Below are 57,671 nucleotides of genomic sequence, written 5' to 3'. Positions count from 1 at the left end.
GCGGATTTGAGCCGCCATTCAGGGTGATGATCTTCCCGATCGTCGGCTCGGAGATATTGGTTGTTTTCGGATCGCTTTCAGGCAATTGCTCCACCCCAAAATTGGCATTGGTCACACTTCCCGTCCCCAGATTGATGGTAAGCACTCCATCGGGTGTCCCGTCATTACCGGTGTTGTCGCAGCAATCTTCACCGGTGGCAACCCATCCACCGGTTCCGGTTCCCTGGAATGGGGACGATGTATTTGCAGCAGGATCGGTACCCAAAACGACTGTATAGGCGGCATTGGGTTCGACTTCCGTAAATCCATAGCTTCCGTCCGGATTGATCGGTAAGGTGGCTATCAGCGTAGTGCCGTTGTATAAACTTACATACAGTTGAGAGGCCCCGGTTGCTGCTATCGGGGTACCATTTACATTACTGTCGGTAAGGCCGTTGGCATCATGGAACACATTTCCGCATATCGAAGGCTTTACCGTGGCCGAAGTCGTGCTGTTTGTGCAATTAGTGGTGCCTGTAAAACGCACATAAACCGTGTAGATGCCAGATGCAAGGTCGCTGAACAGCGGGGCAGTTTGCCAGTTGGTACCATCGACGCTGTATTCGAAATCAGGGCCCAGGGGAGCCGTTACATTAATTGAACCAAGGCCATTTGTACAGCTGCTGTTTTGGATAACGATAGTCGGTGTTGGCGGAGACAGCGAAAAACTGATATCATCGATGGCCAGGTCATTACCGCTGCCGCCTACATTGTTGTTTACCAAAAGCAGATCGATCTCCGACGAGGTTGCGGTGAAAACCAGCTTGTATTGCAACCATTCGGTGATGGTTCCGTTTAGATCACCCGTTGTTGTTTCAGCAATGACAGCCTTGGTGACCGGATCGATGATTTGGAAAGATACATTCGGAGAAATAGGCGCTCCGGGTGTCAGATCGGCGATCCATGCTGAAAAGTTATAGGTTGCACCGGGAATAATACCCGTAAACCTTCTGCGGAAGAATTCGTTCTTGTCATATGAAGCATTAACGGCGTACATCATCCCGGTCCCGTCACCGGATGTATGGTCAAAGAAATTGCCCCAATTATTGAAATCGGACACTTTGGCGACAATTTTGTAATGCCCATCGCCTCCTAGTGTTGCATTCTGCAAAAGATGGTAAGAAGTTTGCCCGTTTACAGGAGAACCGTAGGTGCCGCCGGAATTGGTACCGAAAGTTTCCAGATATGCCTGGCTGCAATCCGTTGTCATCGGGAATGGATGTACTTCTCCTGTCTGGAAAATCACATGCACAACCTGGTCCGCTTCCACGGTCAAAGATGCGGTGGCACCGTCGAGGTCGGAACTGGAATTGGTATTTGGATCGTAAATCGTAATTTTTTGCAGATCCCAGCCGGAAGGTACGGCTTCCGTAACATTGTAGGTGCCAGGCGTAACCGGGATCATGATAGAGTTCCCGGTAGGGGTAATACGCACACGTTCATCGTCGACCCACCAGGTGGTGCTTCCGTCCAGGGCTCTTGAAAAGATATTGAAGTAAGGTGATGGTGTAATGCTGTTGGAACCGTCGAGCATCATAGTGGCCCACATCTCGTGACCAGCTCCGCCTGTCAGGCAAAAAGCGTCGAACGAGGTTGCTTCCGGCTGCTCCCATGTAGTGCCTGAATTCCACCTGGCGACATACCAGCCACCGGTTGAACGGATCGCTATGATAGCAAACACTTCTCCCGCGTCGTTCACCGCAATATCTCTGGCGGAAAGTCCGCTTGGACCAGCCCTTCCTATTGAAGTTACCGAGGCAGCAGTATTCCCGTTGGTGGCGTCGGGGACGAGCATGTACGAAAAGTTGTTAGAGCCGCTGTTTCTGGTTGCGTAAACCTTGCCGCTGGAAGGATCTACATCTATACGTCCGAAAACAAACGAGTTTGAAAATGCAGTCCAGTCGGTATTGGTATTTCCGGCACCGTCATACCGCAGGATAGCACCCGCGCTGGTTACGATATAAGGCCTGTTATCCCAGCCGCTTCCTACATCGCTGGCTGCAATTGAACCTGAAATGGCAGAGGAAGTTACGCCGTCAGCCGTAACGCGTACGGTGCCTGTTGAAGTCACGTAGAAAGCGCTGTTTCCCGGCCCCCCGTCAACGTGATTGACATCTGTAATAGATGTCTGGATCCATAATGATGAAGCGGCGTTCCGGTAATAAAGTGTACCGTTTGCTCTTCCGACACCCCATAGACGCCCATTTTGGGATGCACCCATATCATCGATCTCAATCTGTGTGGGCATGTCATTCAGGGTAAACCCCGCAACTGCCGCAGGGCCGCTGACAGAGAAGGAGACATCCGGACTCTGCGCTTCATTGAGCGTTTTGAGATGGACATACATATAGCCGGTGCCCTGGGCTATTGAGTCGCTATGCTGCGATAACAGTAATGTTGCAAACGCCAATGACCACTGCAGCAACCAGGTCGCGTGTTTAGCATGTAAATTCAGTTTCATCATTAATCTTATTTTTGTTTTGCATCATGGCCTTTTCCAGAAAACTTTCTTATCGTCTGTCTTTCAGCCTGGTTGCAAAACTATCTCGTTGCTAGGGTGGGAATTGTAGCAAACGAATCAAATTAAGAGAGTACCTGCACGATACTTATAGTTTAATTACTACACCTGAGTATTTATTAAACTTTGAGATTTGTTCCGCACTAACAACAAGATGACCCAATTATGATCAGGATTCTTATTGCTGACGATCACCCATTGATGAGAGCAGGAACACGTCAGGCATTAAATAATTTTATCGCTGAGGTGGACATTACAGAGGTGGATAGCTTCAAAAAAGCAGTTCATGCAGCGGATTCCGTTGACTTCGACCTGGCCATTCTGGACATTTCGATGCCTGGCGGCAACAGCGTGAAAATGGTTGAGACATTCAATAAGAAAAAGCCCGGACTACCGGTGCTGATATTGTCATATTATGACGAAAAGTTGTACGCATTAGCATTTATTAAAGCAGGCGCCCGCGGTTATATCACGAAGGATGCGCCCGAATCCGAGTTCAAAAAAGCGGTAGAAGGGATTCTGTACCATCAGCGGGTGTATCTCAGCGAGGAATTGCGGGAGGAAAGTTTCCGGATGTTTATGAGGACCGGAAAGGGAAGGACCGAATTTTCCGGTGAGCTCTCTGTGCGGGAACGAGAAATTGCTCAAATGTTCGTTTCCGGTATGTTCGTTGCGGAGATAGCCGCTGTACTAAATCTTCATACATCTACCGTAAGTACGCACCGCATGAGAATTTTGCGTAAAATGGGCGTGACCAACGTCATTGATCTTGCAAAAAAGTTCAATATGCTGAATGAAAATGAATAGGATTTCGCTTCCCGTTTTCTCACTATTATAGTTAAATAACTACATTGCAGCTATACTAATTCAACGCGTCATGAAACATATCCTGATCGCCGATGATCACCCTCTGATGCGTGGTGGCACGCGGCAGATTGTAGTAGGCTTTATTCCCGATGCGAAAATCACCGAAGCCGACAGCTTTAAAAAGGCGATCCTTGCAGCTGAAAAGGAGTCTTTTCATTTGGTGATCATGGACATAGGCATGCCCGGGGGCAACAGTGTAAAAATGGTCGAGACTTTCAAGAGGAGATGGCCGGATACGAAAATCCTGATGCTGTCCGGCTTTGAGGAAACGCTATATGCGCTTCCGTTTGTCAAGGCAGGTGCGGATGGTTATATCTCGAAAGACGCGCCCGAGTCTGAATTCAGGACAGCGCTGGAAACGGTACTTTTTCGCAGCAAGTTATATCTTAGCGAAAGCCTGAAAGAGGAAAGTTTCCGCATGTTTATGCAATCCGGAAAAAGCCACGAAGATACGTCCGAAAAGCTCTCTCTCAGAGAACGTGAAATTGTTCAGTTGCTGCTTGCCGGCAAAGGTATTTCCGAGATCGCTTCGCTGCTCGATATCCATACCTCGACTGCCAGCACCCACCGCATCAGGATTTTCCGCAAGCTCGGCGTCGATAATGTAATGGATCTAGCCCGGATTTATAATATACTGAAATAAAGCCTGCATAACCGCAGCAAACTACATTTGCTAAATCACTGTATTTCCAGCAAGGGGCCATCGGCCGGCTTCCAATCCTGGCGCACGCCATTCATTACGGATTTCAGGCAGCATATCAGCTCGTTTTCATGCGCTTTTTTGGAAACAAATGCCGCTATCGATTTGGGGAACTTGAATAGTGCCCTCCAATGCTGAATCTGATCGGCATAGATGATCAGCCGGGATTTCGGAAATCTTTTCTTAATGGAAATGAGGTCTTCCGGATCAAGGGTGTCGGACTCGCAATCAAGCCCGAGGAGGATGACGGATATAGCCGGTTTGTCAAGACTTTCCGACACTTTGCTGATGCTTGCCGCCTCGTGGATGGACAATGTCTGGAAATGAGCGCCGATAATGACGCGCATGCCCAGCCTCAACATAGGCTGGCGATCGATGATTAAGATATTTTCCATTGGGTTCAGCGTTTGTGAGAAACTCATCGAACATACTGGAAGTACGCCTTCCTGACAATGGCTATCGGTGCAAGTCCGGCGGCGGATTACGGAAACAATGTTTTCATTTAGGCTGACCAGGTCCATTGACTTGCTAGATTTTGAACCAATCCAGAATTTCCTGCTTTTTCTCGCGTGAGACGGGTAGTAATTCTGACGAACGCAATTGAACGTAGCCGCCGTCACGCGTGATGAGCTTGTCGACGAATATCATATTGACGAGGTGCGATTTATGTGCCCGGATGAATCCAAATGGCGCGAGTAGTTGTTCGTAAAATTTCAAGGTCCTGGAAGAGAGCAGGTTACTTCCATCCATGAAATGAAACCTGGAATAGTTATCTACGCCCAGCACATGGACGATCTGATTGATCGCAATCAGGTTAATGCTTTCGGAGGTGTGGATGGGAATCTTGTTGTTTTGCTTCAAAAGCAGCTCGCTGATGGAAGGCTTCGTCCAAAGTGAGGGAGCATCCTGCGAGCGCTTCCATACGATGTACTTGTTGATGGTTTCGAGCAACTCCTGCTCTTTTACCGGTTTGAGAATGTAATCGAATATCTGTTGTTTAATGGCTGTGATCGAGTATTCCGAAAAAGCCGTTACGTAAACAGTCGGAATGTTCATGTGCCGGATATTCTGGAGCAGGTCGATGCCATTGATCTGCGGCATCTCAATGTCGAGGAAAATGAGGTCCGGCGACAATTCAAGGATGGATTTATAAGCGACCAGCGGGTTGGTAAACGATTCAATTTTGTCGAAGTAATCCGTGAGGTCCTGAATTTTGGATTTCAGCAATTCTCCTGATCGAAGCTCGTCGTCGATGATATATACAGTTGGCATGGCGTCAGACTTTAAGGATTGGCAGGAATAAGTTTACAGTTGTACCTCCTTGCCGGCCGGTTTTTTCAAAGATTTCGAGCCTGGACTCCGCATCAAAAACTTCTGACATGATTTCCAGTCTTTTCCTGGTAAGGGATATTCCAACGTGGCTTCCCGAAAGATAGCTGGCGCGGTCAAGGGCCATCGTGGCATTCATGCCGACCCCATTGTCGTCTATGGCAATCCTGAGCAGGGAAGAGGTCGCTTTACTGATGGAAACGGTAACGCGGCCGCCGGTCGTTTTTAGGTTCAGGATACCATGTTTGATGGCATTTTCGACCATTGGCTGAATGATCAGGGGCGGCACCTGCATCTGTTGTACATCCAGTTGCTTGTCGATGGCTATTTCAAAAGTGAAGCTCTGGTGTGACCTGGACTGTTCCAGGTTTATGTACAATTCGAGCATTCTGAGTTCTTCGGCCAGCAGGATGAGCCGCTGCGGCGATTTATCGATCACCAGTCTGAGCAGATCGCTGAAATTAAAAAGTACCTCCCGCGCCGAGCGGCTGTTATTCACGTACAGGAACGAATCAATAAGATTCAGGCAGTTGAAGATGAAATGGGGGTTGAGGCTTTTTTGGACCACCGACATTTCCGTTTCAATTGCCTTCGCCTTTAATTCCAGACTTTCCTGCTGGATCTGGTGCTCCCGTTTCGCAAAAGCGATGATAATGAAGATGTTGTTTACCCCTACGCCGATCAGCATCGGAAAGGCCTGCAGGACTTCCAGGCCAATGTGCAGCCGGCTATTGGAAAAAAGTACCATCCCGAAACCCAGGTAGACAAAGGAAACAAGGAAGATAAGCCCGACGACGATGATCCTGAATGCGCCTTTAATTTCCGCCCGGATCCTGACGAGATGAATACCCAGCAGCATGGTAATGGCGGTTGCGGCAATCATGCATCCATTGTTGATCATATAATACCTGTCGGTCACGTATGGGAAGACTAAAACCAGGAATGCAATGAAAGTCGAGGTGGAGGCAAGAATTTTGGTGAACCGGTTATTGAGCGTAACCCATTTTCCGCTTTGATAGAAAAAACGCAGCGAAATAAGCAGGGAGGAAATACTTAAAAAAAGGAAGAACTTGTCGAGATATACACAGTAGAGCGGATTATCAAAGGGGCCGCCGTCTATATTGACCGGAAAATGATAGTAAAGCAATATGAAAAACAGCAGGAACAGGATATGGCCAACAGCATGGAAAGAGTAGGCGCGGTCGTGGGAGAGGAAGAATTTGACCAGCAGCAAAATAATCGTCGTAAATGCGATCCCGAAGAAGGGAAGTGTCAGTTTGGGATACGCATCCGCCGACGCCATGAACGCTGAGTGCCAGGCAGCTAATTGTGCTTCTGATTTCAGGTCGGCTTGTAAATCCGAGAAAAAATAATTGTTGTTCTTCCTGCAAACAACCAGAAATGCAGATGATGTATCGGCAGGGAATGCGTCGAAAAGTTTGACAAAATACCGTTCTTTTAAAGCACCGGCCGGAAAACTGGCATATTTTCCGGCCTTTTTGATTTTCTTCCATTGCTTCCCTTTTCGCTGAAAGACGTCAATTCCATCCTGGTAGCCGGTGACGAGGTATTTCCTGGTTTTGTCATTCCTGAGTATGGAATAGGGAATAAAAAGCCAAACTGATGTCCCTGGGAGGAATAAACTGGTTTGGATACTGGAACTGTAATCACGGCCGGCGATTCCGGACATCACTGCGCCCACATCGTTATCATGAAGCGGGCGCCCGTACAGGCACACGATGCGGTCAGGTTCCGGGTTACCCGACAAGGGAGCGCAATAGCCTGATGGAATAAAAGATAAGAGATAAATTATTGTGAACAGTATTTCGATAATCGAAACTTTAATTTTTGTCATCCTAACCGGTCAAAGATGGGGTAGGTAAAGTTATTGCCCGGCAGGCAACGGAATTGTAGCGGGAGTGCAGGTTTCCGGTTAGTTTTTTTACGATGAAAATAGCTTTAATACTAATCAAAAAAGACTGAGGTGTGCTAAATCAACCAGGGAATTATAGTTCGATTTCTACATTACCTGTCGGCAATTGATCCCTGTTTTATATTGAAATAAAATTTGTAATTGAAATGGTCAGATTTCCATTAACAAGTATGATCCCTATCGTTTAATTACTACGGCTATATATTTGCACCGATGGGATTTTTCGTCGTGTTTTGATAGTGAAAATCATAATTAACATGACTCGAATTCAAGTCTGCCCTGGAAACAATCTTGTTGCGGGGGAAAGGTGTATTTGAGCGGGCGCATGAAAGAAGATAGCCTTTCCAGGGTCATTAACTCGGGAAAGAGCCGGGATGGTGCGGAACCCCGGTTATGCTTTTAAATGTTTCTAAATTATAAGCTCATGATTTAATTATTTCACTAATAAAAAATTGTCATGAAATTCTCTTCAAATGCAGAAAACATTTTGGGACAGATCAACACCCAAACCAAGCTGGGAGACTTGCGGAAAATCGCCAAGGATATCAAAAAGGACCATGAGTTGGCTTTGGAACTTTGGTCTACCGGCAGGTTTTTTCCCAGGCTGCTGGCCATCTTGATTTTGGATAACAAGCGCATTTCAGAAGATTTTATTAATGAGCTTGATCGCGATATGCAGTCGCATCCATTGGATGAACGAAATCAGCTGATCGACTGGCTTATGGCCAATCAACTTACCAAAGACAAGAAGACAATTGCACTGATCGGATCATGGGAAAATAATTCTTCGGCTCTGCTGAGACGGATATTCTGGTATTATCAGGCGCGTTTAAGGTGGATGGGACAAACACCGCCTGCGAATACTTCGGAATTACTAAATAAAATAGAAACCAACATTGTCAAAGAAAAACCGGAAGTTCAGTGGGCAATGAATTTTACTGCCGGCTGGATTGGAGTTTTTGAAAAACAGTACCGGAACCGGTGTGTCACAATTGGAGAAAAAACAGGCCTTTATAAAGGTGACATGGTATCAAAAGGATGTACGCCCGATTATTTGCCGGAGTTCATTGCCATTGAAAGCAATAAAAGAAATTTGTAGTTCAGCTAGCCTAAAATTGATACAGTAGCAGGTTTTACAAACATTTACACATCCTTTACAACTTTTAACCGTTAAAAATCTCACCGGTATTTGGCGCACAATATCTTTGATTTATGATGGCACCAATCCATGATCGCCATACGCTTCTTAAATTCAAAACCTAAGCCAGGCCGAAACCTGTACTTCAATAATTTTTCATGTTCAGGTCCTCTTTACTATTTTCTGTGCGCTATCTGTGGAGACGGAAATTCTCATCTTCCATCAAAATTGTTGGGCTGGTCCTGGGAATGAGCTGCGTGCTGCTTGCTGTATTGTTTATAAAAGATGAAAGCAGCTTTGACTCATTCCATGAAAATGGGCAACGTATCTACAGGATAACCACCAGGGACCAGCGGAACAGTGGCAATACGATCCTCGGAACGACTGGCCAGATCCAGGGCCCGGCTTTTAAGGCCGCTATTCCGGAGATAACGGAATTCGTAAGGCTGTGGCTCGACGAAACCCACAATATCGTTGTCGACAGGAAAAAAGGCTATAAGGTGAGTGTTACCTATGCAGACCCCAATTTTTTTGAAGTTTTTTCTTTTCCGCTATTGCAGGGAAATGCCTCGCAGGCACTCAGGGATATGAATTCCATAGTCATCACGGAAGAAATGGCTATGAAGTTTTTTGGGAAAGCCGGCGTCGTCGGCAGAACCCTCGGCCTGGAAGACGGTCCGGCGATCGAAACTTTTTTAATAACCGGCGTCGCTAAAAATTTGCCTGCCAACTCTTCTCTCAAATTCCAGGCGGTAGTGCCTTTCAAATTCTTGCAACGGTGGTTTAATGACAATGACTGGCTGAATCCCTATCTCAGCACATTTGTATTATTGCATCCAAACACAAATCTCGAACAACTGAAAGCAAAATTTGCCCGCGTTTTTACCAGGGAGGCAAAAGAACAGATAAAAAAAGCCGGGATACGCGCTGCGGACATCGAATTTGGCTTGCAGCCAATTGCAGACATGCATTTGAATATATTTGACAATGATGCCGGATCGAAGCGAAGCCGTTACCCGGCATTGGCCAATGAAAGCCTTCTTGCGTATTCGTTTATTCTGGGTGGGATAGCCGTTATGATCATGATGATGGCCAGTGTCAACTTTCTTAACCTGAGCATTTCCGGGTTTTCCCAAAGGTCCAGAGAAATTGGTGTGCGCAAAATTGCAGGTAGTACGTCGCGCCAGCTAATCTGGCACCTCTTAGCAGAAACCATCGTAGTTTGTATTGTCTCCTTTCTTCTTTCATCGCTGATGGTGGCATTAAGTCTGCCGGTTTTAAATCAAATAGCTGAAAAAGATATTCACCTCTCATTTCCCGAAGACCTGGAATTTTTTACCGTCGCGGCGGTGGTACTCAGCGCGTATGTAATGGTCATCGGTTGCTACCCGGCAATTAAATTGTCGATCTTTAATTCAGTGGATATTTTAAAAAACAAGCAGAACTGGGGCGGGAAAAAATATTTAAGCAGGGTCCTGATCGTCCTGCAGTTTTCTTTTGCGATGGGTTTGATATTCGCGGTGATTGTTTATTACCGGCAAATGAATTTTATCTCGCAAAAAAATCTGGGCTATAACCCTTCGGGAATTGTATTTGTGCCGATACCATTTGGAAGGGCAAACCGGGCAGAAAGATCTTTTTTTACAAATCAGCTGAAATCTTCTCCTTTTATTGAAAAGATTTCAAATGGATCGCTCAATTCCTGGGGAGATAGCAAGCAGGTTATAAATGGCCGTGAATTTAAAGCGGAGCGTGTGTTTGTTGACCAGCATTATATTCCGACACTTGGAATTGAAATAAAATCCGGGCGGAATTTTCAGGAGCATTCGCAATCGGATTCTAATTCGGTTATTGTAAATGAAAAATTCCTGAAACGCGCAGGCTGGGAAAGCGCTGTTTCAGAAATAATTCAACTTGAAGGTGAGGCACCAAAAACGGTAATAGGCATCATCCGGGATTTTCATACCGGATCCCTGAAGTATGAAATCCCACCAAGGATCATTGAATTAAAGGATAATGGAAATTTGCTGATCAAGGTCCATAAAGGAAAGACCACAGCCGCGCTGGCCGCGATAGGAAAAGCGTTCAGAAATTCCTTCCCTGATCACTTTTATCAGTTTGCTTTTCTTGAAGATGAAATTGAAAATCATTATGCAAGCGAACAGAGGTGGAAGAGAATTATCGGGTACGCCGTGGGGCTTGCTATTTTTGTTTGTGGTATCGGATTGTTTGGTCTTACTCATTTTGAGACTTTAAAACGCAGGCGGGAAATAGGTATCCGCAAGGTGTTGGGTGCCTCTGTACCCGGACTCATGCGGCTTGTATCGAGCGAATTTTTGAAGCTTGTTCTGATTTCCGTAATCGTAGTATCACCAGTAGTCTGGTACATGATGAATAACTGGCTGCAGGATTTCAGTTATAGAATACAAATTTCATGGACGGATATGACGGTGACCATTTTCGCTGCCATTTTAATTACCTCACTTACGGTCGGGATCAGGGTAGGCAAGGCGGCGATGCAGAATCCGGTTGACGCTTTGAAAGGCTGAGGACTTGCATGCCAGGCAAACTGCGGGCTGGGGATGTAAGTAAAAAGCGTCCCCGGACTACATACCCGGAGACGCTAGGAACAAACGACAGAGAAGTTGCCTTTTTGCCAGTCTAAGGAACCAGCAGTTTTTTGGCCACAACGCCGGCACCGCTCCTTTGTAACGATAACACGTATAAGCCTGACGTTAAACTACCTTTTGGCGTCAGCATGAAGTCGTTGCCGGATTTAATAAGTGAAAAATGAATTGATTTTCCGGAGAGATCATGAAGGCGTATTTGGGACGCATCTTCATTTTTCAGCAAAAATTTGATTTCGTGGCTCGTCGCTGGGTTGCCCAGCAATTCAAAAGCAAGGCTGCCGGCGCTGTTATCGATCGCTATGATGCGCGAATGCTCGTACCGCCCGTCGAGGTCGACCATTCGCAGGCGGTAGTAGTTTGCTCCGCTCAGCGGATTTTCGTCTAGAAAGTTGTACCGTTGTGTGCCGGATGAATTGTTTTTCGCATTTACCTTTCCAAGCTGCATGAATTCTTTCGAATCGGAACTCCGCTCTACAGTAAAATAACTGCTTCCCGACTCTTCGGTTGTTGACCACGAAAGACTAATGGAATTGTCTAGTAGTGAACCGGTAAACCTTGAGAGCACAACCGGTAGCGTAATCAGGCAACCATTATACAGTTCCGCGACAATGGCATTGGGCAAACTTGGGGCTGTCAAAACCACCCAGATAGAACGTTTGTCTTCAAGGAATTCGTAGGGATAGTTTTCATCCTTGCTATGTATAGGCAGTGAAGATGACAGATCGGTTACCGGACTGGTATAAAAAAGTTCATCATCCGCGCTGAAAGCATTAGATCCGTCTACCAAAACGCCGTCATCCAGGTAAAGTTTGTAAGTAACCGCAAACGGCAATGGATTGGTCGTAATAATATCCAGATCGTAAGTACGCGGACCTCCGGGTTCATTACAATTAATTTTACCTGAAATCACCGGATCGCTGATCTGCAGATTGAAACCTTTGTTATAGCAGTGGATATTTGGATTAGCACTTGCAGCCTGCGTCGACCAGACATCTGCCTTCAGAATAGGCAGTACATTACAAGCTCCCGGAACCACAAACTGAATGTTGTCGATGGTAATCCGGGATAAGTTTCCCCCAAGGCTTTCTTCATTAATATTGAGGCCAGTGAAAAGTGGGATAACATTGGTTGGATCTGCGCTATACGTCGACAGCAGGGATATGGCCCCGTCGGTGTCGATTGCAAGCGTGGCCAGGACGCCGCTTCCAAGTTGCGCGGCTTTGGGGCCTTTCGACTCGTACGAAATATTCGGATAGTTGCTTGGCTTCCATAAGTGCACATAAGTAAACTTATTTCCGTTGTTCTTGTCAATTGTAAACGACAGGTTGATACTCACCTTGCAGTTTCCCCCGTCGTCGGAAACACTGTTTAGTTCAATTGCGGGGTCGACCAAAGAGCACTGAGCGCTAGCTTTGAATTGGAGGCAGATCGCCATCATAATGGCACACCCAATGGTGTAAATGTTTTTCATGATCGAGGAACGTTTTGGGTTGAAAATCAAAGATTTAAGGGTTGTTAAGATCTTTAAATAATCAAACAAAACCAACTGTCAGAAAAGTATTTTGATCAAACCTACACACAATATACGTTAGTGTAAAAGTATATGTTAAGTCCAAAAATTTATTTCTATGATGATATAGAAATAATATTGTGTATCGATGCTATTTATATTTATATATCTTATTGTCAGTTTTTTACGTAAGTAAACAGTTTATTTGGCGATTTATTGAGGTGTAATTTCGTTAAAAAGCAACAGTTTGAATTCTTCCAAGCAGCTGGATTTTTCAGTAGGTGTCGATCTTGTAAAAATGCAATTTTAATTGTTTGGTCGCTGTGAAAAAGCTCTGCCAGAATTTGGATACGCTTTTACAAAAGCTCCATTTTTATCATACATTTGCGCCCCCCATAATTTCCCTGCCTTTTTATGACTGCTACCAATCACTTGGGACACGCTCCCGTTAAGGCCTTGTTTTTTCAGTATTACGGTCCGGCCATTATCAGTTTGCTGTCTTCTACCATTCACCAGGTAATCAATGGTATCATTTTGGGGCAGCAGGTTGGTAAGGAAGGTCTGGCCGCGGTAGGCTTGTATGGTCCGGTGGTCATTGTTTTGGTGGCGCTGAGCTTGCCTGTCATGATCGGAGGCGGGGTTTTGATCAGTAAGCATATCGGCGCGGCGGACTATACGAAAGCACAATACGTTTTTCAGTTTGCCACCACACTGGTACTGCTGATTGGTGGAAGCGTTGCCCTCAGCGCGCCAATGTCCGCTAAGCCGCTCGCGCAATTCCTGGCGGGTAAGGATAACCTGGCTTTGGCTGAATATACAGCAGACTATGCTTTTTGGCAGCTGGCCAGTCTGCCATTTTTCTTTTTGGGAATGGTCTGGGGGAATTTTGTCCGGGCAGACGGTTCTCCAAAAGTATCCAGAAATGCATCTATCCTTGCAGCTGTCGTGAATATAGTGCTCGACCTGATATTGGTTGTCGGGTTCAACCTGGGCGTGAAAGGTGCATCGATCGCAACTTCGGTTGCTTTATTTTCCGGCGCGGCTTACCTCTTTTTTTACGTCCTGAGAGGCAACACACATTACGATTTTTCCTCGTTCCGTTTTACGCTCCGTTTTGCCCAGTGGCGAGAGTTCCTGAAAGTAGGCATGCCTTCGTTTGCTTCTGAAATTGCGTTCTCATCCGGACTGTTACTGATAAATCAGTCGCTGATCCAATACGGTTCTTCGGCCGTAGCCGCGTTTGGTTTAGTCAATTATCTGAGCTTTTTACTGATACGTCCTTTCACGGCAGCTATGATTGCCGCACTGCCGATCATCTCGTTTAATGTAGGTGCCAAACAGCCGCAACGGGTTTTGGAAGTTTTTCGTTTTTCGTTGGGCTTCACGATAGTATTAGGGATTATCGTAACGCTGGCCGGGCTGTTTTTATCCGACCCGCTGGTTTTCTTATTCTCAGGAGATCAAACCGTTTCGTCCCGGCAAATAGCCTCTCAGGCCATGAACATCTATTTTTTACTTTTTCTCGCTGCCGGCCCAAACTATATTTTAGCCGCTTTTTTACAAAGTACGGGTAAAACAACGCTTACCATGATAATCAATCTGTTAAAAGGCTTCTTATTGATCGTACCGGCCCTGCTGATTCTCCCTGAACATTTTGGTCTTTCGGGTGTGTGGTTGTCCCGGTCATTGGCTGAAATACTGACTTTTGCTTTTGTTGGGTTTTATACATTATATAACAGAAAGCAATATTTTGCAGCAAATGCGATCGTGCCGGGTATTTAAATTATAACTTATTTTCCCAATTGATTTTCATTCCATAAAATAGCCATTCTTACTTAAAATGTATTTGTAATACACACTCTTTCCAAACTCAAAAGTTTTAGCAAAGCGATTCGCGTTTGGGAACATGGAATTAACAAATAGCCTGTGATTATGGAAACGATGACGTGCTATTGTTTTAACGTCGAGCACTTTTCTTTCTGCCGGACCTGTTCGCATTGCGCCCAAAGGCCTCATTACAACTCCCGGATCAGGAGCTTCGATTCCCAGGCTGACTAAGATGGAACAACCGTAATCAAAAAGACTTTCTTTCTTCTCTGCGACGGCCAGTTGTCTTGCCTCTTTCCAATATGCCTGGTTTGCTACTTTATTAATCATCGCTGCATCGATAATCCAGTTGAGATTGTCCCGGTTTTCAGATTCGATGGCATGTATCAGCAGCATACATATTTCATATGCCAATTTTGGCTTTTTAGCATTCGGGATAAGCGGATAATCGTCCAGGTGATTCCATAAGTTACTGGTAAATGAATACGAACAATGTGAACCGATGCGCCAGTGCAAATCTAATTGGGTATCATTGTTTGTATGAATACAAGAGACCGCATGATTAAAATACTGATAAACATTCCTTTTTTTCTCAAAATAAGAGGCTATTTTATCAACAACTTTGAAGTTCCCGGCGTGAATTATTTTCATAGCCCGGTTCAGATCGGAGGGACGAACGAGCAAATCAAAATCAGCCATTGGTCTTAATTCACCGAGATCATAATATGTTTTCAGCGAGGCCCCTTTGATAACTACGCTCTCAATGCCCGCAGCAGAAAAGGTACGGTGTATTACATTTAGCTGATTGGATAAATGCTGGTTTTTCAGCCACCAATATTTGTATACTATTTTTAGTCGTTTATCGTGGACGGTAGCAATTCCACATTCGGAATTACCACGATAAAATAGAGGGATAAGGCGAAAACAACTGTAGTCCAGTTCATCCATTACCACCTGCTGCTCCCACAAGCGCACGATATATTCGCGTTCATCTTTGGTTTTTGCGACGCATGCCTTCACCATCAAAAGTTGAATGGATGTGAGGTTGTCCAGGGTTTCAAAATTGTCTGATTTCATCTGCTATACGCTCAAATCCTGACTGATGACTAATAATAATTACAATCGTCTTTGCTTTTATATTGACAATTTCACGTTCAATTTCCCGGATTACATATTCGTCGAGGTGATTGAGTGGTTCATCCAAAATCAGTATTTCGGATGAACGCAAAAGTTCGCGAATGAACGCGACGCGTTTTGATTCGCCCCCGGAAAGACCTTCTCCTCTTTCACCGACCCGCCGCGTTCCTTCCGCATGCTTTCCCGGCAATAATCTATGAAGCCAGCTGGACTGTAAGCCTTCCCAGGCAAGCTCCGGCTCGGGGTGTCCGAATAAAGCGTTTTCTTTAATATCGCCCATAAAAACAGGTGAGTCCTGATTCAAATAGGCGAAGCGTTTTCGCAGGGACTTTAGCGTAGCCCAATTAGCTGGCTGATCATTGATTTTTAATGTTCCCTGCTCAGGTTCTATCAATCCCATTAAAATATGGGCGACTGTTGTTTTACCGCTTCCATTTGCACCCTGCCAAAGATATATGTTACCGGATTGCAGATCTAAATCAACATTTTTTACAACAAGTGTATCATGATAACCGTAAGATAAACCGCGGATTGAAATTTTCGTTAACGGTGGAATTACTTCGGTTGATTCGACTGGTTTTTCTTCCTTCAAACGCAAAAATAACGCAATGGTTTTCAGCGACTCCTGGGCTTCCATGATACCAGCCATACTGCCAGTTACCTGACTGATATTTCCCTGTACTATACTGACCACCAAAAGGGTCAACAGCAGGCCGTCCAAACCAATATATTCAATTTTTACCCAATAAATACCAATCATAAATACGGCAATGCGAACCATATTCGCGACAAGCTGATTCACATTTCGCCACCGTGCCTGCGTCAGCAATAATTTGCTATTTACTGCTACAAATTCTTCTGTGTTATTCCGATGTGCGTTCAATGATTCCTGGTAGGCCCGATCCATTTTAAGGAGATCAAATTGATCGACACATTTAGAAATCCAATGGTGCTGCACCCGCCAGGCATCGTGAAATTTTTTCACAAAAGGCCTGGTCTGAATGGTAGCAAGTATGTGGGTGGCGCCCATGATTACTAAACCCGCCAGACAAATAAAAAATAATGGCATACTTACAAACCCAATAAAGATGCTAAGAATAAGGGCAATAAGGGCATTAACAATCAATGATTCCAGGATCGCAACAAGACCATTCCTCACCCGCCAGGTTTCAATTAAAAGCATATCAAAATAATAGACGCGATTTTTGCCATGAAATGTCAGCCAGTCAAGCGCATTCATTTTCTTCCATATCCGGCTGCTCAATTCTACCGTGAATTTACTTAGGATACCAATATTTATTTTAGACTGAAAATGATGAGAAACAGCAGCTGCTACTAATAAAAATGCAACTGCTATTACATGAATAAGGATAGTCCCTTTTGATGAAGTCCCTATTGTTTTTAAAGACTGATATAAAAATATCGGCCATACTGAGGAAGCAAATATGCGAAGGATACCCAGCAAAAAGGACCCGATTACAGGTCGTATGGGCATAGACTTTAACAGGTATTTCCAGAATGTAAATTGCTTATCGAATTGCAGGATATTCGTGTCAGGAATCTTTTCTTTTTGCATCCAAATGCGTTTTTAAAAGCTTCAAAAATACATTTTTCGAAATATTCCTGGTGGTATTGTTTTCATGGATCCTGCGAAAAGCCAGTACCTGATCGAGTATAATTACTGATACCTCGGCCCGAACGACGCGGCTAAACCAATCCACAAAATCCCCGATAGCAACACTTTCATCAAACAATCCGAAACGGGTAAATATCGATCTCTTTCCCAGAAAGGAAATTTTTGAAAAACCTTTCATGGGCTCTGGTCTGGCGCGATAGGATTGGGTGGAATTTTCCGGCAAAGTGTCAAATTCCTGGACCATACAGAAACAAACCTCATGTTCGCTATTTGCCAAAGCTTCCATCTGAACTGCCAATTTCGTGACATCCCAAAGATCATCGGCATCTAAAAAAGCTACGTATTTTGCAGATGAATATTGAATGGCAGCATTTAACGTTGCAGAAACACCCTGGTGCGGACGGGTTAACAAGATGATCCGATCATCGGATTTCGCCAGTGCGGTAACGATATTCACCGTTTCGTCAGTAGAACCATCATCCGCTACGATGATATTAAGATCTTTCCAGGTTTGGTTCCGGGCAGAGACAATGGCATCTTCAATAAATTTTTCGCCATTATAAACGGCAATGATCACATCTATTTGAGAACTTTTCATTGCCCCTTAATTTGACGGTGCAACAGGCTTAGGATTTCTCTTTTCATCAGCGGTTTATTTAAGCTGGCATTCTCTCCGTGATACCATTTTTTCAGCAGCATTTTTTCCACATTCGCCTCCTTGCAATTGGCCAGCCGCAGCTTGCGTATCAAATCAAAATCACTGCTTACTTCCAAAGATTGATCGAACATATTGACACTTAGTAACGCCTGTTTTCTGATGAGCAAAGCACTCGGGACAAGGGACCGGTGTTCTTCAAATAATTTCTCACTGAAATTCGCGGGCAATTTCACTCCTTCATTGCAGATAAACCGTTGATTACACGTAACGAAGGAACAGTAAGGGTCTCTTTTTAGTAAATCCCATTGATCCCTTAACTTCGTCGAAACCCACTCGTCATCCTGATCTAAAAAGGCTATGATATCTCCGTTTGCATGTTCTACACCCATATTCCGCGCAGCAGCAACGCCTGCATTTTGCTGTCGGATAATCCGGACATTGGGATAATTGTTTTCAATATGCTGCGCTCCTTCATCCGTAGATCCGTCGTCAACAACAAGTAATTCCCAGTTGGTAAATGTTTGAGCCAATACACTATCGATGGATTTTCCGACAAGATTTTTTCCGTTATAGAGTGGCAGAATAATACTGATCAAAGGATCTGGCTGATCCACTCTGAAATCTTTAATCTGTGGCATAAATGGACTGGATTGATTTTCCTTTCTTCGTTTTACTGATCGGTGAAATATTTTCAATAATTGCAATTCCTCTATACTTTTATTCACAGACATATTATTTCCATGAACATGATAATACAGTGTGGTTGCTTCGCTGATTATAATCCCTATATTTTTTTCTCTTAATCGAAACCACCAGTCCACATCTTCGCTGAATGTTAATGTCTCGTCGAACAGGAGTTCATTTTCAAACAGCGATTTCCTGGCTAGTAAAGTACCTAAGTGAACGTGGGTAATTCGATTTTGAGCATCCTCAAATTTCATATTGATTTTCGGCTGCTCTTCCGCTACCATGTATTGGATTTTCCCAGCGGCGACGTCAATGTTATTTTTGTTAAAATAAGGCAATAAGACACTTACTTTATCGGATGGCCATTCATCATCAGCATCCAAAAATCCGATAAGCTCTCCATCAGCGGCACGTATACCTGCATTTCTGGCCGCGGCCGGGCCTGATCGTACCGAATTATTTAAAATCCGGCACTGTTCAAATTCCAACTCCAAATGAGTCAATTGATCCTGAAATTTTTCATGGGATGCATCATTGACAATCAGTATTTCGACGGTACATTGTCGGGCGATTAAAGCGTCTTGCAAGAGAATGCTTTTAACGGCTCTTCTTAATTCAGTGCCGTTATTGTACGTTGGTATAATGACACTGATTTTAGGACAATTCATTAGCCAGGAAATGGTCAAAAGATTCAACAAACTGCTTTTGGTTTGTACCTAAATTCCAGTGATAACCCGGTAATAAGGAGGCAACTTTCATGAGTTTACGATATGAATTGGTCCGGCCGTAAGGCAAATGGTGAAGCGTAGTCGGTGCCATCGCCATCAGTGCCTGGGTAGGGTTGGCTTTTTCAAAACCAGTGTATTCCTGATGTGCTACTTTTGGTAAAAGAATCGCCTTAACCGGGGATACTGATATGCCGGCTTCCGGAAAAATATCAGTCACATGAAATATTGCTTTTTGTTCTTTAAAAGTTGTTTTGTTTCGAAGAAAAGGCTCCCAGTCCGAAAATCTTGTCAGGAAATTATCCGGTTCTACTTTCGCAGTCTGATAAAGTGTGAATACTTTAATTTCTTCCCCTAATTCGACCCACACATAATCATCTCCTAAATATTCATAACCGGCGCGAAGTAAATTAAGGCACGAAGTTGATTTTCCGGAGCCGCTTTGTCCGGGAATTAATACACCAATACCATTTTTGGCCATCGTACCTGCATGTACCAGCTGAGCAGGAAGCGCATGAGTCCATAAATGAAACAGCGCCCGAAAAGAAAAAGTACACTCCCACCAGGGTACCTGTTCTGCCTGCTGCACCCAATAAATACCAATGGATTTACTTCTGGAATAAAGAAATATTTGAGTCTGCCAGGGTTGAAAAAAGATTTGAATATCGCCCTGATCCAGATCGGCGTGGTAACCCTGCGCATTAAAACCTTCCAAAGGCGGGGCTTTCATCGGTTGTGGAAGCGTGTTATCATCCGCGTACCAGATCGTCAATTCGGGTTTCTTTTCTTCCGTTGTATCCGAAAGATGCGCCAAGGTAGGCAGGAATTTTTCCCGTAAAGCCAAAGAAGGTGTACGCAAATGGATTGTCCTGTCAGCCAGTTTCAGCTGATCGGTATGCACATAAGAAAGTGAGTCGAACAACGATAGCACGTTGTCGAAATAAGCAACTGGATTCAAAGTGCCTGAATTTTAGCTATTGGTGCTTTGAACTGTCCATCCATTTTCATCCACATCGTGAATCGGGTCCAGCATGAGCAGATCCTGCATATCTGCATACCGGTTAAAACGCCCGGGAATATAGGCGTCGGGAGCACTAAATTCAGGACCGTTTTCCAGCAAAATCCCTTCATCCTGCCGGATAACATCCTGGCTTACCAATTCCCTGAAAATAGAAGTTAATTCTTCCTCAATCATCGCTGCATTTTCCGGGAATGTACCTGAAAAAGCTTCAATAATTTGATTTACATCGGAGTAGGGGAGGCATTGAAGTAGGGAAACTGCCGCCCCCTGCACACTGTAATAGAGACCGGTATCCAAATTGGCAATAATGTATTCGCCATCAAAAATATCGGCGGCGAGGCGTGGGTTCAGGAAATACATTTGATTAATCGTGTTAAAGGAAGTTAGAGGCGTTTGAGTTGAGTTTGTAATCGAATTCAGTTAAAAACATGTCGGATAAAACACCAGGTTTTCAATAAAGTTTACGAGGTACCAATCCTAATGTCTTACGTGTGTTTTATCTCAAATAATTAAACCCCGGCATAGCTCATTGATGCATGTATGCCGGGGTTTTGGTTACACCAGTCCCTGCGCCAGCATGGCGTCGGCTACCCGCACGAAGCCTCCGATATTGGCTCCTTGCAGGTAACTCATCCGCCCGTCAGGCCGGCGGCCGTAGCGCAGGCAGGTCGAATGAATATTTAACATGATCTCCTGCAATTTTTTATCTACTTCCTCCCGCGACCACGACAAGCGCAGTGAGTTTTGCGACATTTCAAGACCCGAAACTGCCACGCCGCCCGCATTCGCCGCCTTTCCCGGGGCGTACAGGATATCATGATTCTCAAATACCTCAATGGCTTCCGGGGTACACGGCATATTCGCTCCTTCGGCTACACAGATACAGCCGTTCTTAACGAGCAGGCGGGCATCATCCGCATTAAGTTCATTTTGGGTAGCATTCGGCAAGGCAATGTCACACGGTATTTCCCACGGAGTTCTTCCGGCCACAAATTCACATCCGAACCTGTCAGCATACTCGTTGATCCGGCCGCGCGTTTCATTTTTCAAATGCATGATGTAGGCAAACTTTTCTGCATCTATACCGTTCTCATCGTAGATGTAACCTGATGAATCAGAAAGAGTTACCACTTTTGCGCCCAGCTCCATGCACTTTTCGAGCGTATATTGAGCCACGTTACCGGAACCGGAAATAACTACTTTTTTCCCTTTGATACTGTCGCGCCGCTGGTTGAGCATTTGTTCCACAAAATAAACAACCCCGTAACCCGTCGCCTCCGGGCGGATCAGGCTGCCGCCGTAGCTTGCGCCCTTGCCTGTCAAAACGCCGGTAAACTCATTTTTGAGTCGTTTATATTGTCCAAACATAAACCCGATTTCCCTTGCACCGACCCCGATATCTCCGGCAGGTACATCATTATCCGAGCTAATGTGACGAAACAGCTCGGTCATAAAGCTTTGACAAAAAAACATCACCTCGCGGTCAGAACGACCTTTTGGGTCAAAATCAGCTCCTCCCTTACCGCCTCCCATGGGAAGTTGGGTCAGGCTATTTTTAAAAATCTGTTCAAAGGCTAGAAACTTGAGCGTACTGAGGTTGACAGACGGATGAAAACGCAGCCCGCCCTTGTAAGGACCGATCGCACTGTTCATCTGAACACGGTATCCGCGGTTAATCTCCACTTCGCCGAGGTCGTTCATCCAGGGTACCCGGAATATAATGACCCGCTCAGGCTCCGTAATCCGCTCAAGTATTTTGGCTTTCTGGTAATGCGGATGGTCCTGAATAAAGGGGATAATGGTCTCTGCAACCTCATGGACTGCCTGGTGGAATTCATTTTCGCCGGGATTTCTGTCGATGATCCGGGTCATGAAGGATTGTACTGAAGTCACTGTTCAACTGGTTAGTAATCTGAATTAACTTTTCTCTTTTGGTGCTCAGACCGGCGCTATACATTGATTTGAGGAAGATTCTGCATTGCACAAGGCGTGAAAGCGCCTGACAATTTAATGATTAAATTTGGCAATGAGCAAAAAGGGGATGAGGTAAGGAAGTCGGAGGCGGCATCTATGTTGCCGGTATATTCAGAAAATCAACTTATACCCGATACCACGAATGTTGACAATCTGTACCTGCGGGTCGTCTTTAAGGTAGCGACGCAGGCGTGTTATAAAAACGTCCAAACTGCGGCCGTTGAAGAAAGAATCATCACCCCAAAGCTCCAAAAGCACCATGTTTTTTTCCAGCACCTGATTGCGCAGCTGATACAAGCGACGCAGCAGCTCTGCTTCACGGTGAGATAAAGAAGCTTCGTGGCCATCAAGTGACAGTTTTTGCTTAGCCGGATCAAATGTGTATCTGCCAATTCTGAAAACTTCCTGAGAAAAGTTAGCTGCATTTCTCGGCCGGAGCAGGGCTTCAATACGGACAACCAGCTCGTCGAGGCTGAACGGTTTCTTGAGATAATCATTTCCACCCAGCTCGAAACCTTTGACGACGTCGGCGGTTTGTGAGCGCGCAGTCAGGAACATGATTGGCACATTGGGGTCTTGCTGGCGAATCTTTCCAGCCATCGTAAAACCATCCATATCCGGCATCATTACATCGGCCACGACAATGTCGGGGCGATATAATGCGAACTGTTCAAGCCCGGCAATCCCGTTTTCGGCGTAGAAGACCGTGAATCCGCGATAGGTCAGACTGTCTTTGACGATCATCCCCAATGCAGTTTCGTCTTCGATGAGTAAAACTTTTGGCATCATTAAAACTTCAGTATAAACTCACTTCCCTTACCCGGCTCACTGACCAGATCAATGCTGCCGCCATGTCGCTCCACTACCTGGCGGACATAAGCAAGGCCCAAACCGAAACCTTTTACTGCGTGTAAATCACCCGTCGGTACACGGAAAAAGCGGTCGAAAACAGCTTGCTGGTGGTTTTTTGGAATACCGATCCCATTATCTGCTACGGCCAGCTGCCAGGTTTTACCTTCATTTTTAAATTTAAAAACCACCGTTACGGCTTCATTCGAATATTTCAATGCATTATCGACCAGGTTACTGACCACATTCGCGAAATGCATCCGGTCTACTGTTACTGTCTCATTGTCGGTAAAATGATGCTCGAATTGAACCGGCTTGGTGGCTTTGAGCTGATAGTTTTCGGTAATTTCAGCAATCAGCTGGCGGAGGTTGACCGGCTCGCGGTGCAGCTTCATGTCCTGCTTGTCTTCCACAGCCATATCGAGCACTTTTTCAACCAGTTCGGAAAGACGCCCGAGGTTGTTTTGGGAAATGGACAGGTAGCTTTTTGTTTTTTCAGGATGGTCGAGCACGCCGTAGTTCATCATCGCTTCCACCGCGGCAGTCACCGTTGCAATGGGCGTTTTGAGCTCGTGGGTCATGTTATTGATGAAATCGTTTTTGATTTCCGAAAGCCGTTTTTGCCTTAAAATCGTTCGCAGCATATAAATGAAGCAGCCGGTCGTCAGGGTTAGCAGAAAGAAACTTGCCGCCAGTAAGCCGCCCATTTTTTTAAACAAATAAAGAAACGGCATATCAAATGTCGCCTGCACGAACAAATGCCTGACCGGATTAATGGGCACGGCGAATGTTTTAAACTGTTTCGTCGAATTCAAACCATCAATTTTGTTATCAATAAAGAATGTATTTTCTCCACTGATTTTGGGTCTGATGCGCAGGGTATCGATCAGAAATGCAGCCTGAATCCCACGCAGGCGAAGTTCGGACTGATAGGCTTTGTACAATTTTCTTTTATCGATCTGATCGCCTTCTGCCCAGCCCATCACGAGCATTCTCGAAATCCTGTTCGCAAGGGTGTCTCCCGGCGCTATTTCCTTGATTTCGTCCTCAACTCCTGAACTTATATAAAGGTGCGTCTGTGCGTTGGCGCCCGATTTGAATTTTCTGACGATCATCTTGGGACGCGATAATGGCGGCGGGCCCGGCGCTCCCAGTTTCTGGCGATCTTCGCTGAACATAGCATCCGCCCGCGCAATCTGTTCCTTCTCTACGACGCGAAAAAGTGCTTCCTGAACGCTTTCTTTAAACTGCGAGCGGTTGAGCCGGAACGTCGTCAACAGCCAATAAGCCTGAAATGCATTGATCGCAACAATGCAAATGGTCATCAGCCAGAAAATGAAACGGATACGGGCGCTGCTCATACTACAAAGCTACATTGCCGGATACCGTTTTGATGCGGCTGTAACACTATTTAACACTAAATACCAGTGCTTAACATAGCTTCCCCGCACCTTTGGAACATCAAAACTAAACAAGCGAATGCTATGAAAATCAAACTATTGCTGGCTGCATTATGGCTGGCCTCCGGGCAGGCTTTTGCACAGTTTTCGGGACAGATCAGCTACGAGATCGTCCGCAAGATCGATCCGTCGCAACTGAAAATGGTCATTAATGGCGAGCGGATTAAGCCAGGCGACCCGAATTTTCCAACCGACATTCCGGATTCACGCACGTTCGGGCAAAAGTCGCTGTTTGCCGGAAATTATGTCAGAGAAGTTTTGGATGATCAGAATACAATTGTAAGCCGCGTCTCGCCAGATGGCGGGCCTCCCAGAACGACCAATCTGGGCCGGCCATTTGATGAATATAAATGTTTGGATCTGGCGGGAAAAAAGGTGATCACGTTTCTGAGTATGAAAGGTCCGGATGCAAAAACGTACAAAAGCGAATCTGCAATTGAACCTGTTTCCGGTTGGCAGCTCACCGGTCAGTCCAAAAAAATCGCAGGTTACCCTTGTAAAAAGGCGATTGTAAAGTTTAAAAATGAGCCTTATGCCGTCTGGATCACCGAGGAGTTACCTGGCACCTATTCGCCGGTGCATGAGCTGACGCCGGAAAAAGGCATGGTACTCTTGATTGAAGGTGCGCGGGAACAAATCAGAGCAACAAAAGTGCAGCCCAGAATGGTAAATCCCGCAGACGTGGAGCCGCAGGCAGGCGCACAGCAAATCTCCAAAGAAGAGCTGAACGAGATCCGTGAAAAAGTGCTGGCCGATTTTCGTCAGCAGAAAATGATGCCGGGAGACGGAGGACGATAACATCATGAAAATCAACATACTATTAGCCATCCTTATCCTGACACATCTCACCGCCGCCGGACAGAAAACGACTGTCCGGGCGGAAGTGTCAGGCATTGTTCTCGATTCGGTCAGCAAAAAACCTTTGCGTACGGCATCTGTATCCCTCCTCACGCAACGCGACTCTGCTTATGTCAGTGCAAATGTTACCGAGGGAGACGGAAAATTCCGTCTTAAAAATGTGTCTGCCGGAAGTTACCGTTTGCTTATCACGTTTATTGGTTATCGTAACAAATCTGCGCTTTTTCAGATAACCGGCAACAATCCCGTCAGCCTCGATACACTATGGATGACCGAGCAGGGGACCGATTTGCAGGAAGTGGTGATCAAACAGGAAGCGCCGCCGGTGAGCATGAAAGGTGACACGGTGCAATTCAATGCGGATGCCTTCAAGACCGAACCGAATGCGCAGCTGGAAGAGTTGCTCAAAAAATTGCCCGGTGTGGAAGTGTCACGTGACGGGGAAATCAAAAGCAACGGGCAGGCTGTGCGCCGGGTGTATGTGGACGGAAAACCGTTTTTTGGGGACGATCCGAAGATGGCGACGCGTAATCTGCCAGCCGACATTGTCGATAAGGTGCAGGTGTACGACCAATCCTCAGACCAGTCGCAATTCTCCGGCATTGATGATGGTGACCGCGAGCGGACGATCAACATTACGATCAAGAAGGACAAGGGAAAAGGTTATTTTGGTCAAAATGCAATTGGTGCCGGCCGGAATACGGAAACGAATGCAATGCGTTATCAGGGAAAACTAAGTCTCAACCGTTTTAATAACCGAAATGGCGGGCCTGGCAGGCAGATATCGCTGGTGGGTCAGGCTAACAATTTGAACCAGCAGAATTTCTCACTCGGCAACGGCAACCTGCCCGGCGGCGGAATGGGCGGGCCGATGTTTATTGGTCAGCCGGGGTCTTTCGGAAATGAAAACAGCCAGTCGCCGGCGAACATGACAGAAGTGCGGGCGGGCGGGTTCAACTACCGCGCCGAGGGCGGGAAACTGCGTTATGGAAAAAGGGCGGAAATATCGGCCAGTTACTTTGCCAATCAGGCGATCACGACCACCGATCAGAAAAACCGGCGCGAATACATTCTACCCGGCCAGTCTTTTTTTGCAGATCAAGCCAATTATAACCGAAATCAGGCATTCAATCAACGATTTAACGGACGATTTGAATTTCAGCTGGATTCCTTGACGAGCATTCGTCTCACGCCGAACATTTCATGGCAAAATGTGCGCTATAACAGCGATCTAAGTAATCATTCCTATTCCAGAGACGGCGACTCTTTGAATACCGGGGAAACGCATTACCGATCTGCTGGAAACGGTTTAAACGGCTACAACAATCTTATTTTCATGCGGAAATTCGGGAAGCTGGGCCGGACATTGTCCGCAAACCTGAATACGATTTTGTCAAACGGGCGGAATACAGGCTACAATCAGTCCCGGAATGTCTTTTACGATTCACTGGGTTTGGAAAAAGTAGCCAGCGACATCGACCAGCAAAACCGGCAGAACAGTTTTTCTGCGCAAAATAACCTGAGTTTTTCCTTCACAGAGCCGCTTTCATTTCATCAGAAGCTGGAAGTAAGGTACGCCTGGCTGAACAATCAAAACCGTCAGTCCCGGTTTGTCTTTGATAAAAATGAAGAGACTGATAGCTATTCATTTCCTGATTCCATGCTGACAAACCGTTTTGCGGGCACATTTGTGGCGCATAAAGCGGGCGCAACGTTACAGACGCAGCGGCTCAGGTTCAGCTACACACTCGGTTTTGATGTGCAGAGCTCAGGCCAGGTTTCCGATAATTTGTCAGCGGGTTCACGCATTGACAAGCAGTATTTTCACTGGTTGCCGAATGCATTGTTCAGCTACACTTTTTCCGGCAACCGCCGCGCGCGGCTGCAATATCGCACGCGCATTGCCCCGCCAACTGTGACGCAGTTGCAGCCCGTGATCGACAATACCAATCCGCTGGACACTAAAAGCGGGAATCCCGCGCTCCGTCCGGAATATTATAACACATTGACATTTACCTACAATAGCTCGAAGAATAGCGGCGACCGCAGTCTTTTTGTTTTTGCAAACCTCAATCAAAGCAACAGCCGGATCAACGATGCGAGTACGATCAGTGGTGAGGGCGCCCGCTTTTCCAGGCCCGTTAACACGCAGGGATTCTGGGCGCTGAACAGTTTTTTGTCGTGGAGTAAGAATATTCCTGCCTTAAAATTTAGTTTAAGCCTTCATACACAAGCCAATATGTCTTCCGGACAAAGTTTGATCAACAACCTTAAAAACGAGGTGAAAACGACCCTGCTGGGCCAGGGAATCCGCATTCAATCGGCTTTTGATGGAAAGGTGGACTACGGGTTCGGGGCGCGGCTCAATTATCAGCAAGCGAAGTATTCACTTTTGCCGCAGCAGAATACACAGTACTGGTCGCAATATCTGACAGCGGACCTGCACTGGCAGCTTCCATTCAATTTTGTGATCGGTACAGACCTGACCTACACCGGCAACACCGGTCGCAGCTCAGGTTTTAACCAAAAATTTGCACTCTGGAATGCTGCATTATCGCGGCAGTTTTTGAAAGGAAAACAAGGTGAAATAAAGCTCAATGTACTTGATATCCTGAACCAGAACCGCAGCCTGTCACGCAACACGACGGAGACTTATGTGGAAGATGTGCAGAGCGTTGTTTTGAGACGGTATTTTCTGGTGAGTTTTGTGTATAACCTGCGGAAATTCGGGATTTAGGCGTTGATTCCCGAGTAACCTCCACCTGATTTTATTAAGAAACCGTCAATAATGATTTACATAAAAGTCTGCTAATGGTCCGAAATGGGAGGAAGGCCGGGGGAAAGTGTTAATATTGGCTGGTAATTCACTAAATGGGATTGTTGTGACTGAAAACAGCTATTACAAAAGCATCATATTCGGACTGGCAGCGTGGCTTCTTTCGATCCCTTGTTCCGGGCAAAAAAAGTACGAACGGGAATTCAGCATCAAGTCAAACGCCGTTCCGCAGAAAGCGCTTGATTTTGTGTCCGCTGTATTTGAAAAACCCAAAGTCCATTGGTACGGCGAGGAAAGTTTGACCGGAAATTCGGTTGAGGCTAAACTGAAGTATTCGGGAAGGCGGTACAGTATTGAGTTCGATGAATCGGGGAATGTTCAGGATGTGGAAATACTATCGGGTATGAAGCAAATGCGTGCGGAGGGCCAGATGAAATTGAAGGAAAACCTTGGTAAGACCTTTTCCCGGTACAAAATTGTCAAAACGCAGATTCATTGGAAGGGGACAGAAAGCGCTTTGAAAGAATCCATACGCGGGAATGAAGCCGCAACTGGTGTCCTGACCCGATATGAGTTCATATTAAAAGGCTCCCGGGATAAAAAGGAAAGTTACTTTGAGGTGCTTGCCGAAGAAGATGGCGGTATCGTGAGCGTGATGGAGGTGGTTCAGCGCAACACAGATAACCTGGTCTATTGATGGGCAGATTCATGCTTACCTGTCTGCTGGTTGCAGTACTTCCTGCGGCAGTATTTTCGCAGGCAAATTACAGGACCGGGACCATTCCCCAAATCAATGTCAATATCAGGCTTGCAGATAAATGGAAGCTTAATACCAAACTGGAAACGCGGCAGATTTTCTTTGAAAAACAGCCGGAAGTAGCCAAAAGCCGCAGGTTAAGGTATGAGCGGACCGACCTGAGCATGTTGGTTACGAGGAAAGTCTCGGCCGACAACTCGCTGGGCGGAGGGTACCTGGTCAGGCTGGAAGACCGGCGCTTCACGCACCGCCTCATACAGCAGTTCAGCAACGTCAAAAATCTGGAAGTGCTCAGTCTCGCGCACCGTATCGTGACGGATGAAACTTTCAGTCCCGGAGAGGCTCCGGAATTTCGGTTAAGGTATCGTTTGGGCCTGGAACGGCCGCTGAACGGTCAGCAAATCGACCCGAAGGAGTTTTACGGAAAATTCAATAACGAATATCTTGGGCTGTGGGCCGACGGAGAAGCGGATCTGGAAATTCGCGGGTTGCTTGCTCTGGGTTACAATGCCACTGATGACAACAAAATTGAGCTCGGCGTAGAATACCGTGTCAATGATTTCAATAAATCAATAAACGCACAACAATTCTGGCTGACAATCGGCTGGTTTGTAAGTATATAGAGATTTCAATTGCCCCGGGCTTCAGCCCGGGGAGGAGGAAGGGAGGAAAGGGAGAAAAGGAGGAAGGGAGGAAAGCGGCAGGGCCAAAGGCCCACAGCCGCAGGCCCAAAAAAGGCGAAGCCTCCAAAATCAATTGCCCCGTGCTTCAGCCCGGGGATCTTTGATAAAAAATTAGTGCATTAGTTTTTCGATATCTTTTAATTCTCCGAAGAGGACGAGCACTTCGTTTTCCTGCATGAGCGTGTTGGGTGTTGCTATTCCGGAGGCGCGTTTGAATATTTTGGCCAGGCCGTTTTCAGATTCTTTTGAAAGGGTAAGAACGGTCAGCACGATCACATTGTACCGGTTTGTCAGATCGGCTTCGGCGAGGGTCATGCCTATATATCGCTCGGGTACTTTCGTTTCGATAATACTGTATTTTTCAGATATTTTAAAAGAATCAACGATGCCGGAGTTATCGAGCCGCATGGCGAGCCTTTCGGCAGATTCTTCTTCCGGCAGAATGTATTCTTCTATCTGCATGGCTTCCAGGACGGTTTTTTGAAGGTCCGATACGACGCGTCCGATGATCTTTTTCACCATAAGCTGTTTAAGCAACGCAGTAGCCAGCAGTGAAGAGCGTTCATCTTCCCCAATCGCCACGATCACAGAATCGGCATCTCGCAGGGGCAGGGAGCTGACCGCATTCATATCGGTACAATCCATACATACCGTGTGCGTAATGCGGTCTTTCAGCTGCTCCACTTTCTGCATATTGTTGTCGACCCCGATGGTTTCGTGGCCTAGTTCTGTGAGGCGTACTGCGAGGGATTTGCCGAAACTGCCCAATCCGAATATGATGTATTTCATAGTGTTACAGTTAAAAATTCATTTGTTCAGCCGGAAGCTGGTAGTTGTTGGGTTTTGCTTTGCGGACGAGCGCGATCAAAAGCGTGAGCGAGCCCACCCGGCCGACAAACATTGTTACAATAATGACCAATCGACCTGCCTGGCTCAGGTGCGGCGTCACTCCCAGGCTCAGGCCGGTGGTACTGTAAGCCGAAAAGGTTTCGAAGGCCAGCGATAAGAGATTTTTTTCGGGATCTGTAACTGCCAGTGTAAATATGGCTGCGCCCAGGAAAATCAGGGAAAGTGAAATAATCGCGAAAGCGCGCGAAATGGAATCGTCCGAAATTTTTCTGCCGAACACTTCGATCCGGTCTTTACCTTTTGCCAGACTGAAAATGTTAAGGGTAGCCAGCGCAAATGTGGTAACCTTAACCCCGCCTCCCGTGGATCCAGGTGCTGCGCCGATCCACATCAGCAAAAATATCAGCATGACCGTGGGAAAAGCGAGTTCACTCATGACGACTGTATTGAAACCGGCAGAGCGGGGGCTGGTACCGATAAAAAGCGCGGTAACCATTTTGCCGAAATAGCTTTCATGTTCAAGGAGCGTATGATTACGTTCAAGCAAAAGAACGATCAGAAATCCAAAGATGATGAGGTAAAAGCTGGTGTAAGCAATGATCTTGGAATTGAAGGCGATGACCCGTGCCCGGTGTACATAGTGGCGGCCAAACCTCACCTTGTGGTAGGCATTGAAAATCCACCGCCTGATCCACTCGTAAGTATTGAAAATAATGCCGAAGCCAAGTCCGCCCATGACGTAAAGCAAAATGACAGAGAGTTGTAGGCTGTAATTGAACCGCAACCCGGTATGGTTAAGGCCATCGGATAATGTAGAAAATCCCGCATTACAGAATGCCATAACTGCGTGAAAAACGGTGAAATAGAGCCGCTCGCCCGGATTTGCAAAATCGCCGGCATCAAGACTCAGGTAAATGAGGATGCCGCCTGCAATTTCAAAAGTGAATGTAACGAGGATGATTTTGTATAAAGTAGAAATCACCGAGCTGACTTTATTTTCACCAATCAATTCGGTAAACATCAGCTGATTTTTATAAGAAAACCCGCCTGAAAAAAAGTAGCCGAAAAAGCCGGTAAACGTCATAATCCCCAACCCGCCGATCTGAACCAGGACAAGTAGTACCGTTTGACCGAAACCGGTAAACTCGGATGCAATATCGACCACGGATAATCCTGTGATACAAACCGCACTCGTCGCCAGAAACAGCGCATCTATGAAACTGAGCTGCCCGTCATAGGTCGATTTCGGTAATAATAAAAGCGCGGTGCCGATCAGGATCAGCAGCAGGAAACTGAGTACGAAAAGTAATGTCGGGTTGAAATAAAACTGATCGAAAAAGAGTGTTTGCTTCGAAACTTCAATGATAAAAATGGCAAAAATGCCCAGGTACATCCATTCCGGTTTGACAAGCTCTGTTCCGTCTTTGCCAGCAAAATGATAGCTGTCGGCGACGATGACAGCTATAAAGTACAGTAACAAAACCGCCTCTCCGGTTCTGGATATAACCGACGATTTGCTGTAAAATACGGTGAATGTTTTGAGAGCCAGCGCCACTGCGAAGAACAGAAAGCACCATTCAAGGATCCGGTTAGTGAGCTTTTCAACCTCCGGATCGCTGTTGTAGCCCAGATGAAAAACGATCACAATGGAACACAGCAGGCTCACTCCAAGTAAAATGTAGTCAAGCCATTTCCTCAGATACCGTACTTTTTCGTTCATTCAAATAGCAGTTAATTGGAGAACAACTGGGTCGAATATTTAATCAGGAAGTTCGTTTGCTGGTCAGGTTTTGGAGATCGACCGCAGATAAATGATCCCGGCGGCACCCGAAACCAGTGATGCGAGCAGGATACCGTATTTGGCGGCTTCAATATGCTGCTGGTCGGCAAATGCCAGATTAGTCACAAACAAAGACATGGTGAACCCGACGCCGGCCAGCAATGCCACACCAAAAATATGTTTCCAGTTTACCATCCTCGGCAGGTCGGCGATGCCCATTCTGACCATCAGCCAGGTAAAGCCAAACACGCCGACAAGCTTGCCCACGACCAGCCCTACCATCACGCCGGCACTTACCGGGTTGAAGAGGGCTGAAAAAAAGTCGCTGCCAATGTGCATACCCGAGTTGGCAATTGCAAATAAAGGCATGATCAGGAAAGCAACCCATGGATGCAGGCCGTATTCTATTTTCTGGAGAGGGGTTTGCGCATCAATACTTACCCTTTTGATTTCTTCGATAATATGATGCTGATCGGAGGTCATCAGCGGGCCGTGCAGCGGGATCGCTACTTCAAACTGCCGGGCCTGGGAATGGATTTGCTCCAGATATTCAACTTCATTGATTTTGGTCCGGGCGGGTATTGTGAAGGCAACCAGTACACCGGCTATCGTAGCATGGACTCCTGAAAACAGGAAGCAGGCCCAAACCGCAATGCCGATAAGAAGATAAAATAGAGTATGCCTGATCCCCAGCAAGTTGCCGCCGACGAGCAAGACTAAAAATCCAGCGCCGAACATTAAATAGCTGTATTCGATGTGTGCCGTGTAGAAAAAGGCGATTACCAGAACGGCGCCCAGGTCGTCGGCCACGGCCAGTGCTGACAGGAAAACTTTAACAGAAGTAGGGATATTTTTGCCGGACAGCGAAAGCAGCCCCAAAGCGAATGCAATGTCGGTCGCCATCGGGATTCCCCAGCCACCTGAGGAGCTTAGTCCTTGATTGAAAATGTAATAAATGGCAGCAGGCACCAGCATTCCGCCGAGTGCGGCTACCATCGGCAGTGACGCTTTTTTTAAACTGGATAGCTCACCTGCCATAAATTCCCGTTTCAGTTCGAGACCGATGACGAAGAAAAAGATGGCCATCAGCCCGTCGTTAATCCAGATATGCAGCTCGTGATCAAAGGCTTTTCCGGCAAAAGCTACGGACAGGCTGGTTTCCCAGACATGGTGATATGATTCTCCAAATGGAGAGTTTACCCAGATCAGTGCCACTACCACGCACAGAAAGAGGACAATGCCGCTGGTATATTCCTGGTGAATAAACTTGCTCACGGGCTTCATTACTCTATCGATGGGGGTTTTTGCCATGTTTTGAAGAAGGAAAGTTGTTGCTCCGGGCAAATATAGTTGCCAAAATTTACGGAAAGGCAATATGCCATGCGTTGATTCGACTTCAACGCTTTTTCTCAAATCATTCAGAGGCTGCGTATTCGGTTCGAATGGGACGCTTTCTTGCTGCTTCAAGACATAAAATACCCGTATTTGCGCTTACTTTTGGTTTTACATTTGTTTAAAAAAATAATATGCGGTTTACAGCAATCATTTTATTTCTGATTTTCATGTCCGGTCACTCATTCGCGCAGTCTTCGCCAGCCTCGGCGGCAAAAGGGAAACAGTTTATCGTTGACGCAGACATTCCCTGGCAGGACCTGGGCGGCGGGTTGAAACGGAAAATAATGTCCTACGACGAAACCATGATGATGGTAAAGATCGAATTTGAAAAGGACGGCATCGGGGCAATGCATAAACATGTACATACGCAGATGAGCTATGTCGAAAGCGGCGTTTTTGAGATTACAATCGGCGACAAAAAACAATTACTGAAAGCCGGCGACGGTTACTATATCCCTTCCAATGTAATGCATGGAGCGGTTTGCAAAGAGCCGGGGGTTCTGATCGATCTGTTTACGCCGATGCGCGAGGATTTCGTGAAATAATAATGGAATGGCCGCCATCTTCCATGCAACATTAATTTCCCTCCGGCATCTTTCGACTATTCAAACAGTACTTTTCAACCTGTTTGAAATCGTTCCTCTTAGAATTTTGCCGGTCTGATGAAACCTGTCTTTTTTTTGCTGATTGGATGTGCTTTGTGCAGCCTGTTTTCGACCACTTGTTTTGCCCAATCCAGGGTCCCTGCAATGGATAGCATGATTGCGAGCGCAGGGCGCGCGGACTGGAAAGCTGCCGTCCACTGGGCACTGAAAGCCGGAGAAGCCGTTCCTGCCGAAAAGAACTGGCGCCTGCTCAACGCCGCGATTTTTGCCAGCCACGACCGGAATGCCGATCTGGCGTTGTATTACGTGACACAGGTCGTCAATTCTGACATAGCCGTTAAAGCGTCTTATAATAACAATTTCGACTGGTTGCGGGATGATCCCCGCTGGCTGAAGTTAATGCAGCGGGTCGATGAGCTGCGTGAAGAGGAGCGGCAGCAACGGATCAAAGCGAGTTTGCCTTTCAGGAACAGTCAGCAGATACTCCTCGGCGAAACGGCTGGCTATCTCGATTCACTCAGGCAAATCCCTTCGGCAGCACAGCTGTATCAGGAAATCCAAAAACAGTCGCCAAAGCACTCCGATTCCCATGCAGGCCGGTACGCATATGCGTGGATCAAACTATCAGATACGCTTGAATTTCCTTACCTGGTGCAGCTGCCGCCGAATTTCGATTCGAATAAAAGCTATCCGCTGATCGTCGTATTGCATGGGGCCGTTGGGCGCCAAACGATGTTGCGGGAAGTGGCGGACAGCATTGGAGTCAATTTCTTTGGCCGGGAGTTTGCAGAGCAGGCGTTACAATTCGGAATGATCGCCGTTTTCCCTTACAGTACCAGCAGGTACAATTGGATGATGCCTGATGATGGGTTTGATCTTGTTCCTCAGCTGGTCAGACAAATCAAGAAAATGTACCCGGTCAACGACCGTCGCGTATATGTGGCCGGGCATTCGAATGGGGCGACAGGGGCTTTTTCGTACCTGATGAAGCAGCCTGGGTTGTTTGCTGGCTTTGCGGGTGTAAATAATAGGCCGGAGGTGCGCACAGGAGGTACTTTTTTGAAAAATGGCGTAAACCGGTCTTTCTATAATATCTCCACGGATCTCGATTATTATTTTCCGTTGGAAGGTCACAGAGCGATAACAAGTCTGGCTAAACAGCTGGGCGTGGACTGGCAGAATCACGAGATCTCGGGAAATCGAAACCACTCCTATATGATCGTTTCCCGGGACAGTACGGTTAAGGAAGCTTACCGCAAGCTGTTTGAAAACTTGTTAAGCAAAGAACGGAATCCGTTTCAGCCCGCGTTGTATTGGGAATGCGATGACACGAGGCATGGTCGCAGCGACTGGCTGGAAATCACCGGGTTGGATACATTGGAGGCAAGGGCGTCCTGGCATAAGGAAGTGAATACTGCGGTTACTGGCTGGCGAGAGGTCGTCAAGCCGGAAATTTTGTTGGATAGCACTTCGAATGCATTTGCCTTTCCCCGTCGTTCGGGTGCGGTGCAGGCATCGTATGCCAATAACCGTTTTGAGCTGACAACTTCCGGCGTGAAGTCAGTCGCGATCTATTTGTCACCCGAAATGGTCGATTTCGGTCGCCCGGTGCAGGTGTTTATCAATGGCAAAATGGTTCATAACGCCTCGGTAGAAGAAAGCCGCTCATCTCTTCTGGATGAATACAGCCGTGAATTTGATCACCAGGCGATCTGGACTAATCGCCTGCAGTTTACGCTGCCGCAACGCTGAAAATGCTGACCTAATCCTGCATCTTACTGTTTTAATCTATTCGCTTTCATCTCTTCTCGGCCCGGATGCTGGTACCTGAAAAGCACAGCCGCAACCAGGCCAGCCGGCATTCTGCCCTGATCCGGCATCAAATTGTAAGATCAGTAAAACGCAGTCGGAAAGTACATTTCACAACCGCGAACTATGATCATTTTCATGGTTACAATTAATTCAAAGCAGTTACATTTGCTGACGGATTTTTGCTAGTCCGCAGAAATGAATGAAAATTGCTGCCCTCAATGATAAATAAGTCAGATTCAGCATGAAGAATGCCTTACCCACTGTTTCGCGGGCGACGTTTGCCTGGACTGCCGTGCTCACGATTTTGCTGGCGATTTTTGCCTTTGTCCTGGTGCTTACCAATTCTAAGTCCGAGACGATCCGAACGAATATTCAGGTCTTGGAGCTCGAAAAAGATAATTATCGCAAGCTGGATACCTGTATTGCAATACTTTATTCGGCAGAAAATAACAGCCGGTTTTTTGTGGTCACGCAGGATTCAGCTTATATCAAAGCATACACGAAACAATTGCAGACGGTCATCGGTATTCTCGGTCAGTATCAGGCGGAGCGGGAAATAAGGGAAAAATCGCTTTCCAGACTGATTTTCAATAAACAGCTGAAAAATCAGGAGTTTGTAAATTTGCGTTTGATGGTCGACAGCCTGCTTTCGTTTTCATTGACTGAAGTTAACGACAGATCTTCGGTTAAGCCGGGCACAGAGAGAAGCGCAGGTTCCGGCAGAAAAACTGAAAAAGTGGATACTGTTGCGGTGGTCGAAAAAAGGGTCAAGCGAAGGCTGGTTAGAAGGGTTCTGGACGCGATCCGTGACAAGGAGCCTGAAAACAGTGTAGTAAAAACACATAACAACACGGTTATCTGGCAGGATTCGCTGAAACTAATGCCCGCACCTTTCTCTTTCGAAAACCATGATGCCATTGAAAAGGCAAGGCGCGAGCTGGGAAAGGCGGAGCAGCAACTGTTGTCGGTAAACAGCCTTTTGTTTGCCAACCTGCAAAACGCCCTGCGGGAGATCAAAGCGCAGGAAGAGCAGGAAATAAAGGGTTTGCGGAAATCGCTTCTCGCCTCTACCAAAGCCAAGTCGGAAGAAATGGGGCTGTTGATGTGGGCGAGTGTGGTCCTGGTGTTTTTGCTGGCTGTAATCATTATTTTTAATCTCGCCCGGCTTTACAAAAAGGATCTCACGATCCTCAATTTTGCAAATCTCAATGCGGAAGCAAGCAAGCGGAAAGGTGATTTTCTGGCACAGGTTACGCACGAATTCAGAACGCCTTTGAATGCGATCATCGGGTTTTCCAATCTCATCGATTCCGAAAAAGTGGACCGGGATTTAAAGGTTAACATCGAATCAATCAAAAGCGCATCTCAGATGATGCTCTCACTGGTGAATGAAATACTGGATTTCTCAAAATTCGAAAGCGGGAAGATCAATCTCGTCGACAAACCTTTCCAGCCGGCAATCCTCGTGCAACAAACAATTTCTTTGCTATCTGTACTGGCGAATGAAAAAAAAATCGTGATTTCGCCCAATCTGGATTTGGACAAGGATGTAAGCCTGCTGGGTGATCAATTTCGAATTAAGCAAATCGTGATCAACCTCATTATGAATGCGATCAAGTTTACACCGGAAGGTGGGAATATCGCCATAAAAGTGCGTTTTGAGAGTCAGGGAAAAGGAAAGGGAACGCTGGTTGTCGCTATTAAAGACAACGGGGTAGGAATAGCCAGGGAACATTTGGGATCCATTTTTAAGGATTTTATCCAGGTTGATAACGTAGGTTCCCATATCCGGCAGAGCGGCACCGGGCTTGGGTTGCCGATCTGTAAACGCATCGTCGATCTGTATGGCGGGCAAATCAACGTAACGAGCGCATTGGGCGTCGGGTCTGAATTTACGGTGAGATTACCTTTGAAGTTGGCCGAAATTGCAGGTAAAGGAGTGGTCAAAACTTTGGCAAAATCGCCGTCTGATTTTAATTTCAAAGAAAAAAGGCTTTTGATCGCCGACGATACCAAAATCAACCTGATCCTGATCGGCCGGATCATCGACAAGCTCGGCGCATCCTACGATCTCGCCGAAAACGGTCAGAAAGCATTGGAAATGTTTGAGAATAATAACTATGACATGGTTATTACGGATATTGACATGCCGGTTCTGGACGGGGAGGAATTGACGAGGCGCATTCGCTCGCACAACATTGCAGAAAAATCGCGGGTGCCGGTGATTGGCTTTACGGGTTTTACGGACAGCCAAAAGCTTGCGCAGTTCCGGGAGGCGGGAATGAATGAAATCCTGCCCAAACCATTCGAAGAAAATCAGTTTATCGCGGTTTTAAGCAGTTACCTCGAGTAGTTCGAATAGCAAAATCAGCATTCTTTTCAGCAGAAACTGACGGGAGCCGACTTTTGAATTGTTATGATTACTTTGCCCGCATACTCAACCAATTCAAGCCGGTAGCCAGCCAATGATCTCCTTTCCAGAACGGGTTAAGCATTCTTTTCTTCGGTATGTGTTATGCCTGATTTTCCTGACTCTCCCTCAGCGCATATGGGGCCAGGCTCAAATGCCGCGCCCGGCTTCTGAATATACCATTACCAAGCGGCTGCTTTCCGTGGAAAGCGGGTTGGCTTCGCACGAGGTTTTTTGCGGAGTGCAGGACTCTGCCGGCTTTCTCTGGTTCGGGACCCGCAACGGACTCAACCGCTTCGACGGCCAGCGCTCGCTGCTTTTCACCAGGCAGCGTCACAAATTGCAGGAAAATAAAGTGGTACAGCTTGCGAGAGACGATGCCAATCGTTTGTTTATCCAATATGGTAGCGCTGGCTTTCAGTTGATTACGAATGGGAAAGTGGATGTAATGGACGCGTCGACCCATGAAGTAAAGACGCTGACGGAAGCATTCCCAAATTTACCCTTTAAAGAACGCGACGTATACTGGATTTCCAATGACGGCACAGACGAAATCAGTATTTTGACTGCTTTCCCGTATCGCTACTGGAAGTATTCGAGTAAAAAAGGTTTCAGGCTACGCCTGGAAATGAAAGATTGGGGAAAGACGGAGTCGCTGACCAATCACCGGACCACCGGCCCTTTTTCCACTTTTATGAACGGCAAAGCAGTTCTGAAACTTGACAACAAAAAAGCGCAGTATATGGTTACCCCCGATACCGTTAATACGTTCAGGCAGGAAAACGTATTGCGCTCATTACCAATTGGTTTTGGTCGGGATGGCGAGTTGCTGATTACTTACAATACCGCAGGTAACACAGAGAGATTTGCGGTCGATCAGGTTACACCGGAAGGAAAAATGCTGCCCGTAACCGAGCCGGACAAGCATTATCTGGATCAGGTTGCAGGGCGTTACTGGTTTCAGGTATGCGCCTCCCTGAATGGCGCGGCAGCCGCATTTTATATTCCAAGCGACGGTTTGTATCTGTGGAACCGGCAGGCATTTCTGCGGGTGGTCGATAAGTCGGAGATAAAGGGATTTGAGAACATGTTTATCTACCAGCTTTTTCCCGATTCACTGGGAAACCTCTGGGTATGTACCTCCCTCGGTGCAATGCAGCTGACACTCAAAAAGAACCGGTTCAAACACTACTTTTCCACCAGTGAGCAATCCATCGAGCCGAACAGCCAGGCGCGCGGCATTTATGCCGATAACTCAGGAAAAGTTGTTGCAAATATTTGGACGCATACATTCAGCCAAACCAGTGGCCGTTTGCAGGCTTTGCGTCAAGAATACATCAATTATGGACTGGTAAAACACGGATCCGCTTTGTATAGCGGCGGATACTCCCTTTCCAGATACGACGACCTGATGAATCGCGTCACTGCGTATCCCAACAGCCAGGGAAGCGAAATCTGGTCCATGTTCCCCTTGAATGACAGTATGTTGCTCCTGGGCCGTACCGATGGATTTTCGGTTTTTAATGTAAAAACCAATCAAATTGACTCTGTTCCAGTAACCGGTAGAGGTCAGCAGGAAGCTAAGTTTGTTTACCGGTTTTTCAGGGATAAAAGCGGTGGTGTCTGGGCGGTAGCGGAGAATGGCTTGTATAAAATCAATCCGGCCAAAAACAATACCGGCTTTTCAATCGCCAGAACGCAGTCTCAGTTTCTGAATGGGCTGAGCCTGTTCGACGCGCACCGGGATCCCGACGGGATATTCTGGCTGGCTACCAACGGAGAAGGCTTGTACAGGTGGGACGCTAAAACGAATGCGTATCAGCAGTTCAATATTACTGCAGGTTTTCCCTCCGACGTACTGTACAGGATCGAATCCGACTCTTTTGGAAATTTGTGGATCAGTACGGATTACGGCCTGGTGCGTTTTAACCCGCAAAATTTCAGTATTAACACTTACACTACCATCGATGGTATTTCTCACAATGAATTTAACCGGACTTCCTCATTCAAGACTGGGGAGGGCCGGTTGTTTTTCGGAGGTTTGAATGGAGTAAATGGTTTTGATCCCCGCGATTTCCGCACAGAAAGTGCTGGCCTGGATGTTCCGTTACAGATCATCGCATTCAATCAATTTGCAGGATCCCGGAACGAACTGGTAAATAAGACCCGGGAAATATTGCGTGACAAGCGGATTGTATTGCAGCCGGAGGATAAATTTTTTACACTTGATTTTCAGCTGCTTGATTTTGCAAAAGAAAAAGGGCACCGCTACGCTTATCAGATTGTGGGGCTTGACAACGAATGGAACTACATAAATGAAAATTCTGTGCGCATCAGCGGCTTGCCTTACGGAAACTTTGTGCTGCGGATCAAGGCACAAAATCGCGAGGGAGCCTGGAATAAACGCGAACTGAGTATTCCGGTGACGGTCGTAAAGCCGGCTTATCTGCAATGGTGGTTCATTCTGATGGTCGGAGTGCTGTTTACGATGGGTGTCTACCTGATTATCCGCCTACGCTTGAAACAATTGGCCCGGGATAAAAAGAGGCTGGAAGAGATCGTGAACGAGCGTACCGTGCAATTGAAAAAATCGGTTGCGGAGCAATCTGCCTTACTGCTCGAAAAGGATGTGCTGATGAAGGAAATTCACCATCGGGTAAAGAACAACCTGCAGGTCATTTCGGGTTTGCTTGAACTGCAAAGCAAAACACTGACCGACGAAACCGCCAGGGGCGCATTGCAGGAGGGCCGAAACCGTGTGAGGAGCATTGCATTGATACATCAAAACCTCTACCAGCTCGAAAACCTGAGTACAATAGACCTGAAACGTTTTATCGGCGACTTATGCCGGCAGGTGCAAAGTGTCTTTCAGCGACAAAAGGAAATCAATATTTCGGTTAATGTGCCTGAATTGAATCTGGATATTGATTCGGCCGTCCCGCTCGGCCTGATCCTGAATGAACTGCTTTCCAACTCTTTTAAATATGCCTTTACAAATGTGGAAGCCGGGACGATTCATTTGGAAATCCGTTTGCTGGACGCAGGAAAATATGAGTTGCTATACCGGGATAACGGTCCCGGGCTGCCGGAAAATTTCGATTTATCAAAAACGCCTACGCTTGGTTTGCAGCTGATAAACGACCTGAGCAGGCAGATTGGCGGAAAAGTTCACTACAAAACACAGCGCGGAGCCACTTTTACGGTTAATTTTACGAATCGCGACATTCGGAAAAATCAAGACTAAACCATTCATGACAGCTTTAAAAATCGGTGTAGTAGAAGATGAACTGGTCATTGCCCGTACTATCCTGAATACGCTCGAGGAGCTGGGCTATGCGCACTGCGGACCGGCAATTAATTACACCGAAGCAATAGATCTGATCGAAACCGAAAAGCCGGACCTGCTACTGCTTGACATTCAGCTGGCAGGGCGAAAAGATGGTTTCGATGTGGCCGGAAAGCTGAACGAATCTTACAAGCTGCCATTTATTTTTCTCACTGCCAACAGCGATATCGAGACGATTGACCGTGCCAAAAGCGTAAAACCGCATGCATACATTGTCAAACCGTTCACAAAAGAAGAATTGTACGCCGCGATCGAGATTGCTTTCAATAATTTTACGAATACTTCGGCGGAAGTCAAGCCCGCCAGGTCCTCAGCCGGCCAGCACAGGAATTTCATGTTCGTCAAGGACGGTTATGTTTTCAGGAAAATATTTTTCGAAGAGCTGCTTTATCTTGAAAGTGAAGCCAATTATGTGCTGCTTCACTTGTCTTCGCAGAAAAAAATTGTGGTACGGTCAACGATCAATGACTTCATAGAGCTGCTGGATCCAGCGGTTTTCGTGCGGGTACACCGTCGGTTTTCTGTGAACATCAACCTGATCGAAGATATTTTTCCAACCGAGATATCAGTTCAGGGAATAAAAGTCCCGATAGGAAAATCACATCGCGAAGAATTGTTGCGGGTTGTTGGGATTTAGGCCACAAACCCCTGGTAGGGGTTTTTTCCAAGTCTGGTATAAAGTCCCTTCAGGGATTCAGGGCCCGATATCCCAAACATGCTGCAATTCGTCCCGCACTGCGCACGTTCGTCCCAAATTTTTGACCGATAGCTAAACCAAAGCCACATTTGGGAAAGCTATGGCACTGATTGACCTGGATAAAATCACAATTACCAGAAACATTTTCGGTATCCGCTGCACAGTATGCGGGGGCAATCTGATTGTGTCTGATAAAAAATCCCTGGCCAGCCGGATCGCCGGAATAGTATCTCTGGGAACTTTAAAACCAAATGACTATGAATGCGAAATCTGCAAAAAGCGGTATTTGCTGCTCTGATGGGGGTGGAGGTAGTTCGGGATGGTTCGGAGTTGGTCGGAATTAGGTTTGCAACTTGGGGTGGTTTGGAATTGGGTTCGCAGGTTCGAAGTTGTTCGAAACTTTTAACACAGTTCTGGCTATTCAGCCGAAGCTCAGATCGCTCCACGACGGCTCAATTATTCCCCGTTTCACGGCGTACCATTCATTCGGTCATTCACTAATTCAGTCATTCAAAATAAGCCATGAAACCACATGTACTTGCGCCCGGAAGGCGATGGTCCGGTATCTGAATTTTTAAAAATAATAATCACAAACCTTTAAAACCTCAAAAATATGCCGACTTACCTGGTTGAAATCCCGCATTCCGAGAAGGTTTCGGATTGTATGCATGTTATCAATGTTTTCCTGAGCTCCGGTTCCCACATCATTTCCAAAGCACATTGGGGCTGCAAGGATGGCGTCCACAAAATGTGGTTTATCTACGATTTCGATAGCAAAGAGCAGGTACTTCAATCCATTCCCCCGCTGATGCGGCCCGACGCGACGATCGTGGAACTAAACAAATTCCGGGTCGAAGACGTAGCGCAGTATGCACAGCCTTAATGACATTATTTACTCAGCGTTAAATAGTTAAGCCAATTACGGCATTCATCGCCAGGTTCTGGGCACGCCGCCCGGGGCCTGGTTTAGGTGTTATTTAAAAATCAACGGAATGAAACAAACTATACTTGAACCCGCGGAAACCATGCAGGGCATGACACGACGGCTGCTGCTCATTTTGCCAATTTGGATACTTACGACCGGATATGCCTTCGGCCAGACTACCTGGACGGGCGCTACTGACCAGGACTGGAACAAAGCAGCAAACTGGTTGGATGGCGTGCCCGGTTCCGACGATGCGGTCATTATTCCCGCTGCTGCCCACGCGCCCACGATCTCGGGCAGCGCCTCAGCATCGGCCAAATCGGTGCTTGTGGAAGTAGGGGCTTCTTTGCTAATCGAGAATGGAAGTAGCCTCACACTCAATGGATCAGCAGATTATACTACGCCATTCGCTGCCAGCTCAACATTGAATAACCTGGGCACCGTCACCAATGGCGGTACGCTCGTGATAGGCTCGGAGGCTGGGGTAGGGGCCTACGGCATCACTAATCAGGGCGCTTTTACAAATCAACCCGACGGGGTAATTCGCATCGACCGCACCACCGATACTGGTTTGTATGTCGTGTCGGGCGACTTTGCGAACGAAGGAGAAATCAATATAGGGAGTGCAGAGCCGGTCGGTTTTCACGGAATCTGGAACGACGGGGCTTTTTTAAATAATACGGACGGCATGATAACCGTCGACCGGTCCACTTTGCGCGGGTTGATGAACAACAGCAATACTTTCGATAATGCAGGGAAGGTTACGATAGGCGGTGTTGCGGATGTGGGTTCAAACGGGGTGGAAAACAAGGGAGCGCTGACGAATGCAGCGTGTGCCCAGTTATTGGTATTTAGAGGCAATCTGGCCAATGAAACGGCCGCAACAGTAGTCAACAGTGGATTAGTACGGGTCAAAAGCACATTGACAAACAATGGGACATTTACCAATAACGGTGTCCTGAATCCCGATAACGTCGCCGGAAATATTGTCAATAATCAGCTGATCATCGTTCACGAAGCGTCATTGCTATTTTCTTACGGTCCGGCATTTTCAGGTACGATCGAAGGCATATTTACCGATGAAGCGGCGACACAATCTGCCGGCGTTTTTACTGCGCCCAATACGTTTGTACCGGCATCACCGATTACCCAGGGCCAGCTGCTATATGCGAAGGTTTTGATGGATGGAGGGGCCGGATGCACTTTTATTACCGAAACTACCATTGCCGTAAGTACCACGTGGACTGGCGCCGTGAGCTCGGCCTGGGACGATGCCGGGAACTGGACCTCAGGCGTTCCGCAAGGAGGTCAGCCGGCGGTGATTGCTGCGGTAAATACATCTCCGGTGATCGCGGCGGGGGTTAATGCGAGGGCCAAATCATTGCTCGTACAGGCGGAGGCGACTTTGACTATTGAAGCCACGGGAACGCTGGCGATCGACGATTCCGAATTGTATAATACCCCATCAGACATTACCGCCGCACTGAACAACCTGGGTACGGTGGTCAATCGGGGCGAAATCAAACTTGGCGCCACCGGCAGCGTGGGCGATTATGGCATTGTAAACCAGGGCACATTTTCGAATGCGGTCACGGGCAGTATAAAAATCAGTCGTTCAACCGAATCGGCGATTTTTAATGCGTCCGGGAGTTTCAGTAACGAAGGCGGGATAGAAGCCGGGGATGTGGAAAAGGCTGGAAGAAATGCGATCTGGAACGACGCGGCTTTTGACAACAAAGCAGGCGGAGTTATCAATTTTGGGTTAGCGACGGTTGCGGGAATTAATAATAATGGGACTTTCAGTACAGCCGGGCAAATCATGATGGGCGGAGTTTTTAGTCCCGGCAACAATGCTATCGTAAACAATGCTTCATTTACCATTGAACCATGCGGCAGGGTATACATTTATCGGGGCGACTTAACGAATAATAGTTCCAAAACGGTTACGAACAAGGGGCTGTTGTATATGACTACCAGAATTAACAGCGATGGAACATTTATCAACGACGGCGTGCTGCGTACCGCCGTCTTCGCAGGCAATCTGACAAACAATCAAATCTCCGTAAACCAAACTGCCGAGCCAGATATTTTCGAATATGGAGGCGGGTTTACTGGAAATGTAGAAGGTATTTATTTAGATGAAGCAGGCACTCAATCAGCGGGCCAATTTACTGCACCCAACACCTTTGTACCCAATTACTTTTCGGGAACCAGTATTACGATGTATGCAAAAATCACGCTTGGGGGGAGTGCTTGCACGTATATGGTCGGGTTCAGTTATGCAGCCCGGGAAACACAATGGACGGGTAATGTGGGCACAAGCTGGTCCGATGCAGCTAACTGGTCAAACGGCGTACCCGATGCGTTGTCAAGAACGGTTATCAACCCGTCAGATAATCAACCGATGATTGAAGGAGATGCATTCGCCAAAAGCATATATGTCCAAAGCGGAGCCAGTCTGACTGTCAACGAAGGAGGGGATCTCACGGTGAAAGGCACGGACTTGATCCTGGGGAAGGCCGCGCCTTTTTCGAATGTGGGTACGGTCGAGAATAATGGAAAAATCACGTTACACGAGGGGTCATATGGTATTGTCAATCAGGGTATTTTCAATAATAATGTAACAGGAAATACCGCTATCCATAATTCCACTGGTTCGGATGGTTCAGGAATAGTGAACGACAATGGGACATTTACGAATTCCGGTGAAATCACTATTGAAAAAGAAGGTCCGCAGGGGCCGTGGGGGTTGATAAGTTATGGTATCGACAACACAGGTACTTTTACCAATAACGCAGGTGGTACGATTCAGATCGAGACGGCAACTTACTACGGCGTGGATAATGGAGGCACTTTTACCAACGAGGGCGAAATCCGGATAGGTTCTGTGACAATGCCCAATATTGGCCTGAATAACAACGGAAATTTTGCTAATAAAACAGGAGGGAAAATTTCAATTGAACGGGCGGATGCAACGGGGCTCGCAAATGGCGGCACGTTTATCAATGAGGCATTGATTGCAATTGCCGAAACGTTGGCGGTAAAACAATATGCGTTCGTTAATAACGGAATTTTTCAAAATAAGGCGGGAGCTATTACGATCGATCACACTAGCGTGATCGGTTTCATTAATAACAATTCATTCACGAACGACGCGAGTCTGACAATCACTGGTGCCACGGACCACACGGGCATTCAGAATACTGGTTCATTTGTTAATTCATCAAAAGTTGTGGCGAGGGGCTCGTCGCCCGCATTTTCAAACGCCGAAGCTGGAACCCTGGAAAACAAGATCTGTGGTAGCATGTTGTTTTCAGGAGGGGTCATTAATCAGGAGACTAGTAATATTCAAAACGACGGTTACCTATTGATCGGCGGGCAATTGCGTAATAACGGAGCGCCAATTCCGAACAATGGGATACTTAAATACGGAAGCCTGATTGGTAATATTACGAATAATCAATTGATCGTAAATGCCACATCGACGCTGATTTTCACTTATGGCACCGACTTCAATGCCACGATCGGAGGGATTTTTCAGGATGAGGCAGGAACGCAATCGGCGGGTGTATTCACTGCCCCGAACACGTTTGTCCCGGGCGACTTACCTGATGAAGTGATTACACTTTATGCAAAAATTAAGCTGAGCGGGGCGGAATGCATTCAAATGGTACCATTCCAGCACAATACACCGGAGCCTGAAATTTTGATAAAAGGAAACAATGAAATTATTCCGAACGGAGATACTTCGCCCCGCACAGCTGATTATACCGATTTCGGCGGACAGTTTTTTGACGCGGGACATATCATGCGCACTTTTACAATTGAAAACGCCGGCTCTGCGGATCTGATGCTGGACGGGCCCCCGTACGCGACGATTAATGGTGATCCGGACTTCGCCATTACGGTGCAGCCCAACAACTTTTCAGTATCTCCTGGTGGAAATCGCACTTTCGAGGTACGTTTCGACCCAACGACACTCGGCGATAAAACTGCTACGATCACCATTAACAGCAACGATGTGATCAATGGCAGTTACACGTTTACCATCAAAGGAACCGGAACAAACGATTGTCAGCCCGTGACTACGACGGGCGCTATCACGTGGACCGGCGCGGTAAGTTCTGACTGGAATAGTCCGTGCAACTGGTCGCCGACGGCCGTTCCGGGACCGCAGAACCTTGTACTGATCCCGGAAACAGAAAATATGCCGGTAATCGGTGACGGGACGGCAGCGGCCCATACCGTGGAACTGACCGCAAATGTAACGCTCACCATCGCGGATGGAGCGAGCCTGAAAATGGAGGGACTTTACAATCCGGGTACGATCCTGAATTCCGGGCAGCTTACTTTGGGAAATGCAGAGGGGACAGAAAGTCTGCAAAGCATTGGGACCCTGACGAATGCGGTCTGCGGGCAGCTTTTCATCCTCAGTAATATCGATAACAGAGGCACTTTTACGAACAATGGATCCGTGGTTTTAACTGCCCTGGATATGCATTTGAATAGCGGCACACTGCTCAACAACGGGGTCATTTCGTTTCCGAAAAGCAACCCGATACCAAGCGTTACGAACCATGGAATCGTTTTACTTCCCGGCTTGACTTCTACCTGCGAAACATTGGTCGATGCATTTGAAACAGGTAACGGGCCAGCATTGAAAATAACGGGCATTTTCGCAGATGCAGAAGCAACTACTTCTGCCGGAACATTTGATGCGACAGCCAATTCTTTTACCCCGACCGAAAATTCGGCAGAAGGTATTCAAGCTCTTTTTGTCAGGGTTGAGGATGAAGAAAATGAATGCGTTCGGATACTTCCGTGGCAACTTACGCTGACGAAATGCTGCATTCCGCCCGTATTCGCCGCGCCGACTGTCACAGTGCCGTCTTATCCGGTAACAACCGGCTCGATCGTGATCAACGCGACTTCGGAAGATGAACTTGAATATAGCGTTGATAATGGCGATAACTGGTTTGACAGCAACGCATTTAGCAACCTCGCAGTTGGCAGTTACCATTTAAAAGCACGGGTAAAATCGCTTCCGGCCTGCGAAAGTGCGTATTCGGGTAATCCGGTTGTGTTCACGGAATTTGTAACTGCGGCGGATATCTGGACTGGCAATGTGTCCGGCGATTGGGCAAATGCAGGTAACTGGCAGGATGGCAGCGTGCCCACAGCAGGGGATGATGTAACGGTTCCGGCTGTTGAAAGGAAACCTGTAATAGGCGATCAGATTGCGGCTGCGGCCAAATCGGTTCTCATTGAAAAAAATACTTCACTTACCCTCAATACCGGGGCGAAACTGACGATCAACGGCAGCGCATTGTACCGTTCGCTGGAATCGGGGGCTTCACCGCTCGATTTTACGGCCGGGTTCAATAATTTGGGAGAAATAAATAACAGCGGCTTGATCGTTTTGGGATCTGTGGGGAGTGTAGGTAGTTATGGTATCGTAAATCAGGGTAATATAGTTAACAAATCAGGCGGACAGGTTAGTGTGGACTGGTCCGAGGACACTGGTATCTACAATGCAGCCGGAACGTTTACGAATGAGGGAGTGATAAAAATCGGGAGAGAGGAAAGTGTTGGTAATCACGGCATCTGGAACGATGCCATATTTACTAACAGTGTTAATAGTCAGATTTCTATAAATCGTTCTGCACTTCGGGCTTTGATGAATAATGCCGACGAAAGCAAATCGATTCAGGCAACACTCAATAATTCAGGTACAATCGTCATCGGTGCAGAACAGACTGTGGGCAAGACGGGAATTGAAAATCTGTCAGCATTCAATAACAATCCGGGAGGCGATATTCAGGTCAACGGAGCGAGCGAAAACGCTGTTTACCAGGCCTCGGGGCAATTTATTAATGATGCAGAGATCAAAATCGGGAATGTCCAAAGCGCAGGAAGTACCGGTCTGGCGGTTTGGGGCGGATTTATCAATAATCCCGACGGGGCGCTGCATATTGATCAGGTAAATGATTTTGGTATTCGCAATGCAGCCGGAACGTTTGTGAATAAGGGCAAGATCTTTATTGGTGAGGCCACGAATGGCGGCAAAACCGGTTTTGAAAATGTTGCTGTTGTCCAGAACATTGAAAACGGGGAAATCCACATCGACCGGAATGCAAACATGGCGCTGCACCATATTTCCGGCAGCATCAGTAATGCTTCATTAATCGTGATCGGCGGAAAAGGAAGTGTGGGCAGATATGGAATCTGGACGGAGGCGGCTTTCGATAACAATACAAACGGCGATATCCGGATTGATAATATCTCAGGCGGTTCAGCTGGCGTCGGATTCTACCATTTAGCCGGAAATTTAAAAAATGCAGGAAAAGTAGCGATTGGCGGCAATGCCGTCGGCGGTCACGCGGGACTATCTGTGGTAGGTGCTGCCCGATTCGAAAACGTGCCGGCCGCGGTCCTCCGGATCGACCGCACGGCTGCGGAAGGGATTAGTATCACCAACGGAACCCTCGATAATAGCGGGCAGATTACGATCGGCTCGATCGCGGGCGTAGGAAAATATGGCTTGTATAATGGTGGTACATTTACAAATAATACGGGCGAAAACAATGCCCGTGGAGAGCTTCGGATCGACCGGTCGACATTGAATGCGATTTTTACGTTCCGCACTTTTAACAATAACGCCGATATTGTCATTGGCTCAGCTGCGCCTGTCGGCCCCTCAGGGATCGAAAGCAGGGGTAACGTTCAAAACAACGCCGGCGGTATCATCCGCGTCGATCGCAGTACATCCAATGCGATGGCGAATGTTATCGGGACTTTTGCGAATGCCGGTGCGCTGGTGTTTGGAGCAAATGAAAGTGTGGGCGACTATGGAATCCTGAACAGCGCTGTTTTCCAAAACCTGGGAAGCGGCTCGCTGCGCATTGACCGGGCGAATAAGGGAGGGATTTTTCAGAAGGCCAACAATTCCGGCATTACCAACGAGGGCGAGATCACGCTCGGGGCAGTTGCCTCGGTGGGCGAGGTGGGAATAGAAACGCACACGTCCTTCACCAATTCAGCCGGCGGACATATCCGGATAGATCATTCCACGGATATTGGATTGTCGGTTCCGGCCGGCACATTTACCAATGAAGCCGACATAACCATCGGCGAAGAAGCCTCAGCAGGCCGCTACGGGCTGGTAAACCGCGCTACGTTCAACCACAATTCCGGCCATATCCGCATCGACCGAACTACGGACACGGGATTGTATGGTTCCGGCGGCACGTTTACAAACCATGCGTTGATTACCATCGGAGGTTTGGAAAATGTGGGTGTCCACGGGATTTTTAATGAGGCCGCTTTTATAAATAATGAAGAAGGCCACATTCATATCGACCGTACCACTGCGGCGGGACTACGCAATTTTAATGGCACTTTTACCAATGCGGCATCGGTTACGATTGGTTCGAAAACGCATGTCGGAACCTATGGAATCAGAAACCAGGCGGCTTTTGAAAATAATGCAGGCGGAGTTATCAGGGTCGACAATGCTGCTCAGGGGATCTTCCTGGAAGATAATATTTTCGCAAATGCCGGTACGGTCACGATCGGAGGTATTGTCGCAATCGCAGACCTGATTACCCGGCAGGGAACAGGGGATTTCAGCAATAATGCGAATGGTATTTTCAAGGCCTCGGGCCGGATTGCTGCGGCCGGATTTTCGAACGCAGGCGGAACATTGTCGCCGGGTTATTCGCCCGGCAAACTGACTTTCGATGAGGCAAAGGATTTTAGCAATAGCATTACGGATATTGAGATCAATGGTCCGGGCGTGGCAGGTGTGGACTACGATCAGATCGAAGTGCTCGGCACAGCTACCCTGGGAGGCACATTGAAATTGAGCACCAACTATATTCCAGCTGACGGCGATGAGGTAATTATCCTGAGTGCCAGTGCAATTTCCGGCACCTTTGCCACAATAACGGGAAGCAATCGCTGGCGGATTGATTATTCGGACAATGCGATCAGGCTGGTGTATGATGTCACTTTACCAGTCGATCTGGCAGCATTTGAAGCGAAGCAGGTTGGGTCTGCTGTTCAGTTGCAATGGCGCACCGCCTCCGAAATTGATAATGCCGGGTTTCATATCGAGCGGAGTACTAACGGTTTAAATTGGCAGGATATCGGATTCCGTGAAGGTTATGGAACGGTGGCCGCTACGAAAGATTACCGTTTCGCAGACAATAGTCCCGTTCCCGGCATCAATTACTATCGTCTGCGGCAGGTTGATTTTGACGGAAAAACAGAACATTCACGGATACAGGCGGTCAGGTTTATGACGGCTCAATCAGACCTGATCGTCTGGGCGGATGACATGCGGCAGGCTCATATTAAAACGGAGGAAATAATAGAGAAAGTGACTGTTTTCGATCTTACGGGCCGTGTTTGGGCTGTTTCAGACAAAAGTACATTCAGCCTGTTGCACGCGCCTGCCGGCATTTTGCTGGTACGCATTCAGACTAAAAAAGGGGTCGTCAGCCGAAAGTTGCTGCTTTTCTAAATCGCTGATTTAATAAAAAAAGAAGAGGATCTGAACCAGTCAGATCCTCTTCTTTTGTGTCCTATTGCTCGAACTTTCGCTGACTTACCTGAGTTTCAGTCGGGAAATCCTTCGGTATAGGAATGTCGACCTTGCCGGTAGCCGCCCATTGCGTGCCGCGCAGCAGACAAGTGATAAATCCGGCGCATTCCACCGAATAATCTGCGTGGCCCAGTGCCATATGGAAAATCCGGCCTTTTCCGTATTGGATTGTCATCAGCATCGGCTCATTGCGGTCGGTGCCGTTATTGCTTTTCGGAGAAAATGCAGTGGCAAGTACCTGCATGTTTTCAGCTGGCCCGCGAAGGCGATCGTACAGCTCATCTTTGCTGTGCAGCCATTTTTCCGGCATTCCGTTCGTGATCGGGTGTTTCGGATCTCTTACTGTAATTACAAATTCAGCCTGCGCGCCGTGTGAGCCTGCTTTTCCCGGTTGGGTATCGCGGATCAGCTTATTGTTTTGGTCATAATAAACATAGGGACCGTCTTTTTCAGTGCGATCTCCCCAACCGCCCAGCCCGATCATCTGATTATAAGCGGGCCATTTCGGGAAGGAATTATTAGCAGCATGGATTACGACAAGTCCGCCGCCGTTTTTCATGAACTTTTCAAAATCCTGCTGTGCCGCCGCCGACCAGGGCGCAGCATTCCAGCCAAAATTACAGATCACCACATCGTAGTTTGAAAACTTGGGGTGAAATGCGGAATCCATTCTGGGCTCTTTAAATGCCTGGGTTTCAGGGCCACCTTTTACCGGGTACTGCGCTACCCATTTATCGCCTTGCCAGGTGTAGCGGGTACGCTGGATATCTACCTTAAATTTTTTAGTCTGTTCCAGATCGTATTTCATCATAGCCGTGATTTTCGGCCACTGCTCGTGATTGTTCTGGCCGTCGACGATCAGCACCCGGAGCGGTGATTTCTGAGCGAGGGAAATATTTTCCAGACTTACGAAAACGACTACCAGACAAAGGATTTTTTTGATTAACATCATATACCTGCGGGACATAGATTTTAGGTCAAAGATTTAAATGACATTCTCAAAAGAAAGGCATTAAGAAGAAAATCTCCTCAATCGGGCCGGTTCTTCTCTCCCCATTCTGACAAATAATCGAACACCGGGCCCAGGCTCAGACCGAGCGTGGTAAGGCTGTACTCTACTTTCGGCGGGACTTCCGGATATACCTTCCGGCTAATGAGCCCGTCTTTTTCCATTTCTCTAAGTTGCAGGATCAGAATCCTTTCCGAAACCATCGGCAGGTCTTTTCTCAGCTCGTTGTAACGCATGGTTCCGCGCATCAGCCGCGCCATGACTGGTACTTTCCACCGGCCACCGATCAGGTTGATCGCGTAAGCAATGCCGCAATTCGCGTTAATGAGTGTTTCGTTTTCCAGGTTTGTTGAGCTCTCTTTTCTCATACTAACATTTGTGTAAGTACTTAACAATCTTATCAGTACTTACAAATCTAGGTAGTTAAATCTAGTTTTGCACAGTAAATTTTTAAATCAAACAAATGAAAAAATTGGATCACAAAGTTGCTTTTGTAACAGGCGGAAGCAGGGGGATTGGCGCGGCAGTCGTGGAACGTCTTGCCAGCGAAGGTGCCAAAGTTGCATTCACTTATGTAAATGGAAAGGAGAAAGCGGAGGCGCTGGTCGGTAACCTTGGTCAGGCCGGATTCACGGTGACTGCTTTCCAGGCGGATAGTGCAAAAAGAGGCGAAATCAGTGCTGCGATGAAGCAGGTTGTTGCCAACTGGGGCAAGCTGGATATTGTCGTGAACAATGCGGGTATTTACATCGGAAAGCCGTTTGAGCAACATATCATGGAGGATTATGACCAGACAATGGCGGTCAATGTCGGCGCTGTTGTGGAGGCTTGTTTGTTTGCGTCGCAGAAAATGGAGCAATCCGGGCGGATTATTACCATCGGCAGCAATATGGCAGATAAGGTGCCGGCGGCTGGCGGAACACTCTATTCGATGAGCAAGTCGGCGCTTGTCGGGCTTACAAAAGGGCTTGCGAGGGATTTGGGGGGCAGAGGGATTACCGTCAACCTGGTGCAGCCCGGATCTACAAACACGGATATGAACCCGGAAAATTCTGAACATGCCGATTTTCAGCGTAACCTGATGGCGATCCCCGCTTATGGTAAGCCCGCTCAAATCGCGGCTCTTGTTGCCTATCTCGCTGATCCGGAAAGCGGGTTCTCAACCGGCGGGATCTTTACCGTGGACGGAGGAGCTAACTGCTGACATTACCGGGCAATTAATCGTTAGCGCAGTTTTCAGGAAGGATGCGGCCCCGGTCGATCCTTCCTGAATTATTGCTATTATTAAGGCATGAAAACAGAAAAGCAAAAAATGCTGGACGGAGCGTTGTACATCGCTCTTGATCCTGAGCTAACAGAGGAAAGAACGCGGACGCGCCTGCTGCTGCTGGAACTAAATAACGGCCGCGAAGATGAGCCCGAAAAAAGAGCTGACCTATTGAAGCAACTCATTCCCAACGCCGGTACAGATCTGTGGCTGCAGCCCCCGTTTTACTGCGATTACGGGAGTAATATCATCTTTGGCGACAGGGTATTCTTTAATTTCAATTGTGTAGTGCTGGATGTTACCTATGTCAGGATCGGCAGCAGGACCCTTTTTGGCCCCAACGTTCAGATTTATACTGCCACGCATCCTATTGATCCTGTTACAAGGGCGTCGGGCGTGGAATTCGCCAAGCCGATCACGATCGGGGAGGATGTGTGGGTAGGAGGCAGCGCAGTGATCAATCCGGGCGTAACGATCGGCGACCGTACCATTATCGGGGCAGGGAGTGTTGTTACGAAAGATATTCCTGCGGATGTGTTCGCAGCCGGGAATCCCTGCCGCGTAATCCGGTCGCTGTTACAGGATTAAGTTGGCAGGGGTTAGTTATTGGTAGCTATCGTTCTAAGTAGTTCGAGGTGGTTCGAGGTGGTTGGGTGGTGGTATTCTTCGTTATACTTTCAGCAGGCCGCGGAAGCCTCTGGCGGCGTAGTAGGAGTCGGCGCCGTTGTGATAGATGAAAACCCTGCCGAAACGGCGGTCACCGAAGATAGCGCCTCCCAGCTTTCTGACGTTAGCAGGTGTTTGCAACCAGCTGGAAGTTTTCAGGTCGAACTCGCCAAGCTGCTGTAATTCATTGTATTGTTCCTCATTCAGAATCTCGATACCCATTTCCGCCGCCACATCCATCGCTGTATTTTCCGGTTTATTGGCTTTTCTGGCTTCCCAGGCAGCACGGTCGTAGCACAGGCTTCTGCGTTCTTTCGGACTTTCGGTTGCACAATCGCAAAAGATATAATGCCCGGCTTTTTGATCGTATCCGATGACATCCGGCTCACCACCGGTAACTTCCATTTCATCCAGTATCCATAACTTTTCGGGGCTGGCTTCCAGCTTTTCCTGAACTTTCACCCAGTCAATACCTTTGTGGCGGTTTTTGTTTTTTTCGAAACGCGCTTTCAATGTTTCCAGCAGCATGGCAGCCTGGTCTTCGGACAATTGTTTTTTATCGTTTTTCATTTTTCTAGTCTAATTCATTCGTGCTTATTCGTGTATTCGTGGCTTTGTATTGCCACTAATGCACGAATAAGCACGAATATTTCTGGTTAAAGTAGTTGTAATTTATGTTCTAATTCCGGCTGTTAGTTTAAAGTGACCAGTTTCCTGTCCGAAGGCCGGAAATACCAGGACACGAAGGTCAGAACAATTAACAATACCGGCCCGAAAAAATCTTTCGCAGCGTCGCCGGCCGCAATATGCGAGCACACCGCGCCTGACATGACAAAGAAAAATCCCGCATAGGCCCATTCTTTTACCAATGGAAACCTGGGAATAAGTACTGCGACAACTCCGAGCAGTTTCCAGACACCGATAATCGTTAAAAAATAAAGCGGATAACCCAGATGCGCCATCATATCCACTTCTTCTTCTATGGGAATCAATTGAACAATTCCGGTCGAAACCATTCCCAATGAAAGCCAGATTGTTGCAATCCAATAAATGATTTTATTTCTCTTTGACATAGTCGTTTATTTTAAATTGTTCAGGATTTGCTGTAGTCTGTTGTGTGCCATATTAAGACCCTGTGCAAAAGGCATTTTTAACATCTGATCCCTGAGTTCTACCGATTTATACACGATTTGCATGGTCAGTTTACTGGTATCTGCTGTTATTTTTTCAAATTCTAAAAATTCAAGTTGCACAGCGAATCGGATCGCCGAAGCGGGCGTATTTTCCATTTCAAATGTGCGCGTGATTTTTTGGTCGGGGATAAATTCAGGGAAAACCCCGTTCATGCGGACCATCACATTTCCCTGCGGATCGGAAGTTTCGAACTGATAAGCGCCGTGCTTCTTATTTTCGAGTTTCAGAACCTTCGTTCCCATCCATTGCGACACAATATCCGGCTCAACATAAGCCTTAAACAGTAGCGCCAGGGGCAGATCAAACTCTCTAGTAATTACAATTTCCTGTTTGCCTTCTTCGGCATGCACTTTTGTTTTTCTTTCCATATTTCGCTGGTTTGGTGTTAATTTTTGCGATTGGTCAGGCCTAGTCTCCTAATTTATAACTCTTCATGATCGCTTCCAGTTTATTGAAACGATCGTCCCACATGTTGCGGAATGGTTCGATGAAATCGGCTATTTCCTTCATCTTTTTTGCATTAAGGTGGTAGTAGACTTCCCGGCCGCTTTGTTCCTGTTGAAGCAACTCGCATTCCGTAAGTATCTGCAAATGTTTTGAAACGGTAGGTCTTGCCGTTTCGAAATTGGACGCAATTGCGCCTGCTGTCATGCCCTGCGACGTCAGGAGTATCAAAATTGCCCTCCTGGTGGGGTCGGCGATGGCTTGAAAAACGTCTCTTCTTAAATTCATTATGTAGTTATTTGGCTACGAATATATGTGTAGCCATTTGACTTCGCAAATTTTTTCGGAATTTATTTACAATCCTGTCTCAGAAGTCAGTCTATGATTTGAAAATGGCATTGATCGTTTGTCAGATATCAGGCTGAATGAGCCTGACTTATACTCGTATTTAAATCCCTTATCGTCTCAATCAAAAGCCAGATCAGCAGGGTATTACGAAGGTTCAATATCAGTATCATGGGCATTTTCATCCTGATCAGATCATCATAATGGCCCGGGAATATGATCACCGTCAACATGCATGCAAGCGCAAAAATCAGTCGGTTTTTCTTTTTGCAGAAAGGAATCAAAGGCAGCAGCCAGACCAGGTACTGTGGAGAAAATACTTTGTTTAGCAGAATGAACAGAAGCAGCTGAACGGTAAAAGCCAGTATTAAAGTTTGTATAGCAATTTGCCCCTGCTGTTTTGATTGCATCCAGAAAATCCGGACTATAAAGCAAAGCCCCAAAAAAAATGCCAACGGCGTGAGCACCTTGACAGCTTGCAAAGCATATGCCGACCAGCTACTTTCCAGATGCAGCGCACCATAATTGTGCACCACATGAATAGCTGTGAAACCTGCTTTTTGAAACAGCAGCAATATTCCCCCGGCGACACTTTCAAGGTGTATGCCTC

The 57,671-nt window shown here is 47.0% G+C and carries 43 protein-coding genes (2 of these 43 only partly in view); 19 read left to right on the top strand and 24 right to left on the bottom strand.

Going from position 1 to position 57,671, the window contains the following annotated elements; translation table 11 throughout:
* On the bottom strand, nucleotides 1–2,503 hold the 5' portion of the coding sequence (locus tag FXO21_RS26665) for a T9SS type A sorting domain-containing protein (protein ID WP_149642946.1). It extends 812 nt beyond the left edge of the window; 2,503 of the gene's 3,315 nt are visible here — the first part of the coding sequence; its start codon is at nucleotides 2,501–2,503; the stop codon falls past the left edge of the window.
* 219 nt (nucleotides 2,504–2,722) lie between these two features.
* On the opposite strand from FXO21_RS26665, the gene FXO21_RS26660 reads away from it, so the two are divergent.
* Nucleotides 2,723–3,364, top strand: a complete 642-nt coding sequence (locus FXO21_RS26660) for a response regulator transcription factor (protein ID WP_149642945.1) — start codon at nucleotides 2,723–2,725, stop codon at nucleotides 3,362–3,364.
* A 70-nt stretch (nucleotides 3,365–3,434) separates the two neighbouring features.
* Nucleotides 3,435–4,067, top strand: coding sequence for a response regulator transcription factor (locus FXO21_RS26655; RefSeq protein ID WP_149642944.1), 633 nt, complete (start codon nucleotides 3,435–3,437; stop codon nucleotides 4,065–4,067).
* A 35-nt stretch (nucleotides 4,068–4,102) separates the two neighbouring features.
* Here the strand turns inward: FXO21_RS26655 and FXO21_RS26650 are convergent, their stop codons facing one another.
* From FXO21_RS26650 to FXO21_RS26640, 3 genes are all read right to left on the bottom strand, one after another.
* On the bottom strand, nucleotides 4,103–4,519 hold the full coding sequence (locus FXO21_RS26650) for a response regulator (RefSeq protein ID WP_149642943.1): 417 nt from the start codon (nucleotides 4,517–4,519) through the stop codon (nucleotides 4,103–4,105).
* 133 nt (nucleotides 4,520–4,652) lie between these two features.
* Nucleotides 4,653–5,396 (bottom strand): LytR/AlgR family response regulator transcription factor, encoded by a 744-nt coding sequence (locus tag FXO21_RS26645; protein WP_149642942.1) that lies wholly within the window; start codon nucleotides 5,394–5,396, stop codon nucleotides 4,653–4,655.
* A gap of 4 nt (nucleotides 5,397–5,400) precedes the next feature.
* The gene (locus FXO21_RS26640) at nucleotides 5,401–7,308 is read right to left on the bottom strand and encodes a sensor histidine kinase (RefSeq protein ID WP_149642941.1); all 1,908 of its coding nucleotides are present in this window, start codon (nucleotides 7,306–7,308) and stop codon (nucleotides 5,401–5,403) included.
* Nucleotides 7,309–7,843: 535 nt separating this feature from the next.
* Here FXO21_RS26640 and FXO21_RS26635 point away from each other — a divergent pair.
* Both FXO21_RS26635 and FXO21_RS26630 read left to right on the top strand, forming a co-directional pair.
* Entirely contained in the window at nucleotides 7,844–8,485 is a 642-nt protein-coding gene (locus FXO21_RS26635) for a DNA alkylation repair protein (protein WP_149642940.1), read from the top strand.
* A 197-nt stretch (nucleotides 8,486–8,682) separates the two neighbouring features.
* The gene (locus FXO21_RS26630; RefSeq protein ID WP_149642939.1) at nucleotides 8,683–11,073 is read left to right on the top strand and encodes an ABC transporter permease; all 2,391 of its coding nucleotides are present in this window, start codon (nucleotides 8,683–8,685) and stop codon (nucleotides 11,071–11,073) included.
* A gap of 112 nt (nucleotides 11,074–11,185) precedes the next feature.
* Here FXO21_RS26630 and FXO21_RS26625 read toward each other — a convergent pair whose 3' ends face one another.
* Nucleotides 11,186–12,625: a T9SS type A sorting domain-containing protein gene (locus tag FXO21_RS26625; protein WP_149642938.1), complete on the bottom strand. Its 1,440-nt coding sequence runs from the start codon at nucleotides 12,623–12,625 to the stop codon at nucleotides 11,186–11,188.
* 453 nt (nucleotides 12,626–13,078) lie between these two features.
* Between FXO21_RS26625 and FXO21_RS26620 the strand changes: the two genes are divergently transcribed.
* A complete protein-coding gene (locus FXO21_RS26620) occupies nucleotides 13,079–14,446 on the top strand; it encodes an MATE family efflux transporter (RefSeq protein WP_149642937.1) in 1,368 nt (455 codons plus the stop codon).
* Between the two features lie 27 nt (nucleotides 14,447–14,473).
* Here the strand turns inward: FXO21_RS26620 and FXO21_RS26615 are convergent, their stop codons facing one another.
* The 9 genes from FXO21_RS26615 to FXO21_RS26575 all read right to left on the bottom strand — a co-directional run bounded on the left by FXO21_RS26615 (nucleotide 14,474) and on the right by FXO21_RS26575 (nucleotide 24,539).
* The gene (locus FXO21_RS26615) at nucleotides 14,474–15,460 is read right to left on the bottom strand and encodes a nucleotidyltransferase family protein (protein WP_192579335.1); all 987 of its coding nucleotides are present in this window, start codon (nucleotides 15,458–15,460) and stop codon (nucleotides 14,474–14,476) included.
* 88 nt (nucleotides 15,461–15,548) lie between these two features.
* Complete coding sequence (locus tag FXO21_RS26610) at nucleotides 15,549–17,093, bottom strand: ATP-binding cassette domain-containing protein (protein WP_192579334.1); 1,545 nt, start codon at nucleotides 17,091–17,093, stop codon at nucleotides 15,549–15,551.
* 88 nt (nucleotides 17,094–17,181) lie between these two features.
* Entirely contained in the window at nucleotides 17,182–17,862 is a 681-nt protein-coding gene (locus tag FXO21_RS26605) for a glycosyltransferase family 2 protein (protein ID WP_149642934.1), read from the bottom strand.
* Complete coding sequence (locus tag FXO21_RS26600; RefSeq protein WP_149642933.1) at nucleotides 17,859–19,277, bottom strand: glycosyltransferase family 2 protein; 1,419 nt, start codon at nucleotides 19,275–19,277, stop codon at nucleotides 17,859–17,861. The genes FXO21_RS26605 and FXO21_RS26600 overlap by 4 nt, the downstream gene beginning before the upstream one ends.
* The gene (locus FXO21_RS26595; RefSeq protein ID WP_149642932.1) at nucleotides 19,264–20,292 is read right to left on the bottom strand and encodes a phosphoenolpyruvate carboxykinase (ATP); all 1,029 of its coding nucleotides are present in this window, start codon (nucleotides 20,290–20,292) and stop codon (nucleotides 19,264–19,266) included. Before FXO21_RS26595 ends, FXO21_RS26600 begins: the two co-directional genes overlap by 14 nt.
* Before the next feature lie 12 nt (nucleotides 20,293–20,304).
* Nucleotides 20,305–20,715 (bottom strand): hypothetical protein, encoded by a 411-nt coding sequence (locus FXO21_RS26590; protein ID WP_149642931.1) that lies wholly within the window; start codon nucleotides 20,713–20,715, stop codon nucleotides 20,305–20,307.
* A 195-nt stretch (nucleotides 20,716–20,910) separates the two neighbouring features.
* Entirely contained in the window at nucleotides 20,911–22,248 is a 1,338-nt protein-coding gene (gene gdhA, locus FXO21_RS26585) for an NADP-specific glutamate dehydrogenase (RefSeq protein WP_255486832.1), read from the bottom strand.
* A gap of 192 nt (nucleotides 22,249–22,440) precedes the next feature.
* Entirely contained in the window at nucleotides 22,441–23,115 is a 675-nt protein-coding gene (locus FXO21_RS26580) for a response regulator transcription factor (protein ID WP_149643655.1), read from the bottom strand.
* A gap of 2 nt (nucleotides 23,116–23,117) precedes the next feature.
* Nucleotides 23,118–24,539, bottom strand: coding sequence for a sensor histidine kinase (locus tag FXO21_RS26575; protein WP_149642930.1), 1,422 nt, complete (start codon nucleotides 24,537–24,539; stop codon nucleotides 23,118–23,120).
* Nucleotides 24,540–24,662: 123 nt separating this feature from the next.
* On the opposite strand from FXO21_RS26575, the gene FXO21_RS26570 reads away from it, so the two are divergent.
* The 4 genes from FXO21_RS26570 (at nucleotide 24,663) to FXO21_RS26555 (ending at nucleotide 29,652) form a co-directional block, all read left to right on the top strand.
* Complete coding sequence (locus FXO21_RS26570) at nucleotides 24,663–25,436, top strand: hypothetical protein (RefSeq protein ID WP_149642929.1); 774 nt, start codon at nucleotides 24,663–24,665, stop codon at nucleotides 25,434–25,436.
* A 4-nt stretch (nucleotides 25,437–25,440) separates the two neighbouring features.
* Complete coding sequence (locus tag FXO21_RS26565; RefSeq protein WP_149642928.1) at nucleotides 25,441–28,233, top strand: TonB-dependent receptor; 2,793 nt, start codon at nucleotides 25,441–25,443, stop codon at nucleotides 28,231–28,233.
* A gap of 145 nt (nucleotides 28,234–28,378) precedes the next feature.
* Entirely contained in the window at nucleotides 28,379–28,969 is a 591-nt protein-coding gene (locus FXO21_RS26560) for a hypothetical protein (RefSeq protein WP_149642927.1), read from the top strand.
* A complete protein-coding gene (locus FXO21_RS26555; RefSeq protein ID WP_149642926.1) occupies nucleotides 28,969–29,652 on the top strand; it encodes a DUF2490 domain-containing protein in 684 nt (227 codons plus the stop codon). The genes FXO21_RS26560 and FXO21_RS26555 overlap by 1 nt, the downstream gene beginning before the upstream one ends.
* 171 nt (nucleotides 29,653–29,823) lie before the next feature.
* Here the strand turns inward: FXO21_RS26555 and FXO21_RS26550 are convergent, their stop codons facing one another.
* The 3 genes from FXO21_RS26550 to nhaA form a co-directional block, all read right to left on the bottom strand.
* Complete coding sequence (locus FXO21_RS26550; protein ID WP_149642925.1) at nucleotides 29,824–30,501, bottom strand: potassium channel family protein; 678 nt, start codon at nucleotides 30,499–30,501, stop codon at nucleotides 29,824–29,826.
* 10 nt (nucleotides 30,502–30,511) lie between these two features.
* The gene (locus tag FXO21_RS26545; RefSeq protein WP_149642924.1) at nucleotides 30,512–32,281 is read right to left on the bottom strand and encodes a TrkH family potassium uptake protein; all 1,770 of its coding nucleotides are present in this window, start codon (nucleotides 32,279–32,281) and stop codon (nucleotides 30,512–30,514) included.
* Nucleotides 32,282–32,344: 63 nt separating this feature from the next.
* Nucleotides 32,345–33,652, bottom strand: a complete 1,308-nt coding sequence (gene nhaA, locus FXO21_RS26540) for a Na+/H+ antiporter NhaA (RefSeq protein WP_149642923.1) — start codon at nucleotides 33,650–33,652, stop codon at nucleotides 32,345–32,347.
* Nucleotides 33,653–33,903: 251 nt separating this feature from the next.
* On the opposite strand from nhaA, the gene FXO21_RS26535 reads away from it, so the two are divergent.
* From FXO21_RS26535 to FXO21_RS26500, 8 genes are all read left to right on the top strand, one after another.
* Complete coding sequence (locus FXO21_RS26535) at nucleotides 33,904–34,281, top strand: cupin domain-containing protein (protein WP_149642922.1); 378 nt, start codon at nucleotides 33,904–33,906, stop codon at nucleotides 34,279–34,281.
* Nucleotides 34,282–34,485: 204 nt separating this feature from the next.
* Nucleotides 34,486–36,093, top strand: coding sequence for an alpha/beta hydrolase-fold protein (locus FXO21_RS26530; RefSeq protein WP_192579333.1), 1,608 nt, complete (start codon nucleotides 34,486–34,488; stop codon nucleotides 36,091–36,093).
* 301 nt (nucleotides 36,094–36,394) lie between these two features.
* Nucleotides 36,395–38,506 (top strand): ATP-binding response regulator, encoded by a 2,112-nt coding sequence (locus tag FXO21_RS26525; protein ID WP_149642920.1) that lies wholly within the window; start codon nucleotides 36,395–36,397, stop codon nucleotides 38,504–38,506.
* A gap of 112 nt (nucleotides 38,507–38,618) precedes the next feature.
* Nucleotides 38,619–41,807, top strand: coding sequence for a histidine kinase dimerization/phosphoacceptor domain -containing protein (locus tag FXO21_RS26520; RefSeq protein WP_149642919.1), 3,189 nt, complete (start codon nucleotides 38,619–38,621; stop codon nucleotides 41,805–41,807).
* Between the two features lie 7 nt (nucleotides 41,808–41,814).
* Nucleotides 41,815–42,546 (top strand): LytR/AlgR family response regulator transcription factor, encoded by a 732-nt coding sequence (locus FXO21_RS26515; protein WP_149642918.1) that lies wholly within the window; start codon nucleotides 41,815–41,817, stop codon nucleotides 42,544–42,546.
* Nucleotides 42,547–42,706: 160 nt separating this feature from the next.
* Entirely contained in the window at nucleotides 42,707–42,904 is a 198-nt protein-coding gene (locus tag FXO21_RS26510) for a hypothetical protein (protein WP_149642917.1), read from the top strand.
* Nucleotides 42,905–43,219: 315 nt separating this feature from the next.
* Nucleotides 43,220–43,489, top strand: a complete 270-nt coding sequence (locus tag FXO21_RS26505) for a hypothetical protein (protein WP_149642916.1) — start codon at nucleotides 43,220–43,222, stop codon at nucleotides 43,487–43,489.
* A 109-nt stretch (nucleotides 43,490–43,598) separates the two neighbouring features.
* Entirely contained in the window at nucleotides 43,599–52,055 is an 8,457-nt protein-coding gene (locus FXO21_RS26500; protein WP_149642915.1) for a choice-of-anchor D domain-containing protein, read from the top strand.
* Nucleotides 52,056–52,116: 61 nt separating this feature from the next.
* Here the strand turns inward: FXO21_RS26500 and FXO21_RS26495 are convergent, their stop codons facing one another.
* The gene (locus FXO21_RS26495; protein WP_409014811.1) at nucleotides 52,117–53,088 is read right to left on the bottom strand and encodes a ThuA domain-containing protein; all 972 of its coding nucleotides are present in this window, start codon (nucleotides 53,086–53,088) and stop codon (nucleotides 52,117–52,119) included.
* Between the two features lie 77 nt (nucleotides 53,089–53,165).
* Nucleotides 53,166–53,513, bottom strand: coding sequence for a winged helix-turn-helix transcriptional regulator (locus FXO21_RS26490; RefSeq protein WP_149642914.1), 348 nt, complete (start codon nucleotides 53,511–53,513; stop codon nucleotides 53,166–53,168).
* Between the two features lie 95 nt (nucleotides 53,514–53,608).
* Between FXO21_RS26490 and FXO21_RS26485 the strand changes: the two genes are divergently transcribed.
* Complete coding sequence (locus FXO21_RS26485) at nucleotides 53,609–54,349, top strand: SDR family NAD(P)-dependent oxidoreductase (RefSeq protein WP_149642913.1); 741 nt, start codon at nucleotides 53,609–53,611, stop codon at nucleotides 54,347–54,349.
* Between the two features lie 87 nt (nucleotides 54,350–54,436).
* Nucleotides 54,437–55,000: a maltose acetyltransferase domain-containing protein gene (locus FXO21_RS26480; protein ID WP_149642912.1), complete on the top strand. Its 564-nt coding sequence runs from the start codon at nucleotides 54,437–54,439 to the stop codon at nucleotides 54,998–55,000.
* 81 nt (nucleotides 55,001–55,081) lie between these two features.
* Here the strand turns inward: FXO21_RS26480 and FXO21_RS26475 are convergent, their stop codons facing one another.
* The 5 genes from FXO21_RS26475 to FXO21_RS26455 all read right to left on the bottom strand — a co-directional run.
* Entirely contained in the window at nucleotides 55,082–55,648 is a 567-nt protein-coding gene (locus tag FXO21_RS26475; protein WP_149642911.1) for a DUF4256 domain-containing protein, read from the bottom strand.
* A 122-nt stretch (nucleotides 55,649–55,770) separates the two neighbouring features.
* On the bottom strand, nucleotides 55,771–56,151 hold the full coding sequence (locus FXO21_RS26470) for a DoxX family protein (RefSeq protein WP_149642910.1): 381 nt from the start codon (nucleotides 56,149–56,151) through the stop codon (nucleotides 55,771–55,773).
* A 6-nt stretch (nucleotides 56,152–56,157) separates the two neighbouring features.
* Nucleotides 56,158–56,640, bottom strand: a complete 483-nt coding sequence (locus FXO21_RS26465) for an SRPBCC domain-containing protein (protein ID WP_149642909.1) — start codon at nucleotides 56,638–56,640, stop codon at nucleotides 56,158–56,160.
* A 40-nt stretch (nucleotides 56,641–56,680) separates the two neighbouring features.
* A complete protein-coding gene (locus FXO21_RS26460) occupies nucleotides 56,681–57,004 on the bottom strand; it encodes an ArsR/SmtB family transcription factor (RefSeq protein ID WP_149642908.1) in 324 nt (107 codons plus the stop codon).
* A 128-nt stretch (nucleotides 57,005–57,132) separates the two neighbouring features.
* Nucleotides 57,133–57,671 carry the end of a hypothetical protein gene (locus FXO21_RS26455; RefSeq protein ID WP_149642907.1) on the bottom strand. The gene runs 727 nt beyond the window's last position, so 539 of the gene's 1,266 nt are visible here — the last part of the coding sequence; the start codon falls outside the window, past its right edge; its stop codon occupies nucleotides 57,133–57,135.

The organism is Dyadobacter sp. UC 10 (genome assembly GCF_008369915.1).
Taxonomy (GTDB): Bacteria; Bacteroidota; Bacteroidia; order Cytophagales; family Spirosomataceae; genus Dyadobacter.
The sequence above is the reverse complement of the archived record's forward strand: the minus strand, read 5'-3'. Positions and strand labels throughout refer to the sequence as shown.

Excerpts from the sequence above, each read along its gene's own strand:
- FXO21_RS26460 (WP_149642908.1), bottom strand. The coding sequence starts at position 57,004 with ATGAATTTAAGAAGAGACGTTTTTCAAGCCATCGCCGACCCCACCAGG.
- FXO21_RS26480 (WP_149642912.1), top strand. The coding sequence starts at position 54,437 with ATGAAAACAGAAAAGCAAAAAATGCTGGACGGAGCGTTGTACATCGCT.
- FXO21_RS26495 (WP_409014811.1), bottom strand. The coding sequence starts at position 53,088 with ATGATGTTAATCAAAAAAATCCTTTGTCTGGTAGTCGTTTTCGTAAGT.
- FXO21_RS26470 (WP_149642910.1), bottom strand. The coding sequence starts at position 56,151 with ATGTCAAAGAGAAATAAAATCATTTATTGGATTGCAACAATCTGGCTT.
- FXO21_RS26545 (WP_149642924.1), bottom strand. The coding sequence starts at position 32,281 with ATGAACGAAAAAGTACGGTATCTGAGGAAATGGCTTGACTACATTTTA.
- FXO21_RS26525 (WP_149642920.1), top strand. The coding sequence starts at position 36,395 with ATGAAGAATGCCTTACCCACTGTTTCGCGGGCGACGTTTGCCTGGACT.
- FXO21_RS26590 (WP_149642931.1), bottom strand. The coding sequence starts at position 20,715 with ATGTATTTCCTGAACCCACGCCTCGCCGCCGATATTTTTGATGGCGAA.
- FXO21_RS26550 (WP_149642925.1), bottom strand. The coding sequence starts at position 30,501 with ATGAAATACATCATATTCGGATTGGGCAGTTTCGGCAAATCCCTCGCA.
- FXO21_RS26505 (WP_149642916.1), top strand. The coding sequence starts at position 43,220 with ATGCCGACTTACCTGGTTGAAATCCCGCATTCCGAGAAGGTTTCGGAT.
- FXO21_RS26565 (WP_149642928.1), top strand. The coding sequence starts at position 25,441 with ATGAAAATCAACATACTATTAGCCATCCTTATCCTGACACATCTCACC.
- FXO21_RS26580 (WP_149643655.1), bottom strand. The coding sequence starts at position 23,115 with ATGCCAAAAGTTTTACTCATCGAAGACGAAACTGCATTGGGGATGATC.
- FXO21_RS26620 (WP_149642937.1), top strand. The coding sequence starts at position 13,079 with ATGACTGCTACCAATCACTTGGGACACGCTCCCGTTAAGGCCTTGTTT.
- FXO21_RS26535 (WP_149642922.1), top strand. The coding sequence starts at position 33,904 with ATGTCCGGTCACTCATTCGCGCAGTCTTCGCCAGCCTCGGCGGCAAAA.
- FXO21_RS26600 (WP_149642933.1), bottom strand. The coding sequence starts at position 19,277 with ATGAATTGTCCTAAAATCAGTGTCATTATACCAACGTACAATAACGGC.
- FXO21_RS26660 (WP_149642945.1), top strand. The coding sequence starts at position 2,723 with ATGATCAGGATTCTTATTGCTGACGATCACCCATTGATGAGAGCAGGA.
- FXO21_RS26515 (WP_149642918.1), top strand. The coding sequence starts at position 41,815 with ATGACAGCTTTAAAAATCGGTGTAGTAGAAGATGAACTGGTCATTGCC.
- FXO21_RS26635 (WP_149642940.1), top strand. The coding sequence starts at position 7,844 with ATGAAATTCTCTTCAAATGCAGAAAACATTTTGGGACAGATCAACACC.
- FXO21_RS26465 (WP_149642909.1), bottom strand. The coding sequence starts at position 56,640 with ATGGAAAGAAAAACAAAAGTGCATGCCGAAGAAGGCAAACAGGAAATT.
- FXO21_RS26530 (WP_192579333.1), top strand. The coding sequence starts at position 34,486 with ATGGATAGCATGATTGCGAGCGCAGGGCGCGCGGACTGGAAAGCTGCC.
- FXO21_RS26475 (WP_149642911.1), bottom strand. The coding sequence starts at position 55,648 with ATGAAAAACGATAAAAAACAATTGTCCGAAGACCAGGCTGCCATGCTG.
- FXO21_RS26650 (WP_149642943.1), bottom strand. The coding sequence starts at position 4,519 with ATGGAAAATATCTTAATCATCGATCGCCAGCCTATGTTGAGGCTGGGC.
- nhaA (WP_149642923.1), bottom strand. The coding sequence starts at position 33,652 with ATGGCAAAAACCCCCATCGATAGAGTAATGAAGCCCGTGAGCAAGTTT.
- FXO21_RS26555 (WP_149642926.1), top strand. The coding sequence starts at position 28,969 with ATGGGCAGATTCATGCTTACCTGTCTGCTGGTTGCAGTACTTCCTGCG.
- FXO21_RS26570 (WP_149642929.1), top strand. The coding sequence starts at position 24,663 with ATGAAAATCAAACTATTGCTGGCTGCATTATGGCTGGCCTCCGGGCAG.
- FXO21_RS26625 (WP_149642938.1), bottom strand. The coding sequence starts at position 12,625 with ATGAAAAACATTTACACCATTGGGTGTGCCATTATGATGGCGATCTGC.
- FXO21_RS26485 (WP_149642913.1), top strand. The coding sequence starts at position 53,609 with ATGAAAAAATTGGATCACAAAGTTGCTTTTGTAACAGGCGGAAGCAGG.
- FXO21_RS26520 (WP_149642919.1), top strand. The coding sequence starts at position 38,619 with ATGATCTCCTTTCCAGAACGGGTTAAGCATTCTTTTCTTCGGTATGTG.
- FXO21_RS26605 (WP_149642934.1), bottom strand. The coding sequence starts at position 17,862 with ATGAAAAGTTCTCAAATAGATGTGATCATTGCCGTTTATAATGGCGAA.
- FXO21_RS26640 (WP_149642941.1), bottom strand. The coding sequence starts at position 7,308 with ATGACAAAAATTAAAGTTTCGATTATCGAAATACTGTTCACAATAATT.
- FXO21_RS26575 (WP_149642930.1), bottom strand. The coding sequence starts at position 24,539 with ATGAGCAGCGCCCGTATCCGTTTCATTTTCTGGCTGATGACCATTTGC.
- FXO21_RS26500 (WP_149642915.1), top strand. The coding sequence starts at position 43,599 with ATGAAACAAACTATACTTGAACCCGCGGAAACCATGCAGGGCATGACA.
- FXO21_RS26655 (WP_149642944.1), top strand. The coding sequence starts at position 3,435 with ATGAAACATATCCTGATCGCCGATGATCACCCTCTGATGCGTGGTGGC.
- FXO21_RS26645 (WP_149642942.1), bottom strand. The coding sequence starts at position 5,396 with ATGCCAACTGTATATATCATCGACGACGAGCTTCGATCAGGAGAATTG.
- FXO21_RS26630 (WP_149642939.1), top strand. The coding sequence starts at position 8,683 with ATGTTCAGGTCCTCTTTACTATTTTCTGTGCGCTATCTGTGGAGACGG.
- FXO21_RS26510 (WP_149642917.1), top strand. The coding sequence starts at position 42,707 with ATGGCACTGATTGACCTGGATAAAATCACAATTACCAGAAACATTTTC.
- FXO21_RS26490 (WP_149642914.1), bottom strand. The coding sequence starts at position 53,513 with ATGAGAAAAGAGAGCTCAACAAACCTGGAAAACGAAACACTCATTAAC.